This is a genomic window from Halomonas sp. HNIBRBA4712 (genome assembly GCF_043558675.1).
GTDB lineage: Bacteria > Pseudomonadota > Gammaproteobacteria > Pseudomonadales > Halomonadaceae > Vreelandella.
Window position 1 is genome coordinate 1 of record NZ_JBIFXR010000010.1, and the last position, 57,671, is coordinate 57,671.

Sequence of the window (57,671 nt, forward strand, 5' to 3'; positions counted from 1 at the left end):
AATACTCCTTCAGATAGTAGTGGATCTCCGCTTCCATTTCGTCCCGTGGAAGCATTCCCAGCGGATGGGTCCACTCCTTCTTGAGTGACGCAAAGAAGCTTTCTGCACAGGCATTGTCCCAGCAGTTTCCTCGCCGGGACATGCTGATCGTGATGTCCCGGTCATTCAGCCAGGTCATGACATCCTCGCTACGGTATTGCGTGCCCTGATCCGAATGGAACAGCAGGCCGGCGCCAGCCGGCTTCCGTTCCTTCCAGGCGTACTCCAGAGCGGCCACGACCAGTTGCGCGCTGTTGATCGGACTCATGGCCCAGCCGATGATTTGCCGTGTTCCCAGGTCCATGACAATGGCCAGATAAAGCCACCCCTCATGACAGCGAAGCTGGGTAATGTCCGATACCCAGACCTGATCGGGTCTGCCGATCAGGAATTCGCGATTCAACAGGTTGGGCAGCACTGGCAGTGACAAGCGACCACGACGATACCCGGGTTTCAGGGCCGTACACGAGCGGTATCCGGCCATCTGCAGAAGCCGTTGAACCTGGTTCTGACCGCAGCAGAAGCCGGCATCCTGCGCCTCCTGCCACAGCTTTCGATAGCCGGGTACGCCATGCTGAAGACGAGCACACTGCAGCAGGAAGGCCGTGAGGGCCTGATGACGTACCTGTTGTGGCCCGGGTTGCTTCTGGCGTTCCCGCCAGCGGTAGTAACCCGATCGGGAAACACCGAGTACTTCACACACGATCACCAGGGGCCACCGATGATCCCGATGGGCCTCGATGAAGGCAAATTTCACTTGCCGTGTCTGATGAAGTACTCGTCCGCCTTTTTTAGGATATCGTTCTCCAGCTGCGCTCTCTTGAGCTGTTTCTTCAGTCGCTTCACTTCACGCTCCAGTTCCTGAACACTTTTTTCAGGGCCTGTATTGGGAAGCGCTTGTCCGCGTGCATTATTTTCCATGACCCACTCCTTTCGCCAACGGCTCAGGGTATTGGGATGAACACCGAACCGAGCAGCGAGCGAGACCTGTGTCTGAGGTGAGGAAAGCGAGGCCTGTACGGCTTCACGTATAAAGGCCTCGGTATAGCGTGGACTATGTTTGAACTTCATGACACCTTCTCCGTAAAAGGTGTCCACTTTTTTAGGGTCACTCCAGGTGAGTGGTGAGTGGTGAGTGGTGAGTGGTGAGTGGTGAATCGAGTATCGATTTGCTTTGGCTTGGCGGGGCGCTTGGCGGCGCCGGTCGCGAGCTAAAGCTGCCTCCCACAAAGCCTGACCAACCCTAACTGAACGGCATTACGCCCTGTGGGAGCTCGCTTCTGTGAGCGAAGGCTGCGCTGTCGTTCCAGCTTGGTGGCTACTTCCGGGGCGGTTGTCGTCGCCTTCGCCGAATGAATTCGGCTCCTACAGAAAGCGGCACTTGCCAACCCAACCCTTCACCGTACAGCCTTCAACTCCTCCTTCACAACTCACCATTAACTACTCACTATTCACTATTAACCATTCACAAACCACTAATCCCGGTGGTCTCTCACGATCATGATGATCATGCTGAGGATGAACGCGAGGAAGATGGTGATGATGGCGAACACGGTGCTGTTGTAGAGCCGGTTGGGGGAAACGGAGTATTCCGGCAGCAGCGGGCTTTGAAGAATGCTGACCTGTTTGAGCTGGCGGGCGGCTTCCAGGCGGGTGTTTTCGAGCGCGGCCAGGGCGCTGGAGTAGGTTTCCTGGGCGAACTGCGCCTGGAGCTCGAGGGTTTCGTACTCGGCGGAGACACGGTTGAGCGCGCCGCCGGCGGCCTGGGCCAGGCGTTCGCTTTGTTCGCTGATCTGGTCGCGCAGCGCTGTGATGTTGCGCTCGACCTGGCGAAGCTCCGCCGACTGCGAACTTTGGAAGCTGGCTATGGCGTCGCGCTGGGCCTGTAAGCGGGCCAAGTCGCCTTCGAGCGTGGCGACCACCTGATTCAGGCTTTCCACCGTGGCGGTGGGAGACACCAGACCGTACTCGTTCTGAAACTCCAGAAGCTCGGCGCGGGTTTCGCGAAAGCGTTCTTCAAGGCGCACCATTTGCTCTTCCAGAAAGCGCACCTGCTCCTGCGCGAGGCGGTGTCCCATGGCGTTCATGTGGTCTTCACCGGCTTGCAGCAGTAGCTGTGTCATTTGCTGGGCGAATTCCGGCGTATAGGCTTCCACATGAATGTTCAGTACACCGGCGTACTCGTCCATCTCGATTTCTACCCGGCGCTGGTAGTAATTGTGCAGGTTTTCGATGGGGGCATTGGCGTCCCACAGGGTGGCGAAAATATCGCCGTGGGTGCTGTAATGCTCGCGAAAGCCGAGCTCGTCATCCAAGTAGCGCAGCATATCGACCGAAAGTAAATATTCGCGCAGTAACAGCAAGTCGTGGGTGTTGCCGCCGCCTCCACCGCCCATGAGCGAGGCAAAGCTGATTTCCGGCGTGGCCACTTGAGGGCTTTCGAGTACTACGGTCGCGCGGGAGACGTAGCGGTCCTGCGCCCAAACGAACCAGTAGAACGTGACCAGCACAATCGCAATGATTGCCAGCGCCCAATGCGGCGAGGCCTTGAAAAAACGGGGAAGAGAACCTTGCATGGATTAGCTTGCCTTTAACCGGTCAACGAAGCGCAGGTGCATGAGAAGCCCAAGGGTAATGAGCGAAAGCGTGAACAGCCAGAAGTAGAGCATGCTGGTACCGTGAATCACCTTGTACTTTTCGAAAAAACCCAATCGTAGGGTTTCCAACCCATGGGGAATGGGATTCAGCATCAGGTACTCGAGCAGCCAATGGGGCATGCTGTTGAGCGGAAAAATGACGCCGGAAAGAATCAGAAGCGGTATCGACAGCATGCCTACGACCCTACCGATTTCGGGTACCAGGGTCGCCGATACCGATACGACCAGCCCCAGCCCCAACCCCAAACTCCATAGCGAGAACCAGGCGGCCAGCACGCGAATGGCGTTATCCGGATACATCTCCAGGCCCAGCATCAAACCGCCCACGATGAATAGCAGAAACACGAAAGAGCGCAGCGTACCTTCCAGGAAGTTGCGCACCAGCACCGGATCGAGCGGCTGTACCTGGCGGTAGGCAAACAGCGCCTTATTGGCATTTATAGCGCCCATGCCCCGCATCATGCCCTCGCGAACCAGAAAGAATCCCATCAAACCGGTGATCATCCAGGGGATGAAGGGAGCGTTGGTGACCAACTGATCGCCGCGTATAAAGCTGCGAATGGCAACCATGATGCCCACGAAAGCTACCGGCTCGAACACCATCCAGAACCAGCCCATGCGGTCGGCCATGGTGCGAGAGATAGCCTCGCGCAGAAACATGGCATACCACACGCTACGAGTAACCTGCCAAGGCGTGCGAGCACCGCGCCGGGCTGTATAGTTATCGGCCATCAGCCATCACCTCCCCGCCGCAGTGCCTCCCACCCCCAACAGTAAACAAATATCTTTTCACCATTCACGCCTCGCCCTTAACGATTCACCACTCACCAAAAAATCACAAATCCAACGCCACACGCGTGGTCACGGCAATCTGGAAAAGCATTTGGGTGAGCGTGGAGACCAGTTGCAGGTTATGCGCGGGCACTTTGGGCATGACGAGAATTTCATCGCCCGGACGAAGCGGCGAGTTCTTGGCGTGCTCGACGGCACCGTTCTGGCGAACCAGCAGAATCTGGTCTTCATCGGCACGCTGGGTAAAGCCACCGGCGTTTTCGACGTAGTCGATCACGCTCATGCCGGGCTGGTAGACCACCGCCTGGGGCACGACGATTTCACCGCTGAGCAGTACCGAATCGCTGATTTCCGGGATGGTGATCAAATCGCCATCCTGCAGGCGGATATCCGAAATCTGACCGTTTTGCGCTACCACTAGTCGGCCGCTGGGCTCGAGCTCGCGGGCGCGCTCGATGAAGCGCTGAATCAGCTCGGCTTCGCGCAGGCGAATGTTCGCTTCTTCATCGGTGCGCGAGGTGGCGCCAAGATACGTGGTTTCCAAACGGCGCAGACTATCTTCCAGCGACTGCTCCTGCTGCTGGCGCACGCTTTCACGGCGGATCGAGACGCTTTCGACCGCGGTCAGGTTTTGCGGTACGGCAATGGCGTCCAGTAGCTCGCTCAGGCGGGCGTTGCGCGGCAGCGCGTAGCGGGAAGGGCCGTAATAGCTGCCTTCTACTTCCACCACGATGGTTTCGCTGCGCTGGTCGGCGCTGAAGGTGACTTCGTCGCCGCTGCGAATGGTCTGATTGCCAAAGGTGGAAAGATCGAAGTATTGCGCGATGGGTCCGCTGGGGCGGTCGCCACGCAGCAGTACGTGAGACACGCCGCTGCGAAGGCGCGCCAGATTGACCAGTTCCGCCCCGCTCAGGGTATTGCTGGTCAGCTCATAGCGCAGTTCGCGATGAACGTCGCCCACTACGGCAATGGCCGGGCCGCGCTCTTCCACCACGATGGTGTCGCCATCCTGGAATTGCGGGCGCGGAATGGTGCCGGTGAGCAGGAAGTCGTAGAGGTCGACGGTGGCGATCTGGCTGCCGTTGCGAATCACGCGAAGCTGACGGTAGCTGCCCAGATCCTGGTCGATGCCGCCGGCCTGATCGAGGAAGTAGAGTAGCGAGTCGTCCGGCGTGCCGGCGTAGCGGCCGGGATTTTCCACGTAGCCGGTCACGTAGACGGCCACGGGCTGAACGCCTTGCAAGTTGGTGTAGACCTCGACGTTATCCGGGTATACCGAAGTAATGGCCTGGCGTACGCTGTTATCTACCTGCTGGCTGCTCTGGCCTTCCACGTTGATGGGGCCAGAGCCGGGAATGAAGATATTGCCTTGTGCATCGACGGGGAGTACGCGGTCGAGTTCGATCGCGCCCCAGGCGCGCACGGTGACCTGATCACCGGGTTTGATGCGGTAATCCGGGTTCAGGCCATCGCCAATGGCACCGCGAAAGCCGCCGGTGAAGAGATTGAAGCCGAACGGCGGCAGAAGATCCGGATTTCTTGGCTGGGTGCTGGGTACTGGGCCATAGGTGCCGCTACGGTAGTCGGCACGGGGGGTGTCGTTTATCTGTTGCTGGCCCTGACCCTGCGCCTGAGTGCGGTTGGCGCCGGACGACTGCATGGATGACTGGCGCTCCTGCCCGCCCAGGGTATCGTTGGGCAGGCTGACCATTTGCGCATGGGCCGTCGCGGCAAAAGTCATTACGCTGGCGAGCGTGACTGATGCCAGCGCTTTGGTCAGGCGCGCGCGTTTTTTAATCACCAAAAAATTCATTGAAAGCGCCCTTCTACCGATTGCGTGACCACGCGCTGATTGACCCATCCGTTAGGCGTTTTACATGCCAGCGCGCGGCGCGTGGCAGCCTGGGCGCTGACGATTTGTAGCTGACGGCATTCTCGCCCGCTCGCTGCCAGGTAACGTTCGTCGGCGACGACTTCGACATTGGCACCCCAGGGGCTGGCCGCTACGCTTAGAATGCCGCCGGTCGGGGCACTTTCGAGGAAAGCGCTGAGTGGTTCATTGCCGATGGTTTCAGCGTTGTCGTTGTTCAATACGTACTGAGGCGACTGCGTGCCACTACTGGTAGGGTAAGTGCTACAGCCACTTAAAAGCATGAGGCTCAAAGCGGTCAGTGCCAGGCGTACCGGCGCCGCGTGAATACGTGAGGTATGAGGCATTGTGATTCCCAGTAAAAAGGCACGCTACCGCCCGGGGATTGCTCCGGACGCTTTCCCTTGCCCTGTACGTTACATTGTATGAACCGGTCGCGCGTTAACCTGACGCGCACTAATGGGGCGCCATTGTAAGTGATTCCATTTGAGTAAACTACCTCAGCGCCACCGCTCCTATAGAATCTATTGAATTTTAATTAGATGATATTCATTAACCGGGGCCACCTTCGAGAAGGCCAGCGCCCTCCTTCGCCGAGCTGTCGGACCGACGAAGTGCCGGACCACGCTGAAGCGCACCCCCACAACCCCAGCACCCAAATCCGTCTAACTCCAGCCACTGCCTCCAATCCCGTAGGAGCAGGCTTCAGCCAGCGACCGAGTGGCTTCGGCACCGTACTTCGATTCAGGTTGTGGGAGGGAGCTTTAGCTCGCGATTGGGTTGGTTGAAGTGGCGTCATCCGGGAAGGCTGGCGCCTTCCTTCGCTCGCTGAAGCGTGCTCCTACAACACCAGTACCTGCATTATTACCTAAACGGATATACCCACCCATCCCGTAGGAGCAGGCTTCAGCCAGCGACCGGGTGGCTTCGGCACCGTACTTCGGTTCAGGTTGTGGGAGGGAGCCTTAGCTCGCGATTTGGCTGGGGTGGCGCTACCCGGAAAAGCTAGCGCTTTCCTTCGCTCGCTAGAGCGTGCTCCCATAACCCCAATCCCCTCCCTTAGAACAGATAACGCGCGCCGGTGATCCAGTAGGCATCGTCGGATGAGCTGCGGATCGCGGGAGAGTCTGCCTCAGCTACTTCCAGGAAGACATCGACGTTGTCGGTGAGGGCATAGTAGGAGCCGATGCTCCAGGCGTTACTGCTTGCTTCGTTATCGCGCTCGACCCGGTACACGTCGGCGTTGAACGCCCAGGGGCCGGTGGTGTAAGTGCCACCCAGACCGTACGAGTCGAACCCACCGCCGTATTCGCTGCTGTCGCTTTGGGCCTCAAAGCCCAAACGCGCGCTCAGGTTATCGCGCACGCTATACGAGCCGATCAGACCGTAAAGCATTTCACCGTTACCGCCGCCACGCACCACGTTTTCGACTGCGCCAAGGCCAACGCTGAGCGGCCCCTGCCGGTAGCGTACACCGCCCTGGGCGGCGCTCACGCTGCCTTCCGAGCTTTTTTCCGCATCGGTCAATCCGCGCTCGCTGTAATGCTTCACCTGCAGGAAGCTGGTAAAGCCGTTGACCTCCGGGGTGTAATAGCCGATGGAGTCGCCCCGGGACTGCAGGCCGGTCGAGTTGAACAGCAGGCCACGGTCGAGGTAGACATCGAAGGGAATGGAGACGAACTGGTAATAGAGGCTATCGAAATTACCGGCCAGTACGGTACCGAAGCGTTCGCTTTCAAGGCCGATGAAGCTTTGGCGGGTTTCCCTGAAGGCCTGCCCCTGAATGCGCTCGTCGCCGGCAAAGCGCCACTCCAGGCGGCCGAAGGCGGCCAAATCCGGGTTGATTTGCTGGCGCATGCGAAAGCCAAGGCGGGAGTAGACATCGACAAACTCGGGGTCGTTATTGATCGCGTTGCCAGTGGCATCTTCGTTAGGCCCGCCTCCCGCGATACCCATTGAGATACGCCCGTACATGCTCAGCTGCGTACCGTCTTCATCATAAATAGGCGTATTGGCTTGGGAGATACCGGACCATAGCAACCCCACACCCAATACGACCGCCCCAGCCCTTGCGTTAACGCTCATTTCAGACCCTTGCCTTTTAGTTGGTTTAATAAAAATGAGCAAAAATGTTATACTATAACAAATTAAAAGTAAACTCGGAACGAGAAGCATTACGCTGCAATAACCGCCGCGAGCCCTACTCTATTCAGCAGTTGGATTACAATCGGCTGTTTCACGGCAATAAAAAAACCGGCCCAAAGGGCCGGTTCTATTTGCTGCAGGCTAAAATGCAGTGCTGATTACTTCAAACCGTCAGGTCAGACGACCAGGTTTTAGAAGAAGTAACGAGCGCCTGTCAGCCAGTATACGTCGTCGGTCAGGTCGCCGAGGTCGCTTGCGAAGTCGCTGCGGCTAACGGTCGGTGCGTCTTCGTTGGCCACTTCGAGGAACACGTCGAAGTTGCTGGAAACGTTGTAGTACGCGCCAGTCGCCCAGGAGCGGCTGGTTTCGGCATCGTCACGCTCGATGTTGTAGTAATCGAGGTTGAATGCCCACGGACCAGTGGTGAAAGTACCACCAACGCCTACGGAGTCGAAGCCGCCGCCACGAGTGGTCGGCACGCCCAGCGGGCCAGCGACCGCATCGCTGCTGTTTTCACGACCTTCATAGCCCAGACGAGCAGAGAAGTTGTCGGTGAAGTCGTAGGAGCCGATCAGGCCGTACAACATTTCGCCATTGCCGCCGTCGCCACGCGCTACGTCGTCAACGAAACCAAGACCAACGGTAACCGGGCCTTGTGCGTAGCGAACACCACCTTGAGCGGCAGTAACGCTGCCTTCGTCAGAGGTCTGACGAACAACGCCGGCTTCCGGAATGTTTTCGTCGATCAGGCCACGCTCACCGTAGTGCTTGGCCTGGATGAAGGCAGTGAAGCCTTCCAGGTCAGGCGTGTAGTAACCGATAGAGTCGCCGCGAGACTGCTTGGGGTGACCGGCGAAGCGGAAACCACGGTCGACGTAAACGTCGAACGGCAGTGAAACGAACTGGTTGTAGAAGCTGTCGAAGTTACCGGCTTGAACAGTACCGTACTGAGTGCTGGTCATACCCAGGTAAGATTGACGAGTTTCAGAGAACGCGTCGAAGTTGTTGCCGTTACGAGTGTTGGACTCGTCGGCACGGAAACGCCACTCGAGACGACCGAAAGCGGTCAGGTCACGGGTGATTTCCTGGCTCAGGCGGAAGCCCAGGCGAGAGAAAACGTCAACGAACTCGGGATCGTTGTCGATTTTAACGCCGTTTTGCTCACCAGGACCGCCGCCCGCGATGCCCACAGCGATACGGCCGTACAGGTCAACCTTGGTGCCGTCTTCGTCGTAAACAGTGGCTGCTTGAGCGGCAGCAGAGGCGGCCAAAGCACCAATGACAGCAGTCGCTAAAAGTGTCTTTTTCATGAGTTAGGTTCCTTTACTAGCTTACTGTTTCGATCGTATCTGCCGGGCTTTTTATAAGCCTGCAGGTTGGCCAATGGGTCATGCTCTAGCTTCAATCCGCCGCTCTATTCGACGATATGTGGCATGTCCTCACCGAGGCCTTGTTATAGTCCAATGCTCGCAAGCCAAACTCTATACCGGGATTGGGGGGAACGCAATAGAAAAAAACAGTGTTCTTTTACGATTTGCGCATTTTTGTGGAACCCTCGGCGGGTTTACAAGTCTCAGCGTCCTTCGAACTTTTGCATCAGCCCCTTGATCTTCTCTTCCATGCTAAGCGGCTTTCGCTCTTCGTTTTTTTCCGGCTCCGGGCTTTGACCCGGGCGCTGAGCGTTCGAGCCGGTGGCGGCACCGCCGCGATGGTGTGGCTGCTTTTTGGGCGTTTGCTTCATTTCTGCGCCGGCTCTCTCACCAACTCTCTCACCAACTCTCTCACCGACTTTCCCACCTTTTTTCTCCCCCGCCTGATCCTTGCGTCGCTCGCTTGCATGTTGCGAGGCCTCCTTGTCGACGGTGCCGGCGGGCAAACCGTCCAGATCCACCCGCTCGGCGCCTTCGCGCATGGATTTAACGTAGCGCGGCAAATTGACGTAGTTGGCCAGCGCCCGGCGAATCAACTTCCCCGACCAGGGCTCGCGGCTGGCCAGGTCCTGGTGGATGCCTACCTTGAGCGGTTTGGTATGTCCGGTGAAAAATGCGTTGGGGTAGCGCTCGTACCACTGTTTCAACAGCGCGTGGGGGGAAGGCGGCTCGGCTGGCGCATTCGAAAGCGTCGGCAGCGGTGAGTCAGCTGGCTCGGCGCGGCCTTGTGGTGACTCAGTTTCGGCCCTGACTTCGCTTTCGTCCATGGCTTTGCTTTCGTTTATGGCTTTACTTTCGACCCCGGCTTCACTTTCGACCCTAAGGTCGCTTTCGAGCGCGCTCGTCGCAACAGGGGGTTGATGGGCGAGCTCGGTCTTGAGCCGGTCATTTTCCTGTCGCAGCCTTGCAAGCTCCTGCTGGGCTTGCGTCAGGTGCTGTTCCAGTGTGTCGATTAGTTGTTCTACGCTGGCGGCCATGGGTGCCCTCCTTGGAGCTGGTCAGTCGTCGATGCGCTCGTACACCACGAAATCAAAAGGCGGCTGGCCGTGGCCGGGAGTGCCCGCTTCACGCTGCACCTCCTTGAACGCCTCGAGCGGTATCGCCGGGAACGTGACATCGCCGTCCACCTCGATATCCACTTCAGTCACATAAAGCCTTTGGGCGTGGGGCATGGCCTGGCGGTAGATCTCGCCGCCGCCCATGACCATGATCTCCTCCGCCGCTTCGATCGTCGCCTGCTGATCGGCCAGCGCCAGCGCACTTGGCAAGTCGTGACAAACGCGCACGCCCGCCGCCTCGAAGCTCGTATCACGGGTGACCACGATATTGAGCCGGTTAGGCAGCGGTTTACCAATCGAGGCGAAGGTCTTGCGCCCCATCACCAGCGGTTTTGCCTGGGTCTTGCGTTTGAAGAACTTCAGGTCTTCGGGCAGGTACCAGGGCAGTTTGCCTTCGACGCCAATGACACGGTTTTTCGCCATGGCAACGATCATCGCCACCGGTACCAGGGGGTCGAAATCTGTGGGCTGGCTCATACGGCTACCTTTGCCTTGATATGGGGATGAGCGGCGTAATCGTCGATACGGATATCGTCGAAGGTGAAGTCGAAAAGCTCGGTGACCGCAGGGTTCAGCCAGAGTTTGGGTGGCGCCAGCGGCGTGCGTTCGAGCTGCTCGCTCGCCTGTTCGAAATGGTTACTATAAAGGTGGGCATCGCCCAGGGTGTGGATGAACTCGCCGGGCTTAAGCCCCGTCACTCTGGCCACCATGCACGTCAGCAGCGCGTAGCTTGCGATGTTGAACGGCACGCCCAGAAAAATATCGGCGCTGCGCTGGTAAAGCTGGCAGGAGAGCCGCCCATTTGCCACGTAGAACTGGAACAGACAGTGGCACGGCGGCAGCTTCATTTCATCGACCTGAGCCGGATTCCAGGCGGAAACCACCAGCCGGCGCGACTGCGGGTTGTGGCGAATCTGCTCGAGCACGCCCGCAATCTGATCGATACCCTCACCGCCTTTGGGGTCTGGCCAGCTTCGCCATTGGTAGCCGTACACCGGCCCCAGGTCGCCGTTTTCATCGGCCCACTCGTCCCAGATGCGCACGCCGTGCTCTTTCAGGTAGCCGATGTTGGTATCGCCCTTGAGAAACCACAAAAGCTCGTGAATGATCGAGCGCAAGTGCAGCTTCTTGGTAGTCAAAAGCGGAAACCCGCGAGCAAGATCGAAGCGCATCTGGTGGCCGAAAAGCGAACGGGTGCCGACGCCGGTGCGATCATTCCGATCGGTGCCCTGCTCCAGCACGAAGCGCATCAAATCGAGATAGGGCTGTTCCAGCGCGGCGGAAGTGGCATCGAAAGCGGCGGGTGCGGGCGTTGAAGCAGTCACAGGGTTTCCAGAGTTGCAGGCATTTGAAGGCTGTATTCTAGGCGGGCGGCGCACACCAGGCAATGCCGCCCGCCACGGGGTTACCGGTCAGGCCGCTTTGGCATCTACCGGCTGGCTGCGCGACCAAGCCATGAACGCCACGCCCAGCGCAATCATCGGCAGCGTCAGAAGCATCCCCATGGTCACCCAGCCAAAGGCGATGAAGCCGATGTGGGCGTCCGGCAGGCGCACGAACTCGACCAGAAAGCGAAACACGCCGTAACCGAGCAGGAAAAGCCCGGAAACGAAGCCTCGCTGGCGCGGCTGGGCCGATACCCACCAGAGAATCACGAACAGCACCAGGCCTTCGAGCAGCGCCTCGTAAAGCGCCGAGGGGTGGCGAGCCTCCGGCCCCATACCGGGAAACGGCATGCCCCAGGGCAGCGAGGTCACCCGCCCGGGTAGCTCGTGGTTGATGAAGTTACCGATACGCCCGGCGCCCAGGCCGATCGGCACCAGCGGCGCGATGAAATCCGTGAGCGTAAAGAACGCGAGCTTTTTGCGCCGAGCAAACAGCCAGGCCGCCAGCAGTACGCCGATCAGCCCACCGTGAAAGCTCATGCCGCCATCCCACACCCGGAACACCCAGAGCGGATCAGCGGCCCACTGCTCCATGCCGTAGAACAGCGCGTAACCCAGGCGCCCGCCGGCGACCACGCCGATCGCGCAGTAAAACAGCAGGTCGCTGATATCGTCATTGGTCAGGCCGATTCGCGGGGCGCGTTTACAGCCGAGCCACCAGGCAGCCACGAAGCCCACCACGTACATCAGCCCATACCAGTGCACCTGCAGGGGCCCCAGGGAAATCGCTACCGGGTCAATCGTGGGATAGTTGATCATCGAACGTCTCTAATCAGGTAAAGCAACAAATTAAACCGGAATGCCCTTATGGCGCGAATGGGTCAGCCCAGTACGAATCGCAGACCCACCACGGCCAGCAACAGCGCAAAGGATAACCGCAAAACCCGCGCCGACAACACGTGCGCAAGCTTCACACCGACCCGGGCAAAAGGAACGCTGGCGAGGATGATGCCGAAAAACGCCGGCCAAAGCACGAAGCCGGTGGACCAGGCCGGCAGCAGCGGATTGCCCCAGCCCACCACGATGAAGGTAAGCGCGCCGACCAGCGCGATGGGCAGCCCGCAGGCCGCCGAGGTGCCCACGGCCTGGGTCATGGTCGCGCCGCAGCGTGAAAGCCAGGGCACGGTCATCGCCCCGCCGCCGATGCCGAAAAGCGCCGAAACGGCCCCGACCACGCCGCCGGCCACCACCATGGCGGGCTTGCCCGGCGCGATGGAGCCTGGTTTGGGCTTAAGGCCTAGCGTCATCTTTGCCGCCAGCAGCAGGACGAACACGCCAAACAGGGTACCGAGCACGGTTCCGGAGAGATTACCGGCGATGAACACGCCGCCAATAGCGCCCAGCATCAACCCCGGCAGCAGCGCCATGAACCAGGGGCGATGAATGCTGCCCTTGCGATAGTGACCCAGCGTCGACGACGCGCCGGTGACCACGATGGTGGCAAGCGATGTGCCCACCGCCAGGTGCATGGCGACCTCGGGCGCCACCCCCTGCAGGTTGAAAGCAAAGACCAGAACGGGAACGATAATGAGGCCGCCGCCGACGCCGAAAAGCCCGGCCATGGTGCCCGCCGCCGCGCCGAGTGAGAGATACCCCAAAAGTGTGATCGCAATATTCATGATGGGCCGTTCGATAGGATGCATGGACGCTGGCCGCCACAAGTGCGGTGCAACATGAGCGAATGATAACATTAACGGGCTGGCTCAGCCGTTCATCCAGCCGGTCGTTTATAGTCGCTCGTTTATAAACGCTCGTTCACGAAAAGGAGCGCTCAATGTGCCTACTGACCTTCGCCTGGTACCCGCAAAGCGCCACGCCCTTGCGCCTGGCGGGTAACCGGGACGAGTTCCACGCCCGCCCGACCGCGCCGCTGCACTACTGGAAAGATGACCCACGCATTCTGGGCGGGCGCGATCTGCAGGCCGGCGGCACCTGGCTTGCGGCCAACGACCGCGGCGTGGTGGCCGCGCTGACCAACGTGCGCGAGCCCGCCGCTCCCGTGCCTGATCATGCCCCCAGCCGCGGCGAGCTGATCGCTCGCGTACTGCATGAAACAGATACCCAGGGGTGGCTCGAGGCGCTGGTTGAACATGAGGCGGTGCGCTTTGCCGGCTTCAACCTGCTGGTGGCAGACAACGCCACGCTTTGGCACCTTCACCATTCGAGCGCGGGCACGTTTTTGGCGCGCGTCCCCCCGGGCGTGCATGGGCTTTCCAATGCTCACCTCGATACGCCCTGGCCCAAGCTGGTAGCGGTACGCAATGCTTTGGAAGGCGCGGGTGACGACTGGCAGACCGCTACGGCGCGCGCACTTTTCAACACCGATACCGCGGCGGATGCCCTGCTTCCCGATACCGGCGTAACGCATGCGCTCGAGCGCCGGCTTTCGGCGGCGTTCATTCTGGGCGAAGAGTACGGCACGCGAGCAACGACCTGGGTGAGCCTCGATGCCCAGGGCCGGGTTTCGATGACCGAGCAACGCTTTGGGCCATCAGGCGTCTTCGAGGGCGAGACCACCCTCACCCAGCCTTGAAGCCCGTTTGCAATTGGCCGGATCGCGAGCTGACGCTGCCTCTGGTCTGGGTGCTGAACTCACCAGGTCGCGAGCTGAAGCTGCCTCCCACAAGCTTGTTCGGAATCGGTGGTGAAATCTGCCTGGTCGCGAGCTGACGCTGCCTCCCACCCATGGTCCTTCCTGGGTGCCATCATCAGGCTCATCAAATGGTGTTGTGGGAGGGCGCTTCAGCGCGCGAAAGAAGGCGTCAGCCTTCCCGGATGAAGCCGCCCCAATCAATTACATCGCGAGCTGAAGCTGCCTCCCACACGCCCGCGCTCATCAGTCCCTGGGCGGCAGCAGGTGCGTCAGCTGCCACTCGTCCATGCGTTGGTTCAAGTGCTCGCGCACCTGGGCGGGGGTGTCGAGGGCCAGAATCTCGTGGAGCAGTGCCTTGGCGTCGGCAAGTGGCACCCGGCGGATCGCCGCGCGCACCTTGGGCAGGCTCGGTGCGTTCATGGAGAGACTCGAAAAGCCCATCGCCATCAGCAAAAGTGCCCCGGCCGGGTCGCCGGCGAGCTCGCCGCACAGTGAAATCGGCTTCTCGAGGCGCCTGGCATCCTGAGAGAGCTCCCATAGCGCGCCGAGCAGCGCCGGATGCAGCGCGTCGTACAGGCTCGATACCCGCGGGTTGTTGCGATCCACCGCCAGCAGGTACTGGGTCAGGTCGTTGCTGCCCACCGAGAAGAAGTCCACCCGCTTGGCCAGCGCGTCCATCTGGTAGATGGTCGCCGGTACCTCGATCATGACACCGACCAGCGGCCGCTTGATTTCGGCGCCCTCCTCGCCCAGCTCGACGATCGCGCGATCGAGTATTTTCAACGCCTCGTCGACTTCCTCCACGTTGGTGATCATGGGGAACAGTACGTAGAGGTTATCGACCCCTTGAGAAGCCTTGAGCATGGCGCGAAGCTGCACCATCAGCACTTCCGGGTGATCCAGCGTTACCCGCATGCCGCGCCAGCCGAGAAACGGGTTGGCTTCCTCGATGGGAAAATAGGGCAGATCCTTGTCACCGCCGATATCGAGGGTGCGCATGACGACCGGCAGCGGCGCGAAGCCTTCGAGCTGCTCGCGGTACATGCGCATCTGCTCTTTCTCGCCGGGGAAGCGCTCGGCGATCATGAACGGCACCTCGGTGCGGTAGAGCCCCACCCCGCCAATGCGACTTTTCAGAAGCGCCCCGGCGTCTACCGCCAGGCCAGTGTTGACCATCAGCGGCACGTGGTGGCCGTCCGGCGTTTCGCTGGGAAGGTCCTGCTCGTGTTCGAGCATTTCGCTGAGCGCCTGCTCTTCCGCGATCAGGTTGGCGTAGCGGGTTTCCAGCTCCGCCGAGGGGCGCACGAACAGCCGCCCGCGGTGGCCGTCGAGCACCACCCGCGCGCCGTTCAAACGCGGCAGCGGCAGATCGACCATGCCTAGCACCGTGGGGATGCCCATGGCGCGGGCGACGATCGCCACGTGGGAGGTACTCGAGCCACGCACCGAGACGAGCCCCTTGAGCTTGCCCTTGGGCACTTCGCCGAGCATCGCCACGCTGATCTCGTCGCCGACCAGAATCGCGTTGTCCGGGTAGGTTTCCGGGGTCGAAGGCGTATCCTGCTGCAGGTGCGCCAGCACCCGGCGGCCCAGGTCGCGAATGTCGGCGGCGCGCTCGCGCAGGTAGTCGTCATCCACCCGCTCCAGGTACTGCACGTGGCGGCGCACAACGTCGGCCAAGGCGCCTGGCGCCCACTGCCCTTCGCGGATGCGTTTTTCGACCTCCTCGGAAAGCGCCGCCTCGCCCAGCATCTGCTGGTAAACGTCGAACAGCGCCAGTTCCTGGGCGGAGATACGGTTGGCGAGGCGCTCGGCGGCGGCGCGAATCTCCTGCCGGGTTTGCGCGATCGCCTCTTTCAGCCGCGCCACCTCGAAATCCTGATCGCTCGGAATCAGATCCGGCACGCTGTTGAGATCCGCCGGCGGGCTGATCACTACCGCCTCGCCCATCGAAATACCGGGGGAAGCCGCCACGCCCTTGAACATCGCCTGGCCGTCGGGCAGTGCCGGGCGCGTGAGGTTGCCGGTCGCCAGCGCGTGGACCAGCACCCCGGCCAGCTGCGCGGCCATGGTGACCAGAAAGGCTTCGTCTTCGTCGTCGTAGCGACGCTTTTCCGCCTGCTGAACCACCAGCACGCCGAGCATCAGGCGCTGGTGAATGATCGGCACGCCCAGAAAGCTCGAGTAGCGCTCCTCGCCGGTCGCCTCGAAATAGCGAAACTGGGCGTGGGCGCGGGCGTCTTCCAGGTTGAGCGGCTCGCTGCGCTTGGCCACCAGCCCCACCAGGCCTTCACCCAGCGGCAGCACCACCCGACCCACGGCCTGGGTACGCAGGCCGATGGTTTCCATCAGCACCAGCGACTCGAGATCGCGATCATACAAATAGAACGAGCAGACGTCGGTCTGCATCGCCTTGCGAATGCGGCGCACCATGGTCGAGAGCGCCGCCTCCAGCGTACGCGCGCCGTTCACTTCCTGAATGACGCGGCGTAGTACCTCCAGCATGGATGTTTTAGACTTCACTGTTGTTATCCTCGCTGAGGGTTGGGCGACAAGGCAATCGGGCCCGAGCGCCCAGGCGCCCCGACCCCATCACCGCACGCCGCGAAAATGTCACGACTCGTCTCCAAGTGCCAAACGCTGTACGCGGGGTGAAAGCTCTCTTAAGGCCCGCCGGTACACTTCGCGCTTGAACGGCACGACCTGGCCCAGCGGATACCAGTAGCTGACCCAGCGCCAGCCGTCGAACTCCGGCTTGGGCGTGGCCGTCATGCAGATCCGATTCTCCTGACACCGAATCCTGAGTAAGAACCACTTCTGCTTTTGACCGATGCAAACCGGTCGCGAGTGGGTGCGAATCATGCGTCGTGGTAAACGGTAGCGCAGCCACCCCCGGGTGCAGGCGACGATGTCGACATCGTCGGCGGTCAGGCCGATCTCCTCAAACAGTTCACGGTAAAGCGCTTGCTGTGGAGTTTCGCTCGACTTGATGCCTCCCTGGGGGAATTGCCACGCATTTTGTCCAACCCGACGCGCCCAAAGCAGTTGCCCCTGGTCGTTGACAATGATGATGCCAACGTTGGGGCGAAAGCCGTCAGCGTCGATCACGGACTTCACCTTTTAAATTTTCAGTTGCTCCCATTTTTCCACAAGGCAGACAAGCGTATCAATACAATATAACGCTCGATGGCGATAACCGCTGACATCGGCGCCGGCGGTGGGCAAGGCGCGGGGTCTCTGCGATAATCCGCGGCGCTGACACCAAGCGGCCTTTATCAGCGAACGTTACCAACGACAGATATCAACGATCGATATCAGCAACTTATAAATTACAAGGGGAAGCCGGTGAGCCTGGCCATTTTCGATCTGGACAATACGCTACTCTCCATCGATAGCGATCACGCCTGGGGCGAGTTCCTGTTGGAACAGGGCGCCGTCGACCCGGTGGCCTACCGCGAGGCCAACGACCGCTTCATGGCCGACTACGAAGCAGGCACGCTGGATATGGCGGCGTTTCTCGAAGTCGCCCTCAAGCCGCTGGCCGACAACGCCCCGGAGCAGCTCGCCGCCTGGCATCAGCAGTTCATGGCCAGCAAGATCGAACCGTACATTCTGGCCAAGGGTGAAGAGCTTCTGGCCCGCCACCGCACCCGGGGCGATACGCTTTTGATCATCACCGCCACCAACCGCTTCATCACCGGCCCGATCGCCGAACGGCTTGGGGTGGATCATTTGATCGCCGTTGAACCGGAAATGATCAACGGGCGCTATACTGGCCAGGTTTCCGGCACCCCGAGCTATCGCGAAGGCAAGATCACCCGCTTGCAGCAGTGGCTGGAAACCCAGGACGCCACCATGGAAGGCGCCTGGTTCTATAGCGATTCGCACAACGACTTGCCGCTGCTGGAAAAAGTGGATCACCCGGTCGCCGTCGACCCGGATGACACGCTTCGCCGAGTGGCCGAAGAGCGTCAATGGCGCATCATGAGCTTGCGGGACTAACGCGGGAAGCCGCCGCCCTGCGCAACGACAAGTGAGCCCTACCCCGCATGGCGTTCGACCCTCCTACCCTTTTGACGGTGACCGTGGCGCTGGCGCTGGCCGCCGCGCTCTATCTGATCACCGAATGGCGCAGCGCGCGCGAAAAAGCGCTTTTGTACTGGGCCACCGGGTTTTTCATGGTGGTCGCCGGGTCGAGCCTTTCGCTGCTGCGAAGCTTCGGCTTCGATGTGATCGGCGTATGGTTTGCCAACGGGCTGCTGGTAGTCGCCCACGGCTGCTTTCTGCTGGGTGTAGCGCACTTTATCAACCATCCGCTCTCGCGGCTGTGGTGGGTGATTTTGCCCGCCTGGTGCGTACTGCTGCCATTTCTGGAGGTCTCGCAAAGCGCCAAACTCTATATGGTGGTCAATTCGCTGCTGGTCGCGCTGCTTTCTCTCAAGGCCGGCCAGCTATTGAAACTGGAGCCCGCCCTTGCCACCGCCGGTACGCACCAGCTTCGCGGCGCGCTGCTGATACACGGCGCGTTTTATCTGATCAAGGCGGTCACCGCTCTCACGCCCGGCGCCCTGATCGACCTGAGGCTCTACCAGGGCGTGATGATTCGCGTCTCGCTGGTCGAGGGCGTGATGGCGATACTGCTGATCGCACTGTCGATGACCGGTACCGTGCGCTACCGCCGCGAGCGCCAGATCAAACGCCTGGCCGAGCGCGATTCGCTCACCTCGCTCTACAACCGGCGCGGCTTTCAGGCGCGCGCGCCCTTTATTCTTGGCGCCGCCGGCCCACAGCGCCCCGCTGCACTGCTGCTGATCGATATCGATAACTTCAAGATGATGAACGACCTGCACGGTCACGCCGCCGGCGATCACATGCTGGTCAGCTTGAGCGACCTGACCCGCCAGCTTCTACCCGGCGACGCGCTCAACGCCCGCCTGGGCGGCGACGAATTCGCCATTCTGCTTCAGGCAACCAGCGCCGACGAAGTGGAACGCGTCAGCCGCCACTTGCGCCACGCCTTCAACGACCTCGCGGCCAAAGCCTTCGACACCCCCCAACCGGTCACGCTAAGCCTCGGCGCCACCCTCATCGACACCCCCCATCCGGATCTCAGCACCCTTCTTGGCCAAAGCGATCAGGCCCTATACGAAGCCAAGCGGGATGGACGTAATCAGCTCAGGATTCTGGGCACCTGACCGGCTATAGGGCGCCTCCTATCCATTATTGAATAATGGCAGCGCTAGAACGCTAACTGTAGGAGCAGGCTTCAGCCAGGGACCGTCCGAGATGGCACCGCAACCCGGGGGAGGCTGGCGCCTTTCATCGTCGAAGTATCGAACCACCAATGAATTGGGCTCCTACAGGGGGTTGAATCACTCTGGCTGGCAGCTTCAGCACATATTCCTCAAGCGGTAGCTGTAGGAACAGGCTTCAGCCAGCGACTTGTATGCCGTGGTTGAAATCTCAAGAAAGCCACACGGCATCCCAGAAGCTGTAGTCATTTACATCGTCAACCAACTGCACTCTTAAAGGATTCGCCACAATATAGCGGGCAACGTCGACCAGGGACTCTTCATCGCGAATCATTCGATCATGAAACCCGCGTTGCCAGGCACTTTCTCCCATACTCACTGACACATGACTTTTATAACGGCGCACGGCTTCCGAAAGCTGGCTGTCTAGCTGCATGAGCCAGTGCACATGATCTGGCATCACCACGAATGATAAGGTTTTCGCCAAGACCTTCACTCGAGGGTGAGTAAAATGTCTGGAAGCACAGCAAGCGTTGTGGAAATTCGAAAAAAGCGGCTGGCGGCGGTGTGTGGCTATCGTAATTAGATAGTACGCGCCCTTTAATGAGTGCCGGCCCCTCCGAAGCCGGTGGCCATGATGCATATCGCCTCCTTTTCGTTCATTTTATTTAGCTTAGTGGATTTAATATCGATGGGTCTAATGGAGTACGTCACGATCATGAAAAGGCCTAGGTAGCCATCCAGTAGTCAACTACGGGTGGTAGGAACAGGCTTCAGCCAGCGACCTGCATAAGGTGGCACCGTAACCACGGGAAGGCTAGTGCCTTCCTTCGCCCAATGAATTGGGCTCCTACATTGATATGGGGGTAAATCACTCTGCCTGACAGTTTCAGCGCATATTCCTCAAGCGGCAGCTGTAGGAGCAGGCTTCAGCCAGCGACCTTCCTGAAGTGGCACTGTAACCATGAGAAGGCTGGCGCCTTCCATCGCCCAATGATAAAAAAACCCCGCAACCAGGTGCGGGGTTTGGGTCGTTCGGGCAGGCCGATTAGCCGAGCAGGTGCTCGACGGCGGCGCGTTCTTCGCGCAGCTCTTTTTCGGTGGCCTGGATTTTCTCCTTGCTGAAATCGTCGAGCTCATAGCCCTGGACGATTTCGTAGTTGCCGCCCTTGCAGCGTACCGGGTAGGAGAAGATGATGCCTTCTTCGATGCCGTAGCTGCCGTCAGACGGGATCGCCATGCTGACGATGCCGTCACAGCCCAGTGCCCAGTCGCGCACGTGGTCGATGGCGGAAGACGCCGCGGAAGCCGCAGACGAGGCGCCGCGTGCCTTGATGATCGCCGCGCCGCGCTGCTGTACGGTGGGGATGAAGTCGTTTTCGTACCAGTCGCGCTCGACCAAATCAGTGGCGGCCTTACCGTCGACGGTGCACTGGGCGATATCCGGGTACTGGGTCGCGCTGTGGTTGCCCCAGATGATCATGTTCTCGATATCGGTGACGTGCTTGCCGGCTTTCTGGGCCAGCTGGGTCAGGGCGCGGTTATGATCCAGGCGGGTCATCGCGGTGAACTGGCCCTTGTCGAGATCCGGCGCGTTGCAGGAGGCGATCAGCGCGTTGGTGTTGGCCGGGTTGCCGACGACCAGCACTTTCACGTTGCGGCTGGCGTGGTCGTTGAGCGCCTTACCCTGAACCGAGAAGATCGCAGCGTTGGCTTCGAGCAGGTCCTTACGCTCCATGCCCGGGCCGCGCGGGCGGGCGCCGACCAGCAGGGCGAAGTCCGCATCCTTGAATGCCACGTTGGGGTCGTCGGAGGCAACAATGTCCTGTACCAGCGGGAAGGCGCAGTCGTTGACTTCCATCACCACGCCGCCCAGCGCATCCATAGCCTGGGGAATTTCCAGAAGCTGGAGAATGACGGGCTGATCCGGCCCCAGCATGTCGCCAGCGGCAATACGGAAAATGAGTGAGTAGCTGATTTGGCCGGCGCCGCCGGTAATCGCAATACGTACTGGATCTTTCATCACTGCTCCTTGGTTGATTCGCCTTGGGGTGGGTCGACAGAACTCAAGACGTCAAGATGGTATGCCCAGTGAGAAAAAAACTCAATTGGACCTGCGCCACTCTGGGGCGTAACGACTCACCCGGGCTCGCCGCCGGCGCGCGAGTGCGCTATGGTGTGAGCCAATTCTAACACCTGTTTGATATCGAGATCCGCCACCGCCATGCGACGCATCCCCTTCTCCTACGCTCTGGCCATTGTATTCGTGCTGGCGCTGATCGTCTGGCTGGCGTTGGGCGACTTTCAGCGTTTTCAATCCGCCGCTCCCGGCGCCCAGGCCGAGCGCGAGCCTTCGCCGGTTCGCGTAGAAGTCACCCACCTGCAAAGCGCGCCCTTCATTGCCCGCCAGGTGATCCAGGGCCAGCTCGAGGCGAGCCGGGAAACGGTGCTGCGCGCCAACGCCGCCGGGTTCGTGCGTGAAAAACCCGTTGCTCAGGGCGAAGCAGTCGACCAAGGGCAGACGCTGCTGGTGCTGGATAACGAGGCCCTGCCCGAGCAGCTCGAGCAGGCGCGCGACGAGCTCGCCGTGGCCCAGGCCGAGTATGCCGGCGCCCAGGATCTACGCCAGCGCAATTTCATTTCCCAACCGGATCTTCTGCGCTTGCAGAGCGGACTGAGCGCCAGCCGCGCCCAGGTGGCCCAGCTCGAGCGCCAGCTTTCGGATACGCGCCCCACCGCGCCCTTTGCCGGGGTACTCGACCGCGTTCAGGTCGAACTTGGCGATCTGCTCCAGCCCGGCGAGGAGTGGGGCCGGCTGATCGACGATCGTACCCTGACCGGTACGGCCTGGGTTTCGCAGCAGCAGATCAACGCGCTGAGCGTGGGGCTTCCGGTCACCGCGCGGCTGTTAAACGGCGATTCGCTTACCGGCGAGGTGTCGCATATCAGCAGCCGCGCCGAGGAGCAGACGCGCTCGTTCTATATCGAAGTCACCCTCGACAACCCGGAGCGCCTGCGCTTGGCCGGGGGCAGCGCCGAGTTCACCGTGACCCTGCCGCCCCGGCCGGCCCACGCGCTCTCGACGGCGCTTCTCAACCTGGATGCAAGCGGCGAGCTCGCCGTCAAACACGTCAACGCGCGCGACGAGGTCGTCCAAACGCCGGTCACGCTGATCAGCGCCACGCTCGAGAGCGCCTTCGTCGCGGGGCTTCCGGATTCGCTCGAGCTGATCACCCTGGGCGCCGGACTGGTCGAGCCGGGCCAGGTCGTCACGCCAGTGCGCGTCGAACCATCGACCGCTGACGATGACCGCGCCGGCCCCGGCCAAGCGGGCCTCTGACATGCGCACGCTGATTCACGCCGCGCTCACCCATACGCGCACCACCCTTCTGCTGCTGCTCGGGCTTCTGCTCGCCGGCGTCACGGCGTGGCAGGTGATCCCCAAGGAAGCCAACCCGGACGTCACCATACCGCTGATCTACGTGTCGCTGACCCTCGAGGGCGTCAGCCCCGAGGATGGCGAGCGGCTTCTGGTGCGCCCCATGGAGCAGGAGCTTCGCGGCATCGAGGGGCTTCGCAAGTTCACCGCCCAATCCAGTGAAGGCCACGCCTCGGTCACGCTCGAGTTCGACCCGGGCTTCGACCCCAATACGGCGCTTTCGGACGTGCGCGAGCGGGTCGATATCGCCCGCGCGGAGATTCCCGACGAGGCGGACGAGCCGCGGGTGATGGAGGTCAATGTCTCGGAGTTTCCGGTGCTTTCCATCGGGCTTTCCGGCCAGCTCGACGAGCGCGAGCGCATCACCGTCGCCCGGCGGCTGAAAGAGGAGATCGAGGGCATCGCCAACGTGCTCGAGGTCGAGATCGCCGGCGAACAGGAGGATCTTCTCGAGATCGTGGTCGACCCGCTGGTGCTCGAAAGCTATGGCATAGACTTCGATGCGCTGTTCAACCTGGTGTCGCGCAACAACCGCCTGGTAGCGGCGGGCAGCCTCGATACCGGCACCGGGCGGCTGGCGCTCAAGGTACCCGGCGTGATCACCTCGCTCGAGGACGTGATGGCCACACCGGTCAAGGTCGACGGCGACCGGGTCGTTACCTTCGGCGACGTGGCCTGGATTCACCCTACCTTCAAGGACCCGCAGGGGTTCGCGCGCATCGACGGCGAGCCCGCGGTGGTGCTGGAAGTCTCCAAGCGCGCCGGGGCCAATATCATCGCCACCATCGATGCGGTGTGGGAACGCTTCGAGCAGGCCCGCGATTTGCTGCCCGAGGGGCTTCGCATCACGCCGATTCTCGATGAGTCGACCACCGTGGCCAACATGCTCTCCGAGCTTTTGAACAACGTGCTCACCGCCGTGGTGCTGGTGCTGATCGTGATCGTGGCGGTCATGGGGCTGCGCATGGCGCTGCTGGTGGGGCTGACGATTCCCGGTGCGTTTCTGACCGGTATTCTGCTGGTGTGGGCGTTCGGCTTCACGCTCAATATCGTGGTGCTGTTCGCGCTGATTCTGGTGGCGGGGATGCTGGTCGACGGTGCGATCGTGGTCAGCGAGCTGGCGGATCGCTATCTGAAGGAGGGTCAGCGTCCCTTCGATGCCTGGCTCAACGCCGCCTCGCGCATGAGCTGGCCGGTGATCGCCTCCACCGCCACCACGCTTGCGGTATTCTTGCCGCTACTGTTCTGGCCCGGCGTGGTCGGCCAGTTCATGAAGTACCTGCCCGCCACGGTGATTCTGTGTCTTCTGGCCTCGCTTGCCATGGCGCTGGTATTTCTGCCCACCCTCGGGCGGCTCTGCACCCGCCAGGTCCAGGCGCCGGAAAGTGACGCCACGGCGCCAGCACAAACCACGGCGCTGGGGCGCGGCTACCGGCGAGTGCTGGCGCGGCTTCTTTTGCGCCCGGGCTGGGTGCTAGCCTTCGCGCTACTGGTGATCGCGCTTTTATACACCGGCTACGCGCGCTTCAATCACGGCATCGACTTTTTCCCCAACGTGGAGCCGGACAGCGCTCAGGTACTGGTGCGCGCCCGCGGCGATTTTTCGGTCTACGAGGCGGACGCGATCCTTCAACGCGTCGAGGCGCGCCTGGGCCAGATGAGCGAAGTCGAGGCGCTTTACGCGCGCTCCTTCGTGGCCAACGAGCAGGTGGGCGACGACGTGGTCGGCGTGCTGCAGTTCCAGTTCATCGACTGGTTCGAGCGCCGCCCGGCGCGCACCATTCTCAGTGAGATGGCCGAGCGCACCGCGGACATGCCCGGCATCACCCTCGAGTTTCAGGAGCAGGAGCAGGGCCCGAGCGGCGGCAAGCCGATCGTGCTCGAGGTCAGCGCCAACGACCCAAGCGTTGCCGATGCCGGGGTCGACCAGCTGCGTGAGCTGATGCAGTCGCTCGGCGGGTTCACCGATATTCAGGACAACCGCAGCCTGCCTGGGGTCGAATGGCAGATCATCGTCGACCGCGAAGCCGCGGCGCGCATGGGCACCGATATCACCACCATCGGCAGCGCCGTGCAGCTTCTCACCACTGGCCTTCAGGTCGCCAGCTACCGCCCCCCCACGGTCAGCGACGAAGTCGATATCCGCATTCGCCTGCCGGAGCACTTTAGAACGCTCGATCAGCTCGAGCGCATGACCATCAATACCTCGCGCGGGCAGGTGCCGCTTTCCCACTTCGTGACCTTTGCCCCGGCGCCGAAGGTCGGCACGCTCAACCGCATCGACGGGCGCCGAGCGATCACGCTCGAGGCCGACCTGGCGCCGGGGTATCTCGCCGACGAGCGCCTGCGCGCGCTGCTGGCCGAGGGCCAGGACGCGCTGCCCGACGGGCTGATGGTCAATGTCGCCGGCGAGCAGGAGGATCAGCAGGAGTCGATGCAGTTTCTGTTCAGCGCGTTTCTTATCGCCGTGGGGCTGATGGCGCTGATCATGGTCACCCAGTTCAACAGCCTCTACCAGGCGGCGCTGGTGCTCTCGGCGATTCTCTTCTCCACCGCCGGGGTACTGGTGGGGCTTTTGATCACCGGCCAGGCGTTCGGCATCGTCATGGTCGGCATGGGAGTAATTGCCCTTGCCGGTATCGTGGTCAACAACAATATCGTTCTGATCGACACCTACAACGAGCTGCGCGGGCAAGGAATGCCGCCGGGCGAGGCGGCGCTGGAGGCGGGCTGTTTACGCCTGCGCCCGGTGCTTTTGACCGCCATCACCACCGTGCTGGGCCTGATGCCGATGGTGCTCGGCGTCAACGTCAACCTGTTCGCTCCGGCGCTCGGCTTCAACGCACCCTCGGCGCAGTGGTGGACGCAGATGTCCAGCGCCATTGCGGGCGGGCTCACCTTTGCGACCGCCCTCACCCTGCTGCTAACGCCCTGTATGCTGGTAATTGGGGCCAAAAAGGGGCGAATTCGAGAGGTCGCTGGCTAAAGCCTGCTCCTACGAGTCATGGGATGGGTTTGCAGGAGCCCAATTCATTGGTGGTCCGACACGTCGGCGATAGGCGCCGTTCAGGCGCCCCGGCTGGGTTTTCCGGGGTAGCTATCGTGGCAAGAAGCCGGATAAATCGAGATAAAATCAGGAAGACGGCTGCGCGGCGGCGGGGCTATGGGCGGCGTGCATACGGGCGATGAGCTGGTCTTCCAGCGCGAAGCGCTCGGTCAGCCCCTTGGCCAGGCGGTCGAGCCACGCCGGCAGCCGGGTCAGGTTGTTCTGACTGCGCTCGACCGTGGCAAAATCCTCGTCGAACTCCAGCACCATGGCGGTCGACATCTCGAGACGCTCGAGCAGTTTGGAGGCGATCTCCAAGGCGCTGTCGTCGTCGAAGGCTTTCGCCTCGCGGGCAAGCTCCGGGTAGATTTCGAAGTGCCCGGCGCTGATGTAATCCATCAACAGCTCGCTGAAGGTGTCGATGCGCGGCTTGCTTACCGCCTCGAGCTCCGAGTCGCAGGCTTCCTTTAGCTCGATGAAGCTGATCAAAAAGGTGCGGCGCTGCTCCAGCCAGCGATCGATCAGGCTATGCACCCCGCCCCACCGCTCCTGAGCGTTCTTGCAGTTCTCCAACATGGCGTTCTCCTGACGAATGTCGTGAATCAAATCCAGAGACTCGCTTTTTAGTGCGAAGGTGTCAATTGAACCTGGCAGGATTTTCCGCTCCGGCGGCGACTCACTCAATCACCGCCGGCGCGAACCTCAGCGCTTGTACGCCAGCCACAGCATCCGCAGCGGCGCAATGGCCAGAATCACAAAGCCGATCAGCGTCCAGCCGGGAAGCGATAGCCCGAGGAAGGTAAAGTCGATCTCGGCGCACTCGCCGGATCCGGTGAGCACCATGGCAACGACGTCCTGCATGGGCAGGATTTCCATCATGTAGTCGAGCCCCGGGCCGCAGCTGGGCACTTCGCTGGGCGGAAGGCTCTGCAGCCACACGTGACGCCCGGCGATGAATGCGCCCGTGCCCACGGCGATAAGCCCGAGTACACCGTAGACGCTCTTGCCCACCGCGCCCTTCGGGTTATGCAGCGCGGCGATCAGCAGCACGATACCGGCGGCGATGACCGCCACACGCTGAAAGATGCACAGCGGGCAGGGTTCGAGCCCCACCACGTGCTCGAGCACCAGCGCTACGGTCATCATCAGCGCGCAAAAAAACACCCCGGCCCAGGCGGTAGGCCGGATGAGTGAAGGTGTCATGGTGTTTCCTCGGGCTTGATCGCGGAAAAGGCGCGCATTTCGCGGGCTTTGGTAAAGTAATGGTCGATGAAGTCGCCAAACGACTCGGTGTCGGCGGCTTCGATATCCTGCTGCTGCTGGTGCGAGGTCTCGATCAGCTGATCGAGCAGCGCCTCGCGCGAGCGCAGCATCGGAGTCGAGCCGAGCGCTTCCTTTTGCTCCCTGGCCAGCGCCAGCAGCGTATCGCTGAGCGAGCCGCTGCCCTCTTTCAGGCGCGCCAGCAGCTGGCCCGACGGCGTCAGCTCCGGGTTTCGCAGGCGCGGGGCGAGCGCATCGAGCGCGGCCTGGTGCGGGGCGTTCTCCTCCACCGCGTCGAGCAGCCTTGCGACCTCGCCCATCTCGGCGAAAATCTGCTCGCCCCAGTCGGGCAACGAGACCTGCTCGCCGTTATGCGCGAGTTTCAGCGCCGGGTCGCGGCCGCGTTCGACCACCAGCCGGCGGTTATCGTCCAGGCGGTCGCACTCCTCGTCGGATACCCAGGGGCTGTCGCTGAGCAGGCACCAAAGAAGAAACACGTCGACGAAGCGCATCTGATCTTCGGTCACGCCGAGCGCGTCGAAGGGGTTCAAATCCAGACAGCGCACTTCGATGTACTCGACGCCGCGCGCTTCGAGCGCCTGGCTCGGCGTTTCGTTGTGTCGGGCCACGCGCTTGGGCCGAATGTCGCTGTAGTACTCGTTTTCGATCTGCAGGATGTTGGCGTTGAGCTGGCGCCAGTCGCCGTCGACGTTCACGCCGAGCTTTTCGTAATCCGGCCAGGCCGATGAGATAGCGTGACGCAGCGTGTTGACGTAGTTCGACAGTGAGTTGAAGCAGATCTTGAGCTGCTCCTGCACCTTGTTCTGATAGCCCAGGTCCGACATGCGCAGGGTCGTGGCGTACTCGGCGAAATAGGTATCGTCACCGAGCGGCTCGAGCTTCTCCGGCACCTTGCCCTCCGGCAGGAAGCTCTTGTCCACGGCGGGGGACGCGCCGAACAGGTATAGAAGCAGCCAGCTGTGACGGCGAAAATGGCGGATCATGCCGAAGTAGCGCGTCGAGCGGTAGTCGTTGAACGGGATATTCGTGGCTTTTTCCAGCTCGCGCAGCGCGTGCCACATGTCCTCGGGCAGCGAGACATTGTAGTGCACCCCGGCGATCGCTTGCATGATGCGCCCATAGCGCACGTCGAGCCCCTTGCGGTAGACGTGCTTCATGGTACCCACGTTCGAGGTGCCGTAGTCGGCGATGGGCACGCTGTCGTTGCCCGAAAGCCTGGAAGGCATGCTGCCCGGCCAGATCCACTCGTTGTCGAGGTGCTGGTAGGTGAAGGTGTGCAAGTCCGACAAAAACGCCAGCGCCTCCTTCGGTTCCGAGTAGACCGGCGTGATGTATTCGAGAAGCGACTCCGAGTAGTCGGTGGTGATATGCGGGTGGGTCAGTTTCGACCCTAGCGCCTCGGGATGCGGGGTTTGGGCGATATGGCCCTGGGCGTCCACCCGCAGTCCCTCTTTTTCCAGTCCACGCCGCAGCCGACCCAGGCGGCCCAGCCGGGCGCTGGGCAGCAGGCGCTCGATTTGAGCGGTCAGCGACGATGGCACGGTGAGTGGCTCAGCCAAAACGAACACTCCTTGTCGGTAGGCGGCCCGCCAGGCGGGCCCTGATAAAATCCACGGGTATTGCCTCAAGGCTCGCCCACAGTAGCGCTAAGGATATGGCGCGATACGCGCAAACTTCAAGGCGCGCGACTATTTGCCCTGCTTCGCTTTCAAAAGCGCCGCGCCGAGCGCGCCCATCGAGCTCTCCGAGGCAGGCTTATCACGATGATGTCGCGCGCCTTTTTGCGCTCGCGGTGCCTTTTTATCGCTGCGCTCGCCGCTACCCGGCTCGCTTTCGACTTCATCGCTCAAGCGCATGGAAAGGCCAATGCGCTTGCGCGCAATGTCCACGCTCATCACCTTCACGGTCACGATATCGCCGGCCTTGACCACGGTTCTCGGGTCCTCGACGTATTTTTCAGCCAGCGCCGAGATATGTACCAGACCGTCCTGATGCACGCCGATATCCACGAACGCGCCGAAGTGGGTGACGTTGGTGACGGTGCCTTCGAGCACCATGGCAAGCTTGAGGTCGGTGAGTTTTTCCACACCTTCGCGAAACTCCGCGGCCTTGAACTCCGGGCGCGGGTCGCGGCCGGGCTTGTCCAGCTCCTTGAAGATATCGCTGACCGTGGGTACCCCGAAGCGCTCGTCGGCAAACTCGGCGGGGTTGAGTGCCTTGAGCGCCTGACTGTCGCCCATCAGGCTTTTCACCTCGCGCCCGCTCTGCCTGGCGATGCGCTCGACCAGCGTATACGCCTCCGGGTGAACGCCGCTGGCGTCCAGCGGGTTCTCGGCGCCCTGAATGCGCAGAAAGCCGGCGCACTGCTCGAAGGTCTTCGGCCCCAGCCGGCTCACTTCCAGAAGCGCCTTGCGGCTGGTGAACGCGCCCTGCTGGTTGCGCTGGGCGACGATGTTCTCGGCGATCGCCGCGGAAAGCCCCGCCACGCGGGATAACAGCGCGCTGGAGGCAGTATTGAGATCCACGCCCACCGCGTTCACGCAGTCCTCGATCACCGCCTCGAGGCTTTTCGAGAGCTGCACCTGAGAGACGTCGTGCTGGTACTGACCCACGCCGATCGACTTGGGCTCGATCTTGACCAGCTCGGCGAGCGGGTCCTGCAGGCGCCGGGCGATGGAGACTGCGCCACGGATGGTGACGTCGAGATCCGGCAGCTCCCGGGAAGCGTACTCGGAGGCGGAGTAGACCGAGGCGCCCGCCTCGGAAACCATCACCTTGCTCAAGCGCCGCTCGGGCGCCAGGCCCTTGACCAGCTCACCGGCGAGCTTGTCGGTTTCGCGGCTGGCGGTGCCGTTGCCCACGGCAATCAGTTCGACATCGTAGCGTTTGATCAGTTTAGTGAGTTCGGCCAGCGATTCATCCCAGCGGTTTTGCGGCGCGTGGGGGTAGATCGTTGCCTGATCGAGAAACTGCCCCGTGGCGTCCACCACCGCGACCTTGCAGCCGGTGCGCAGGCCCGGGTCGAGCGCCAGGGTCACCTTCTGCCCCGCCGGCGCAGCCAGCAGCAGGTCCTTGAGATTGGCGGCGAAGACGTCGATGGCGGTCTGCTCCGCCTGCTCGCGAAGCCGGCCCAGAAGCTCGGTTTCGAGCGCAGTATAGAGCTTCACCCGCCAGGTCCAGCGCACCACTTCCATCAGCCACTTGTCGGCGGCGCGGCCCTCGTCGCGAACGCCGACCTGCCTGGCGATGGCGACCTGGGCCGGGTGCACCGGCGCCTCGTCCTCACCGGGCAGTCGAATCGCCAGGCTCAGCACGCCCTCGTTGCGCCCGCGGAACATCGCCAGCGCGCGGTGGGAGGGCACCCTGGCGAGCTTTTCATCGTGCTCGAAGTAGTCGGAAAACTTGGCGCCATCGCGTTCCTTGCCGTCGAGCATGCGCGCGCTGAGTTCGCCCTCATCCCACAGCCGCTCACGCAGCCGGCCAATCAGCTCCGGGTCCTCGGCGAAGCGCTCCATGAGAATCTGCTTGGCGCCGTCGAGGGCCGCCTTGGCGTCCTCGATAGCCGGCGTGTCGCCCTCAGCGGCGCGAAGATGGCCCTGTGCCTCGGCTTCCGGCTCCAAAGTAGGGTCGGCGAGCAAGGCATCCGCCAGCGGCTCGAGGCCCGCTTCGCGGGCGATCTGCGCCTTCGTGCGACGCTTTTTCTTGAACGGCAGGTAGAGGTCTTCCAGGCGCTGCTTGGTGTCGGCGGCGTCGATACGCGCCTTGAGCGGGCCATCGAGCTTGCCCTGCTCGTCGATGGCTGCAAGCACCGCACTACGGCGCTCCTCGAGCTCGCGCAGGTAGCGAAGACGCTCGTCGAGATTGCGAAGCTGGCTGTCGTCGAGCGCCCCGGTGACTTCCTTACGATAGCGGGCGATGAACGGCACCGTCGCGCCCTCGTCGAGCAGTGCGACCGTTGCGCTGACCTGCTCTGCCTTGACGCCCAGCTCCTCGGCCAAACGCGCGATAATTCGTTGATTCACATCCATACGTGCCACTAACTCATGCCGGCTTTTGAATGGCGACACGGTACCACAAAGCCATGACGCTGGCATGAAATGTCACCGGGAGCATTACCGGCCAACAAAAAGGGGCAGCGCCGATGGCGCTGCCCCTTGAAGCATCAAACCTGCTTTAACGAATCGCGATCAAATCAGCTTCGGTCCCGCCTGAACGATGGCCTCGCTGACACCTTCGAACTTCTTGAAGTTCTCGACGAATTTGGTCGCGAGTTCCTGCTGATGGCGGGCGAAGGCGTCCTGATCGGCCCAGGTGTCGCGCGGGTTGAGAAGGCTCGAGTCGACGCCGGGTACGGCGGTGGGCACGTCCAGGTTCAGGCCGCCAATGTGCTGAGTCTCGATGTCACGCAGCACGCCGGACTGGATCGCGCTGATGATCGCGCGGGTGGTCGGGATCGAGAAGCGCGAGCCGCCTTCACCGTAAGCGCCGCCGGTCCAGCCGGTGTTGACCAGGTAGACCTGGGCGTCCTTCTTTTCGACGCGCTTGATCAGAAGGTCCGCGTATTCACGCGCCGGGCGCGGGAAGAACGGGGCGCCGAAGCAGGTGGAGAACGTCGCCGCCAGGCCCTCGGAGGAGCCCATCTCGGTGGAGCCAACCTTGGCGGTGTAGCCGGAGAGGAAGTGGTACGCCGCGGCTTCCTTGGAGAGGATCGACACCGGCGGCAGTACGCCGGACATGTCGCAGGTCAAAAAGACGATGGCGCTCGGCTCGCCGGCCAGGTTCTCCGGTACGCGCTTCTCGACGTGCTCCAGCGGGTAGGCGGCGCGGGAGTTCTGGGTCAGGCTATCGTCGGCGTAGTTCGGCGTGCGGCGATCATCCAGCACCACGTTTTCGAGCACGGTGCCGAACTTGATCGCGTTCCAGATCACCGGCTCGTTCTTCTCGGAGAGATCGATACACTTGGCGTAGCAGCCGCCTTCCATGTTGAAGACGATATCGTCGCCCCAGGCGTGCTCGTCGTCACCGATCAGGTAGCGGCCCTGGTCGGCGGAGAGCGTGGTCTTGCCGGTGCCGGAAAGACCGAAGAAGAGGCACGTCTCGCCATCTTCACCCACGTTGGCGGAGCAGTGCATCGGCAGTACATCGGAGGCCGGCAGCAGGAAGTTCTGCACCGAGAACATCGCCTTTTTCATCTCGCCGGCGTAGCGCATACCGGCGATCAGCACTTTCTTCTCGGCGAAGTTGATGATCACGGTGCCGTCGGAGTGGGTACCGTCGCGGCTCGGGTCGCACTCGAAGTTCGCGGCGTTGAGAATCTTCCAGGCCGTTTTACCCGCCGGGTTGTAGGTCTCGGGGCGCACGAACATGGTGCGGCCGAACATGTTCTGCCAAGCGGTTTCGGTGGCAACGCGTACCGGCAGGTAGTGGGTGGTGTCGCTGCCCACGTGCAGCTCGGAAACGAAGTGCTCGCGCTCGTTGAGATACGCCTCGACCCGCCCCCAGAGCGCTTCGAACTTGCCGGCATCGAAGGGACGATTGACGCTGCCCCAGTCGATCTGGTCGCGCGTGCCGGGCTCGTCGACGATGAAGCGGTCCTTGGGCGAGCGACCGGTGCGCTCACCGGTATTCACCACCAGCGCGCCGTCCGCCGAAAGACGGCCTTCCCCACGGGCCACGGCGCGCTCGATCAGTTCGGCGCTGCTGAGATTGACGTGAATCGAAGGGGTGGCTTGGGTCATGGTCATGTCGATTCCTGGGCCTGCCGGCCGCTTTTTCTGACAAACGCAAAGGGCGTAATCGACGCCCTTCACCTTGAATTTGCCCGGCCAAGACGCCTGCCGGACCCTGAAGACCGGCGAATTATGGCAAAAAGAAAGCCCCCGTGAAACGGGGGCTTACGACATTCATTTTGTAGTTAAACTACTACAATGAGGCCGATTTTTTGTTGCGCTGCGGTAATTTTTCAAACAGTCGTTCGGCTTTGGTCGATAAGCCCCGACCGCATCGACGTTTGAAGGCTTTCAACTTGGAACGGCCGCCACTCGCGTCGACTACAAACTCAGTGAATCACCGGCGATGGGCTGTCGGGATTATCGATCAGCGCCTCGATTTCGGCGGCAGTGTAGTGATATTTCGTGTGGCAGAAGTGGCATTGAGTCTCGATTTCGCCCTGCTCGGCGAGAATATCCTTCAGTTCCGCTTCGCCCAGGGTGTGGAGTGCGTAGCTCATGCGCTCGCGTGAACAGGTGCAGCCAAAGCGCAGGGCCTTGGGGTCGAACACCCGCACGGTCTCTTCGTGGTAAAGGCGGTGGAGCACTTCGCGCTGCGCGAGGCCCAAAAGCTCTTCGCGCTTGATCGTCTCGGCCAGATGAACGCTGCGCTCCCAGGCGTCGATGTCCTGGTTTTGCGCGGCATCCGGCAGGCGCTGAAGCAGCAGCCCGCCGGCCCGCTTACCGTCGGCCTCGAGCCAGAGCCGCGTGGGCAGCTGCTCGGACTGGCTGAAGTAGGCCTCCAGACACTGGGCGAGCGTGGCGAACTCGAGCGCGACGATGCCCTGGTAGCGCTTGCCCTCTTTAGGGTCGAGCGTAATCACGATCTGGCCCTCGCCGACCAGTTCGCGAAAGCTCGCCGTTTCGGCGGGAAGCGCCCCGCTTTCATTCAGCCGCGCGATGGCGCGAAGCTCGCCGCCAGGGTTGGACTCGGCCATCAAAAGCGCCAGATCGCCCTGGCCGCGCACCTCGATACTGAGCGTGCCGTCGAGCTTGACCGTGTCGGTCAAAAGCGCCACGGCGGCCAATAGCTCGCCGAGCAGCGCATTGACCGCCGTCGGGTAGCCGTGGCGGCTGAGCACCTCGTGGTAGGTGTCGGCGAGGGTGACGATCTCGCCGCGCACGTTGGTTTGGTCGAACAGAAAACGCTGGATTTGATCGGACATGGGAAACCATTAAAAATAGAAGGAAGGGCAACCCGGGCGCTACTCGCCCTGGTTGCGCTGAAAACGCTGGATCTCGCGGCGCTGCTTCTTGTCCGGGCGCTTCAAGGGGTGCTGCATCATCTCGTTATTGAGCCGACGGGTCTCGCGCTCGCTTTCGCGCCGCGTCTGGCTCTGCTCGGTTTCGGCGTATAGGGTCTGCGCCTCCGGCGCGCCGCGGCGCTGATCCGAAAGCTTGACCACCTCGACCTCGTAGATGTCCCAGCCCTGGGGCACGCGAATCACCGCGCCCACTTCCACGTTCTTGCTGGTCTTCACGCGGTCGCCGTCGTACTGCACCTTGCCGCCTTCTATGGCTTTCTTGGCCAGCGCCCGGGTCTTGAAAAACCGCGCGGCCCAGAGCCATTTGTCCAGACGAACGCTCTCACTCATGGTTGCTCTCCTTGGATAGGCTTCAGGCGCTTGCACTGCGTTCAGGGTTGCCAACGCAAGATCACGCCCTCGGGGGCATATCGCTCGGCAGAAGCTCAGCGAAGCGGTCGAGGGCGATGAATTCCTGAAGCTCTTTATCGGGGCGCTGGCTGTCGGGTTTGCGAATGCCCACCAGGTACTTGATGCCGAACTCCCGCGCGCTTTCGAGCACGCGAGGGTTATCGTCGATGAAGAGCGTTCGCTGCGGGTCGAAGGGCTCACGCTCGGCAAGCGCGATCCAGAACGCCTGCTCCTCTTTCGCCGCGCCGACGTCTTCGGAGGAGATGATGGCGTCGAGGTAGTTTTCCAACCCCGTGAGCGGCAGCTTGATGGCAAGCCCGGCCCGGTCGGCGTTGGTCGCCAGCACCACCCGCGGGTGGGCGTTTTTCAGCCAGGTGAGAAAATCGAGCGCGTCGCCGCGAAAGCCGATCAGATGCTGCACCTCGCGCTTGAGCGCCGCGACGTCCAGGTCGAGCTCGCGGCTCCAGTAGGCCAGGCTGTACCAGTTGAGCGTGCCCTGCTCGCCGATGATGCGTTCGAGCAGCGTGTCCTGAGCGGCCTGATCGAGCTTGTGGAGTTCGCGATAGCGCTTGGGCAGGTGCTCGAGCCAGAAGTGGCTATCAAAGTGCAAATCCAGCAGCGTGCCGTCCATGTCCAGCAGGACGGTATCGATCTCGCGCCAATCAATCATGGCCACTCCGGTGTTGAAACGACAGTTGAAACGACAGTCAAAACGGTAAGCGTGCTATTGTAACGCAAGGCGATTTTTCGAGCCATGGAGGCCCCATGTCCCAGCACGTTCCCCCTCACGACGCCCCCCGCCCGAAGGCGCCGAGCAAGCCGCGCATCCTCCACCGCGAAAGCGTGGCGAAAAGCCAGCTTTTTCACGTCGAAGCGCTGGATCTGCGCTTTTCCAACGGCGAACAGCGCCGCTTCGAGCGCCTGAGCGGCAGCGGCCGAGGCGCGGTGATGATCGTCGCCATGCCGGACCCGGAGCATGTGCTGCTGATTCGCGAGTACGCCGCCGGCTTCGAAGAGTACGCCCTTACACTACCCAAGGGGCTGGTCGACCCGGGCGAGGATATCCTCACCGCCGCCAACCGCGAGCTGATGGAGGAGTGCGGCGTCGGCGCCCGACACCTGGAGCCGCTCATCGAGCTCTCCCTGGCGCCAAACTACATGCACCACCGTATTCAGGTGATGTTGGCCACCGATCTTTATGACAAGCGCCTGCCAGGCGATGAGCCGGAGCCACTCGTCGTCGAAACCCACGCGCTGGAAGAGCTGCCCGCGCTGCTTCTGCGCGAGGATTTTCACGAAGCCCGCGCCATCGCCGCGCTCTACATCGCCCGCGACAAGCTGCGCGACGAAAAGCGCCGGGATAGGACGGAACTAATTTGAGCGTTTTTGAAGAACGGGTTAGCGGCTAATGCCCGTCGGTCAGGCTTGGTCAGGGGTGTGGGAGGTAGCTTTAGCTCGCGACCTGGTGGCCAAGCCAAGGCGCCTATCGGAGCCATTCGCCCGCTGAAGCGGCCTCCCACAGGGTAGGATTCAGGATCTAGAGTCCAAATTTGTGGGAGGCCGCTTTAGCTCGCGACTTGTCAGTCGAGCTTCGAAAGATCGCGCACCGCGCCCTTGTCAGCGGAGGTGGCGAGCAAGGCGTAGGCCTTGAGCGCGGCGGTGACCTTGCGCGGGCGCTCGTCGACCGGTTTCCAGGCCTTTTGGCCGCGGGCCTCCATCGCTTCGCGGCGCCGCGCAAGCTCGGCGTCAGACACCTGCACATTGATCGCGCGGTTGGGAATGTCGATCAGAATGGGATCGCCCTGCTCGACCAGGCCGATCTCGCCACCCGCCGCAGCTTCCGGCGAGACGTGGCCGATCGAAAGCCCCGAGGTGCCGCCGGAGAAGCGCCCGTCAGTCAGAAGCGCACACGCCTTGCCGAGCCCTTTCGATTTCAGATACGAGGTCGGGTAGAGCATCTCCTGCATGCCCGGCCCGCCTTTCGGGCCCTCGTAGCGAATCACCACCACGTCGCCCGCCTTCACCTTGCCGTCGAGCACGTCCGCTACCGCCTGGTCCTGGGACTCGACCACGTGAGCGCGGCCTTCGAATACCAGAATGGAGTCGTCGACGCCGGCGGTCTTCACCACGCAGCCGTCGCGGGCGATGTTGCCAAACAGCACCGCAAGCCCGCCCTCTGTCGAGAAGGCGTGTTCCAGATCACGAATGCAGCCGGTGGCGCGGTCGCCGTCCAGGCTCGGCCAGCGCGCGCTTTGGGAAAACGCGGTTTGCGTGGGAACGCCGCCGGGGCCGGCCTTGAAGAACTCGACTGTATCGCTGCTTGGCGAGCGCATGATGTCCCACTCCTCCAGCGCGGCGGCCAAACTGTCGCCGTAGACCGTGGGTACGGAGGTATCGAGCACGCCGGCGCGGTCGAGCTCGCCGAGAATTGCCATGATGCCGCCAGCGCGGTGAACGTCTTCGATATGGTACTTCTGGGTATTGGGCGCCACCTTGCAGAGCTGGGGCACCTCGCGCGAGAGCCGATCGATGTCGGCCAGGGTGAAGTCGACCTCGGCTTCCTGAGCAGCGGCGAGCAGGTGGAGGATGGTGTTGGTGGAGCCGCCCATGGCGATATCCAGGGTCATGGCGTTCTTGAACGCCGCTTTCGAACCGATGGCGCGGGGCAGCAGATGCGCCTCGTTGCCTTCGTAGTAGCGCTTGGCCAGCTCGACGATCTTGTGGCCGGCGTTTTCGAACAGCCGGCGGCGGTCGGAATGCGTGGCGAGCACCGTGCCGTTGCCCGGTAGCGCCAGGCCCAGCGCTTCGGTCAGGCAGTTCATCGAGTTGGCGGTGAACATGCCCGAGCAGCTGCCGCAGGTCGGGCAGGCGCTGCGCTCGACTTCCGCCAGGGTTTCATCGTCGACGCTATCGTCGGCGGCCATCACCATGGCGTCGACCAGGTCCAGGCCGTGGTCGAGCAGTTTGGTCTTGCCCGCCTCCATCGGCCCGCCGGAGACGAAGATCACCGGGATATTGAGGCGCATGGCGGCCATCAGCATCCCGGGGGTGATCTTGTCGCAGTTGGAGATGCACACCAGCGCATCGGCGCAGTGGGCGTTGCACATGTACTCGACGCTGTCGGCGATGATGTCCCGGCTCGGCAGCGAGTAGAGCATGCCGTCGTGGCCCATGGCGATGCCGTCGTCGACGGCGATGGTATTGAACTCCTTGGCCACGCCGCCGGCTTTTTCGATCTCGCGGGCAACGAGCTGGCCCATGTCTTTCAGATGCACATGCCCGGGTACGAACTGGGTGAAGGAATTGGCCACGGCGATGATGGGCTTGTGAAAGTCGTCGTCTTTCATGCCGGTGGCGCGCCATAGCGCGCGGGCGCCGGCCATGTTGCGGCCAGCGGTGGTGGTACGGGAGCGATACTCGGGCATGACGTCCTCTACGGCGTTTATAGCGTTTTTCTAATCATGACGGGCCCGGCGCCGGTCAAAGCGCGGGCCGGGTGGGTCCAGCGAAGAGGAATTTTGCCCAAAAGGCGCGCGCGATGCCAGACGCGCGCACCTTCTCAGTGGGCGGGAAGCGCGAGTGCGGGCTTTTTCAGCGACTGATTCACCCGCTCGAGCTTTTCGAGCGACGCCTGGATGTTCTCCTCCTGAGCGCCTTTCAGGCGGAAGGCGTCGACCACGTTGGCAAGCTCGAACACCTCGACGGCCAGATGGTCGGCGGAGTCGGCGATCATCTGCACCTTGTGGGCGTTTTGCTGGGTCGTGCTGTCCATTTCGGCGATCGCGCCGTTGATCTGGCCGATGCCGCTGCTCTGCTCGCTCGATGCGAGCGTGATCGAGGCCATCAGCTCGCTGACCCGGCTCACCTGCTGCATGACGTTCTCGATCGAGTTTTCTGCCTGTTTCACCGCTGTGCGCCCGCCGTCGACTTCCTGGGTGGCGCTGTCGATCATGCGCCGAATCTCCTGCGCGGCGGTGGCGGAGCGCCCGGCGAGGCTTCGCACCTCGCTTGCCACGACGGCAAACCCGCGGCCGTGCTCGCCGGCGCGGGCCGCCTCGACGGAGGCGTTGAGCGCAAGAATGTTGGTCTGAAAGGCGATGCCGTCGATCACGCCGATCATCTCGGTCATCTTCTCGGCGCTTTGCGCGATGCGCTGCATGCGCTCGACGAGCTGCTCCATCTGCTTGCGGGTATCGCGGGTGCTGCTCGCGTTCTGTTCGGCAAGCTCGCTTGCCTGGCGGGCGTTTTCGGTGTTCTGAGCCACGGTGGCGGTCATCTCGACCATGCTGGAGGCAGTCTGGGCCAGCGCCGTCGCCTGCTGGCTGGTGCGTTGGGAGAGGTTGTCGTTTTCCACCGCGATCTGCTCCACCGCCGGGGTTACGATTGATACGCGATTTTCGACCTCGCCCACCACCGCAGCGAGGCTAAAGCGCATGGTATCGAGCGAATAGAGAAGTTCACCCAGCTCGTCGCCGCTGCGCGCATGCCCGCGGGCGGCCAGGTTGCCGGCGGCCACCTGAAAGGTCATCTGACGCGCGCCCTCTAGCCCCCGGAACACCGAGCGCAGGATCAACGTACTGAGCCCCGCCATGATCAAAAGCCCCAGCCCCAAAAGTGCCAGCTGCGCCCACATCATGTGCCGGCGCTCACGGTGGGCCTGCTCGACCAGCGCCTGGGCCTGCAGGCGCTCCTGCTCCACCAGCTGGCTACTCTGCTCACGAAGCGTTGCCGTGGCGGGAACGACCCCGTCGTTGAACGCCTCGTAAGCAGCGAAGCCGTTGCCGGCAGCGAGCGCCGTTAGCGCCTGGTCGAGCGCGCTGGACCACTGCCCGAGCGTGGCATCGAAAGCGGCGGCTGTGCCGCCCCGGGCGCTTTCGCCTTCGACATCGACGTAGCGCTGCCACTGGGTCTGGATATCGCTCACATACCCCTCGGCGGTGGCGCCGATCGCGGCAAGATCCGCGCCTCTGGGGTTGCGCACGGCGGGCTCGACCAGCTCCACGCTCTGGCCCACGCGGCGCTCGATGCCCTGCAGATCGGCGATCGACTGAAGCCCTGCGGCATCGAGGGTGGCCAGCCGCTCACCGGCGTTGATCAACCCCACGACCCCCAGCGCCCCGGCAAGTCCTAGAAACAGCAGCGCCACCAGCACCATGCCGGTCAGCCGCGCCCTGAGGCTGCCAAACTGCACGCGCCCTATAAGCCCCAGCGCTCCTTTGCGCTTAATGGCACCCTGGCGCACGCGGTAGCCCCTCGAGGCACCCTTCTCGCGCAGCTCGGCGTAAATCCGCTCGGCCAGCGCAATGGCGTCTGGCTCGGCCTTGCGCCGCACCGAGGTGTAGCCAACGATCCGGTCGCCGTCGCGAAGCGCAGCCACGGTGGCGTTGACCCAGTAGTGATCGCCGTTCTTGCGCCGATTCTTGACCAGACCCTGCCAGGTATTGCCCGCCTTGATGGTGTGCCAGAAATCCTTGAACGCCGCCTCAGGCATATCCGGGTGACGAATCATGTTGTGCGGCGAGCCCATCAGCTCGTCGCGCGAATAGCCGCTCACCTTGACGAAGGCGGCGCTGGCATAGGTGACGTTACCGTCGAGATCGGAGCGGGAAATCAGGACGGTTTCATCGTCGAGCACGTATTCGCGCTGCGTGACAGGCTGGTTATTGCGCACTTGGAAGTCCCGTTAACAATGATTAAAGTTGAATTTGCTCCATTATCGACGCCGCTCCAAGCTTTAATTCGACGAATAACCATAAAAAAGCGCCACACTTTTTTACCAGTGTGGCGCATTAAAATTATCATGCTAACGGTATGGCGTCGGCTTCGAGCGCTTTAACGGCGGCCAACGCACGGAGTTACTTGAACACGATATTGGCCACGTCCTTGTAACGATTGGCGAAGTGGACCGTCATACCCTCTTTCAGATAGTCCGGCAGCTCGTCGTAGTCGCGCCGGTTGGGCTCGGGCAGGATCACCTCGAAGATATCGCTGCGCCGGGCGGCGATCACCTTCTCGCGAATGCCGCCCACCGGCAGTACCTGGCCGGTCAACGTCAGCTCGCCGGTCATCGCCAGCGGCCGGTCGATCGCCTTGTGAGTCGCCAGCGACAAAAGCGCGGTAGTCATCGTCACCCCGGCGGAGGGGCCATCCTTGGGCGTAGCGCCTTCGGGCACGTGCAGGTGAACGAACGCCTTGTCGAAGAACTCGGGGTCGGCGCCGTACTCCTTCAAATGGCCCAGCGTATAGCTGTAGGCGATGTTGGCGGACTCCTGCATCACGTCACCGAGCTTGCCGGTAAGCTTGAAACCGCGATCCAGCGAGTGGATCTTGCTCGCCTCGATCGGCAGCGTCGCCCCGCCCATGGAGGTCCAGGCAAGGCCGGTGACCACGCCTTCGCCCTTGAGCACCTTCTCCTTGCGGAACAGCGGCGCGCCAAGAAACTCCTCGAGGTTCTTGAGTGAGATCTTGACCGTCTCTTCCGGCTCTTCTAAAAGCTTGACCGTCGCCTTGCGCACGATGCGGTGGAGCTGTTTTTCGAGCTGGCGCACCCCGGCTTCGCGCGCGTAGCCCTCGATCACCTGCTTGAGCGCGGCGTCGGTCAGGTTGATGCGCTTTTTCGGCAGCTTGTTGCGCTGCAAGAGCTTCGGCCACAGGTGGTGTTTGGCGATCTCCATCTTCTCTTCGGCGATGTAGCCGGAAAGGCGAATCTGCTCCATGCGATCCAGAAGCGGCCCGGGGATCGAGTCCAAGGTATTGGCGGTGCAGACGAACAGCACCTTGGAGAGATCCATGCGCACGTCGAGGTAGTGGTCGAGAAAGTCGACGTTCTGCTCCGGGTCGAGAACCTCGAGAAGCGCCGAGGCCGGGTCGCCCTGGAAGGATTGGCCGAGCTTGTCGATCTCGTCGAGCATGATCACCGGGTTTTCGACCTCGACTTCCTTGAAGGCCTGAACCAGCTTGCCGGGCATCGCGCCCACGTAGGTGCGCCGGTGGCCCTTGATCTCGGCTTCATCGCGCATACCGCCGACGGAGAAGCGGTAGAACTTGCGCCCCAGCGCCTCGGCGATCGAGCGCCCGATGGAGGTCTTGCCCACCCCGGGCGGGCCGACCAGCAGCACGATCGAGCCGCCGACATCGCCCTTGAAAGTGCCCTCGGCGAGAAATTCGACGATGCGCTCCTTCACATCCCCCAGCCCGTCGTGGTCGCGATCCAGCACCTGGCGAGCGTGGTTAAGATCCAGCTTGTCGTCGCTGGTCACGCCCCAGGGAAGCGAGGTGAGCCAGTCGAGGTAGTTGCGCGTGGTGCCGTACTCCGGCGAGCCGGTTTCCAGCACGCTGAGCTTATTGAGCTCCTCGTCGATGCGGCCCTGCACCCGCTCGGGCACTTTCAGCGCCTTCAGTCGCTCGCGGAAGGTGTCGACGTCGTTCTCGCGGTCGCCCTTGGAGATACCGAGCTCGCGCTGGATGACCTTCAGCTGCTCGCGCAAGAAGAACTCGCGCTGGCGCTCCTGCATCTGGGCGTTGACCTGCTCGCTGATCTCGCTTTGCAGCTTGGCGACGTCGATCTCCTTGCGCAGAAGCGGCAGCACCTTGTGCATGCGATCCGCCACCGGGAGCGTGGAAAGAACGTCCTGAAGTTCCGGACCCTTGGCCGAGGTGATCGCCGCGGCGAAATCGGTCAGCGGGCCCGGCTGATTGGGGCTGAAGCGATTGAGATAGTGCTTGAGCTCCTCGCCATACAGCGGATTGATCGGCAAAAGCTCCTTGATGCCGTTGATGATCGCCATGGCGTAGGCGCGGGTCTCTTCGTCCTCGGCGTCGACCGGCTCGCGCGGGTAGCTCACCTCGACCAGGTACGGCGGCTCCTTCGAGAGCCAGCGCTGAATCTTGAAGCGGCGCACGCCCTGAGCGATGAACTGAATCTGCTGATCTTCACTCTTGAGCTTATGCACCTTGACCGCGGTGCCGATCTCGGGGAAGTCCGACTGACCCAGCTCGCTGACACCGTGCTCGCCAACGAAGGCCACGCCCAGGGTGTGGTGCGGGGTATTGCCGACCCGACGCATGGTCTCTTCCCAGCGTTCCTTGTTGATCACCAGCGGCTGCACCTGGGCGGGGAAGAACGGGCGGTTATGGATGGGGAGCAGGTAGATACGCTCCGGCAGCATGTCGCTGGCCGAGACCAACGAGTGAACGCGCTCACCGTCGGAGCGGTGCTCTTCGCGCTCGGCGTCGCTTGCGTCGTCGTCGGTCAACCATACGGGTGAATCGTTATCGTGTTCATGATCCTGGTCGCTCATGCGCCCTCCATCGACTGAGACTGGCGGCAACGCCGCCCGGCATGATCCATGGAATGTGGGCAGTAAAGCGAAACTTCAACCCTGGGCGTGTTCAACGCAGCGGCCGCGAAGGCGCTCGTTGGCGCATTAAAGCGCTTTTACTGTGGCCAGAGCTCGGGCATGGGGCGGCCGTTGACCCGCCACTGGCCGCGAATCACGTCGAACTGAAGCTCGCGGGTACCCAGCGGCAACCCGAGCCAGAGCGCGGCGACCGTCGGGGCGTCGTACCAGACGAAGTCGCCGTCGATGCGCTCGCGCCAGGCGCGCCGGGTACGCGGATCACGTAGATCTTCCAGGGCCAGCGTATCGACCCGGCGGCCGTCGAAAAACAGCGCCCCGTCGGCAGCCACGTTGATTCCCAGCAGCGGGCTTTGAAGCGCGATATGGGTGACGTCCAGGCGCGGCGAGTCGCTCAAGAGCTTGCGTACCTCCGGCTCCAGCCGAGCCATGACGCCTTCGGCCATCGGCCGCTCCGGGTCGCCCCAGGCGGCTTCCAGGCGCACGCGGCGTATGATCTCGCGCACCGCATCGGCGTTGAGCCGGGAAAGCTCCGCTTCGATCTCGCCGCTCAACAGCGCGGTATCCGGGGCTTCGCTGGGCACGTGCACCTCGCCGAGCTCGAGGCGCCCTTTCAGGCGCAGCTCGCTTTCGTCGAGTACCATCTGGCTTTGCAGATCGAGCGGCGCGGCGGTGACCTCGAACTCCGGGTAATAAAGCCGAGTGGAGTCGATGGTGAGATGGTCGCGCTGGATGAAATGATAGGCGTCTTCGGTATAGGTGTAGCGGCTTTCGAGCACGGTCGGGCCGAAGGTGAGAAAGGCGGGGCCGTCGCTCAGCGTAAGCTGGTCGAACAGCGCGCGCAGGCGCCAGTCGCCGAACACGCCCTCCAGGCGCACCCGGGCGCCGCGAACGTCGAGCTCGCGCCCGCCCTGCTGAATGACGAACGGCGCCAGTGCCAGGCGCAGCTCGCTTTTACCGCTGAGCGTGTGGTAGCGCCCTTCCCAGCGCGGCAGCGACAGCGCCGACACCTCGCCGAGGGCCTTTTGCAGGGCGCTGCCAAGGCGCGGCACCAGCGTGCCTTGAACATCGGTGCTCAAGAGCCCATGGCGCGCCTCGTAGGTAAGTTCCAGCTGCCAGGGCCTGCCTAAAAGCGGCGCCAGCACCAGTCGCCCTTCGGAGGTGAGCCAGCCCTGGCGGTTTTCCGGGCGGCTCACCCGCCACTCGCCGCGCGCCTCCAGGTCCTCCAGCGCCTGGTTCAGGCTGCGCTCGAACAGAACGCTCGAGATCAGCTGCGCCACTGCCCACACAAGGGCCACGGTGACGATGATCGGGACAATCAGACGTTCCTTGCGCATGCCAGCTCCTGGAGGACGACGGGAAAGCTCGAAGCGGGTTAAATATCCTGAACGTCGCCGCTGCGAGCGTGCCCGCAAGTCGCGCCAGCGTCAAGCGGGCACGGCTCAGTGCAGCCAGAACCCTCAGTGCAACCAGAACCCTCAGTGCAGCCAGAACCAAAGATGCATGGTGCTCCAGGCGTAGATGCCGGCCATGACGTCATCGATCATGATGCCAAAGCCGCCGGCCACGCGGCGGTCCGCCCAGCGGATCGGCCAGGGCTTGAAGACATCGAAGATACGAAACACGATGAACCCCCAAAGCGCCGCCTCCCAGGAGAAAGGCACCGCCGCCATGGTGATCCAGTAGCCGACGAACTCGTCCCAGACGATGCCCGAGTGGTCGTGAACGCCCAGATCGTGGGAGGTCTTGTCACAAAGCCACACCCCGACGATGAACGCCACCAGCACCAGACTCAAATACCAGCCCAGCGGCAGATCCGCCATGATCCAGTAAAAGGGGATGGCCGCCAGCGTGCCGAAGGTGCCCGGCGCCCAGGGCACCATGCCGCTGCCCAGGCCAAAGGCGAAAAAGTGCGTGGGGCGCCGCCAGACGCTCGGGGGAGCCTTGATCATCGCGCCTCCTCGAAGTGCTGCCAGCCCTGGGCCATCTCGAGCGGCACGCCGTGCACCCCCGGCGTATTTGAGCAGCGCCCGATCACGGTGAGCGAAAGGCCCGTCTTTTCGAGCGCCTGCCGGGCACTGTCCAAGTCCTTTGGGGAAAGCGTGACCAAAAGCTCGTAATCGTCGCCGCCGCCGAGCATCATTTTTTGCGCCTCGCGCTTACCGAACGCATCGACCAGGCCGTCGGCGGCGGGCAGCGCCGCCATATCGAGCTCGGCGCCGACGTTCGAGGCCCGGCGCAAATGGCCAAGATCCGCAAGCAGGCCGTCGGAGATATCGAGCGCCGCACTTGCACGCCCGCGCAGCGCAATGCCCGCTGCCAAACGAGGCTCGGGCAGCAGGTAGCGTGAAAGAAGCGGGTGCGAAAGATCGCGCTCGCCGCGCTGCCAGAGCAAAAGCCCCCCGGCACCGCCGCCAAGCGCCCCGGTCACGGCGATTATATCGCCCGCCCGGGCACCGGCGCGGGTGAGCGCCTGACCGGTCGGCACCTCGCCCATCACCGTGACGCTGATACCCAAAGGCCCCGAGGTCACATCGCCGCCAACCAGCGCGGTGGCGTGGCGCTCGCAGAGCCGGTGAAATCCGCGGGCGAAATCCGCGTACCAGCGAGCGGCCTGATCGGCATGCGCGAAGGCGTCGCGGGGCTGGGTCAGCGCCATGGTGCACCAGCGCGAACCGGCCCCCATCGCGGCCAGGTCGCTGAGTGCCACCGCCAGCGCCCGATGGCCGATCGCCTCGGCGGGGGCGCCAGTGGGAAAGTGAACGTCGACGTTGGAGGTATCGACACTCACCACCAGCTGGCGGCCCGGGCGCAGCTCGAGCAGCGCGGCGTCGTCGCCGCAGCCCAGCGCCACGCCACCTTGCCCGGCGGGTGCCGAGGAAGGCGTTAAAAACCGTTCAATGAGTTCGAATTCGCCCAACACAAAGGCCCCTTTCGATGCCAGCGGGCGCCTCAAAGGCGGCGCGCGCTGACCTCGGCACTGCGTAAGCGGTTGGCCAGCTTATCGAGAATGCCGTTGACGTATTTGTGGCCGTCGGTGGCGCCGAAGGACTTGGCCAGCTCCACGCCTTCGTTGATCGCCACGCGGTAAGGCACTTCCAGGCGTTTGGCGAGCTCATAAGCGCCCAAGCGCAGGATGGCAAGCTCCACCGCGTCCAGGTCCTCGAGCCGGCGATCCAGCAGCGGCGCGATTTCGCGGTCGAGCTCGGCCTTGTGCCGCGCGGTTTCCTGAAACAAGGTATGAAACAGCGCCTTGTCGGCAATCTGCATCACCTTGACCCAGTTTTCGTGATCTTCCAGATCGTCGTCGGCGAGCTGGCTACGAAACTCTGCCTCGACCGTGGTGGCGGACTTGCCGGTCATCTCCCACTGGTAGAGCGCTTGTACTGTCAGCTCCCGCGCCGCGCGCCGCGCCTGCTGGGCCGCGCTCGGCTTTCGCTGTTCACGCTCGCTCATGAGGCGTCTCCTGCGGGCAGCGCGCGCAAGAGTGACACCATCTCCATCGCCGCCATGGCGGCTTCAGTGCCCTTGTTGCCGGCCTTGGTACCGGCGCGCTCGATCGCCTGCTCGATCGACTCGACGGTCAGCACGCCGTTGGCCACCGGGGTATCGAACTCGAGCTGCAGGTGGTTGATCGCGGTATTGCAGCCGCCAGCCACGTACTCGAAGTGCGGCGTGCCGCCGCGAATCACCGCGCCCAGCGCGATCACCGCGTCGGGTTTCAAGGTCTTGAGCACGCGCTTGACTGCCAGCGGCAGCTCCCAGGCGCCGGGAACGTGAACCAGATGAATGTTTTCGGCGTCCACGCCGTGGCGGGTCAGGCTGTCGACTGCGCCTTCGACGAGGCTATCGACCACGTGGTGGTTGAACCGCCCCACCACGATGACGTACCGGCCATCGACATCGACGAAACTGCCTTCAATTTGCGAAAGGGATTGCATCTATTTTTTCCTACGTGATGATCGTATCAGGACGCTCTATCGGGCTCGCCGGTCGGTGCGACCAGCTCGACCACTTCGAGATCGAAACCCGAGAGCGCTGAAAATTTCCACGGCGAACTCAAAAGCCGCATCTTGCCCACGCCCAGATGGCGCAGAATCTGCGACCCGGTGCCGATGGTCAGATAGTTACCGGCGCCGTCGGAGTCGCTGCTGCGTGGCATCTGTACACGCCCCAGAAACACCTCCAGCTGCTCTTTCAAATCAGGGCTCGGGCGGCCTTCGTCGATCAGTACCAGCACGCCGGCATCCGCCGCGGCGATCTCCTCGAGGGCGCGGTGAGCGTGCCAGCGCGACGACGAGGCGTGGGTCAGCCCGAGCACGTCGCGAAGCGTGTCGGCCAGGTGCACGCGCACCGTGGTCGCACGCTCCGGCGTTGGGCGCCCTTTCACCAGCGCCAGGTGGTGGCCGCCCTGCAGCCGGTCGCGAAACACGTACAGGGTCAGCGGCCCGTGGGCGGTCGTCACCTGGGTAGTCTCGGTAAGCTCGACGGTCTGCTCGTTGACCATGCGGTAGTGGATCAGCTCGGCGATGGTGCCCATCTTGATGCCGTGGGTTCTGGCGAACGCCTCGAGCTGCGGGCGCCGCGCCATGGTGCCGTCGTCGTTCATGATCTCACAGATCACCCCGCTCGGGTCGCACCCGGCAAGGGCGGCCAGATCGCAGGCAGCCTCGGTATGGCCGGCACGGCGCAGCACGCCGCCGGGTTCGGCCATCAGCGGAAAGATGTGGCCGGGCTGGACGATATCCGAGGCGCGGGCGTTCGGGGCGGCGGCGGCCTGCACGGTGCGCGCCCGATCCGCGGCGGAGATCCCGGTGGTCACGCCTTCGCGCGCCTCGATCGAGAGCGTGAACTTGGTGCCAAAGCCGGAGCCGTTTTGCCCCACCATCAGCGGCAGATTCAGCCGCTCGCAGCGCTCGCGGGTCATCGGCATGCAGATCAGCCCGCAGGCGTGGCGCGCCATGAAGTTGATATGCTCGGGCTGCACCTTCTCGGCGGCCATGATGATATCGCCTTCGTTCTCGCGATCCTCGTCGTCCATGAGAATCACCATCTTGCCAAGGCGAATGTCCTCGACCAGTTCGGCAATCGAGGACAAACCTTCTGAAGATAAACCTTCCGAAGAGGCACTTTCCGAGGAGGCACTTTCCGAAGATAGGCCGTCTGAAGAGGTAGTCACCTGAACGTCTCCCATGAAATGACCGCACAGCGTGCGACGTTGCGCGCAAGGGTACCGTGGCTGGCCCCATCACGCCAGATTGCGCCCCGGCGCCCCTGGTGGTTCATACGCCGGCGGCGTCGCCGGTTTGCGGCTCGCGCGGGGTGGCGATGATGCGCCAGTCGCTGCCCACTGCGCGAATATCCTGAATATCGAGGCGCTTCTGGTGCGCCATTTCGGTCAGCCCCGGCAGCGCGAACAAGGGCCGCGCCTCGCCACCCAGAAGCGTGGGCGCGACAAAAAGCTGCAGCTCGTCGACGAGCCCGGCGTCGAGCAAGGCGCCGGCCAGCGTCGCGCCGGTTTCGACCAGCACTTCGTTGATGTCGTACTCGCGGGCCAGAAAACCGAGCATGTCGGTAAGCGACACCCGCCCGGCTTTCACCGCAGGCATGACGTGAATGATCGCCCCCGCCGCTTCGAGTTTTTGGCGTTTCTCTTCACTATGCGCCTCGGTGGTGATCACCAGCGTGCGCCCCGGCTCCTGCAGGCAGGCCGCGGCCAGCGGCAGGCGCAGAGTGGAGTCCATGATCACGCGAAGCGGCTGACGGCGAGCGACCGCTCTAGCGTTGTCGAGCCCCAGCTGCTCGGCGCGAACCGTCAGCCGCGCATCGTCGAGAATGATCGACTCGACGCCGCTCAAAATGGCGCTCGAGCGCGCGCGCAGGCGCTGCACCTGGCGCCGGGCATCCGGCCCAGTGATCCACTGCGACTCACCGGAGCCCATGGCGGTGCGCCCGTCCAGGCTCATCGCCATTTTAAGCCGCACGAAGGGGCGCCCACCCTGCATCCGCGAGACGAACCCGGGATTGAGCGCGCGCGCCTGCGCTTCAAGAAGCCCTACCTCGACCCGAGCCCCCGCCTGTCGCAGATGCTCGATACCGCGCCCGGCCACCTGCGGGTTGGGGTCGACCATCGCCACCACCACGCGCGCCACACCGGCGCGGGCCAGCGCTTCGCAACAGGGGCCGGTGCGCCCGGTGTGCGAGCAGGGCTCGAGCGACACGTACGCCGTCGCCCCGAACGCGGCCTCGCCGGCGGCCTCGAGCGCGAACACCTCGGCGTGGGGCTCGCCGGCCTTCTCGTGATAGCCCTCGCCGACGACGCGGCCATTTTCCGCGTCACCTTCATCAAAGCGAACGATCACACAGCCCACACATGGATTGGGGTCGGTGGTATAGCGCCCCTTTTTGGCAAGCGCAATGGCGCGGGCCATGTAAACGTGATCCTGATGCGTGAAGATGGCCTCCATCAGGGCTCCTCACTCGGCGCTGAGCCGGACTCGCTGCCCTTCGGCGCCAGCCGGTCGATTTCGGCGCGAAACTCGTCCAGATCCTGGAACTTGCGATAGACCGAGGCGAAGCGAATGTAGGCCACCTGATCGAGTCCAGTCAGCGCGTTCATTACCGCCTCGCCGATATCGCGGGCGTTGACCTCGCGCTCGCCCTGGGCGCGCAGCTGCTGGCGGATACGCTCGACGGCGGCTTCGATCGCCTCGGCGCTGACCGGGCGCTTCTCCAGCGCTCTGAGCATACCGGCGCGCAGCTTGGCTTCATCGAAGCTCTCCCGCGAACCGTCGGACTTCACCACCCGGGGCATGATCAGCTCTGCGGTTTCGTAGGTGGTAAAGCGCTCATGGCAGTTGGCGCACTGGCGGCGGCGGCGCACCTGGTCGCCATCGGCCACCAGTCGCGAATCGGTCACCCGCGTATCATTAGCGCCACAAAAAGGGCAATGCATGGCCGTCCACCTATGGTTAAAACAGAGTGTTAAAGCAGTAAGCGGCGCTCTCGCCGCGCTTTCGCAGGATACGCCGTCAGGAAAATGCGCGACTCGCCCGCGCTTTCCTGACGACCAACGCTCGAGCCCGCCCTTGCTTGATTCGCCAACAAACGCCGGCATAACCTAGCATTGTAACGATTTGGCACACAAGCTGCAGCGTTTGTCACCGATACCCGATCACCCTGGCTTCAGGAGAATACGTAATGTCCGTTTTCGATCAAACGCTTAATCGCTACCTGACCCACCTTTACGGCCCCAGAGCCGGCGAGGTCGCAAGGCGTATCGGCCAGCATATCGCCTATTTCGAGCGCGCGCGCGCCGCAGGCGAAAGCCAGGACGGCATCCCGGTGGCCAGGCGCGACCCGGCCCCGAGCGGAGCACCATTATGGAGCGAAAAGGATCAATGGGTCATCTGTTACGGCGACTCGATTCTGGCCGAGGGCACCGCGCCGCTGACCGTTTTGAGCGATTTTCTGCACACGCATTTGCGTGACTGCATCAGCGGGGTGCACGTGCTGCCGTTTTTCCCCTGGAGCAGCGACGACGGCTTTTCGGTGGTGCACTATCGTGAAGTAAACCCGGAGCTCGGCGACTGGTCGCACATCCGCGAGCTTGCTGGCCAGTTCGACCTGATGGGTGACCTGGTGCTCAACCACGTCTCGCGGGAATCGCTCTGGTTCGTCGATTACCTCACCGGCAGCCTCCCCGGGCGCGACTTCTTCATCGAGGTCGACCCGGAGACCGACGTCTCCCAAGTCACCCGCCCGCGAAGCAGCCCGCTGCTGGTGCCGGTGGCCACGCGCCGGGGTACGCGCCACCTCTGGGCGACGTTCTCCGACGACCAGATCGATCTCAACTTCGAAAACCCGGACGTGCTGCTGGAGTTCGTGGGCATTCTGCTGTTTTACCTCCTGCAGGGCATTCGCATCATCCGCCTCGACGCGGTGGCGTTTCTATGGAAGCGCCTGGGCACCAACTGCATCCATCTGCCGGAAACCCACACCGTGGTACGGCTTCTGCGCGCCATCGTCGACGAGGTCGCGCCCGGCACGCTGTTGATCACCGAAACTAACGTGCCCCATGCGGAGAACATCAGCTACTTCGGGCTCGAGCGGCTAAGCCCGGCGGCGACGGACCCGGTGCCCGCCGCGGATGAAGCGCACATGGTGTACCAGTTCGCCCTGCCGCCGCTTCTGCTTCATACCCTGACCCGCGGCGAAACCGCAACGATGCAGGCCTGGCTTGCCAGCCTCCCACCGCTTCCAGATAACTGCACCTATCTCAACTTCACCGCCAGCCACGACGGCATCGGCGTGCGCCCGCTCGAGGGTCTGCTGCCGGATCACGAACGCGATGCCCTTCTGGAGCTGATGCACCGCTTCGGCGGCTTCGTCAGCATGCGCAGCAACCCGGATGGCACCGACACCGCCTACGAGATCAACATTACCTGGTTCGAGGCGATGCGCGGCACCCGGCGCGGGCCGGACCCCTGGCAGATCGCGCGATTTCTGTGCAGCCAGGCGATCATGCTCACCCTGCAGGGCATCCCCGCGCTCTACATCCACACCCTGACCGGCTCGCTCAACGACCATGAAGGCGTGGAGCGAAGCGGGCGGCTACGCTCGATCAACCGCCACCGCTGGCAGCGCGACACCCTCGAGCTTTTGCTGGAAAACCCGAACACCCCCACGCATGATATCTTTCTAGCGCTGCAGGCGCTGTTGAAACGCCGCTGCGCCGAGCCCTGCTTTCACCCGGCGGCGCCCCAGCGCGTGCTGGAAAGTCACGAAAGCGTGCTGGCAATCGAGCGTGGCCCGCTCGAGAATGGCCGCATGCTGCTGGGGCTTTTTAACGTCACCGACCAGCCCGCCCCGCTCGAAACGGCCGGCTCGGCGGTCATCGACACTCTCGACGCTCGGCGCTGGCAATCGCTCGACGACTCAATCGCCTGGCCCCAGGAGCGTACGCTGCCACCCTACGCCGTGCGCTGGCTGGTCAGCACGCCGGGCTAAGCACGGCCTCTTTTCACCTTCGATGCGAGAACCTCATGCACACAAGGCTCACCCCCGCTTTCGTTGCCCTGTTGACCGGCGCTTATCTGGCCCCGGCGCTGGCGTCAGAGTCTACTCTTCCCGCCCCCGTTCAGGCGCTTCGCGATCAGGGCCTTACCATTCACGAGCGCTTCGACGCCCCCGGCGGGCTGACCGGGTTCGGCGCCAGCGCCCAGGGCCAGGAGGTGATCGTTTATCTCACTCCGGACGGCGAACACGCCGTGATCGGCACGCTCTACGATAGCGAAGGGGAAAACCTGACCGAGCAGCAGCTCGAGGCGGCGGTGCGCGTCCCGCTCGAGGCGCAAACCTGGCAGAGCCTGGAGCAGAGCCACTGGATTCAGGACGGCGACGAGAACGCGCCGCGCACGATATACATGTTCACCGACGCCAACTGCACCTACTGTAAACGGCTCTGGCGCCAGACGCGCCCCTGGGTCGACGCCGGCCAGGTGCATATTCGCCATATCATGGTCGGCATTCTCGCCCCCTCGAGCCCGGCGCTGGCCGCAACGATTCTGGCCGCCGACGACCCCACCGCTGCGCTTACGGCCCACAGCGAAGGCGAGCCTCTCGAACCCGCCGCTCAAGCCCGCGAGATCGAAGAGCAGGTCTACACCAACAACCAGCTTTTCGAGGAGCTTGGCCTGGTCGCCACGCCCACCACCGCGTTCAAACGCGAAACCGACGACGGCCTGATACGACTGGATCGTATCGAAGGGCTGCCCTCCAATGCGCGCTTGGTCGAGATGATGGGGAGTGAGGCGCCCAACGGCGGCGCATCAACCTCTGAATAATTAAGCCGTTCTGGTTAATGCCCTGCTTCCCGGTGCCGATAGGTATGGCATCCATCACCATCAATAATGCCGGGAACACCATGTTGACACGACTGACGCTGAACCAACGCCTCTGGGGCATACTCGCTCTCATCTGCCTTGCGATGATGATACTGGTCGGCTGGCTGACCTGGGATACCCGGCAAACCATCGAACAGGAGCGCCGAGCCAGCCTCAAGCAGGTGGTCGAAAGCCTGGGCAATCAGCTGGAAAGCCTTCAAACGCGCGCCCGCCAGGGCGATCTTACGCTGGAGCAGGCCCAGCAGCGCGCGATCGAGAGCATCGCCAATGCCCGGTTCGGCGACAATGATTACATTTTCGCCTTCGACGACGCGCTGCATATCGTTGCCCACCCGCATCGCGAGCGCGGCGATGACATGAGCGCCCTCACGGATGCCAGCGGCATGCTCCTGTACCCGGTGCTACTCGAGGCGGCACGCGGTGGCGGCGGCTACGTCGACTACTTCTCCCGTCGCAGCGCCGATAGCGAAGAGCAGTTTCCCAAGATCAGCTACTTCGCCTACCTGCCCGACTGGGACTGGGCTTTCGGTGCCGGCGTTTACGTCGACGATATCAACGAAGCGTTCGTGGCAAGCCTGCTGCGTTCGCTGATCGCCCTGCTGCTGGTCGGTATTCCCGTGGCGCTGCTGATGGGGTGGGTGATTCGCGATGTAGCCAAGCGCCTTGGCGGCGACCCGCGCTACGCGGCCACTGTCGTCAGCCAGATCGCCGATGGCGACTTGACCCGCGACACTCGACTCGTCGCGACAGATCGCGCGAGCCTGCTCTTCGACATCAACCGTATGCGCGAGGCGCTGGCGACGACCATCGGCGGAATCCACCAGGGGGCCGACCAGGTCAATGACGGCGTCGAAAGGATCGTCGGCGTCAACGAGGAGCTTTCCACCCGCACCGAGCAGCAGGCCGCATCGCTTGCCGAGACCGCCTCGAGCATGGAAGAGCTCACCGCCACGGTGAAGCAGAACGCCGAACACGCCGACCACGCGCGCGAACTCGCCGACGCCACGGCGAAAAGCGCCAGGCGCGGCAGCGACTCCATGACCGCAGTGGTGAGCACCATGGACGCCATCAACGAAAGCGCCGCGCAAATGAGCAGCATCGTCAATACCATCGACTCCATCGCCTTTCAGACCAACATTCTGGCGCTCAACGCCTCGGTGGAGGCCGCACGGGCCGGCGAGCAGGGCCGAGGGTTCGCCGTGGTGGCAAACGAGGTGAGAAGCCTGGCCGGGCGCTCCGCCACCGCCGCCCAGGAGATCAAGAAGCTGATCGAGGCCTCCGGCGTCAAGGTGGCAGAAGGCAGCGAACGCGTGCGCGATACCGGCGAGGTCATCAAGGGCGTGGTCGACGATATGCAGCAGCTCAATACGCTGATCCAGGAGATCTCCGCGGCCACCCGCGAGCAGAGCAGCGGTATCGAGCAGGTCAACGTCGCCGTGACTCAGATGGACCAGATGACCCAGCAAAACGCCGGGCTGGTTCAGCAAAGCAATCACGCCACCCAGACCCTGGCAACGCTGTGCGAGCAGCTGCGCCAGCGGGTCGCCAACTTTCGCATCGCGCCATCGAACGCAGCGAGCGTCGCAGCGCTCCCCGCGCCCCACCACGAGAGTGCCGACTGGGAACGCTTCTAAACGCCCGCGGCTCAAAGGCCCCACCACGCTGACAGTGTGGTAATGCCGTTCAGTTAGGCCTGGTTGGGGTTGTGGGAGGGAGCTTCAGCTCGCGACGGGTGGCCAAGCCAAGGCACCTGACGGCGCCATTCGCCCGCTAAAGCGGCCTCCCACATGAGATTTGTGCCTCCTATTGATACCTACATGTCTTGACTGAACGGCATTACGGCAGTGTGGGGCTTTATTCAAAAGTTCAAGGGCAACATTCAAGAACTGATGAATAACCTTGCAGAGGGTGGGGTCGTAGGAGCCCACTTCAGTGGGCGAAGGCGGCGCCCGCCGCCCGGTCAGGGCACCCGCCCCCGGCAGCGCGGTGCGCTGCGTCGCTGGCTGTAGCCTGCCCCTATAGAGCCGTTATCAATGGCGGTAGAATAAGGTTAAACATCGCCTTCATTGTCCCGCTCGACCGCTTCGCGCATGCGGGCGAGCAGGTCGGGCACGGCGGCCTGGACGCGGTTCCAGCTGGGGATGAAGGGGCGCTCGCGGGGGTTGTCGAGAAACAGGTTGCCCGCTTCCAGCAGGTTGCTGGCGAATAGCTCCACCGCCTGCTCTTCGCTGTGACGGTCCAGGCTCAGCCCGTTCATGGTGGCGTCGTGGTCGTAGGCTTCGATCAGATCCAGCGCCAGGCGGTAGTAGGTGGCCTTGAGGGTACGAAAATCCTCGCTGCTGAAGCTCACACCCTGGGTTGCCAGCTTGCGGTAGAGCGCCTTGGCGATATCCAGACTCATACGGTTGAGCCCGGCGCTGGCATCGGCCTCGCTGACCGGCTGATGCTTGTGGTCGTAGGCGTCAGCGATATCCACCTGGCAAATCTGGCGCATCGAGTAGTTGCGCTGAAGCTCGGAAAGCACGCCGATCTCCAGGCCCCAGTCGGCGGGAATGCGAATGCCCTCGAGTACGTCGCTGCGCATGGCGAACTCGCCGGAAAGCGGGTAGCGAAAGCAGTCCAGGTAGTCCAGATAGGGAAGCGGCCCACATACGGTTTTCAGCGCGCGCAGAAGCGGTGTGACCATCAAGCGCGACACCCGGCCGTTGAGCTTGCCTTCGGCGATGCGCGGATAGTAGCCCTTGCAAAAGCTGTAGTTCAGCCGCGGGTGCGCCACCGGATACATCAGCCGCGCTAATAGCCCGCGGTCGTAGGTCAGGATATCGCAGTCGTGAAGCCCGACCACCGCCGAGCGGTTGGAGGCCAGCATATAGCCAGCGCAGTACCAGACGTTGCGTCCCTTGCCGGGCTCGACCGACCCCAGCCCCTGCTCGTCGAGCTCGCCCTGTAGCGCCTTGAGGCGCGGGCCGTCGTTCCAGAGAATGCGCGTGTGCTGGGGCAGGCGCGAGAAGAACTCGCGGGCGTAGAGAAACTGCTCGCGGTCGGCGCGGTCGAGCCCGATCACGATTTCGCTCAAATAGGGCACGTGCTTGAGTTCGTCGATGATCGCCGAGAGCGCCGGGCCTTCGAGCTCGGAAAACAGCGAGGGTAGAATCAGCCCCATCGGCCGGCGCTCGGCAAACCCGCACAGGTCGCGCTCGAGTGCCTCGACCGGTCGCCGGGTCAGGTTGTGAAAGTCCGTGATCAAACCGTTCTGATGAAAGTCGCTCATGTGCCCTCTCTGGCGTAGCGCCCGGTTATGTATCGAGGTGTTGATCAGAGTGCGGCGGTGTCGCCTGCCGTGGTCAGCCGCTGGTCATCGACGCCCCACCAGTGCGCCAGGCCCTCGACCCAGCCCGCCGGCCCAAACGCTTGGGTGCGATAGAGCGCGGCGTTGGCCGGCTCGACGGTCAAATCGTGACGCCCCTTGATCACCACCGCCTGATCGACCGCCTCGAGCATTTCGAGATCGTTGGGGCCGTCGCCCAGGCCCAGGGTCAGCGGCGCGCGGCCGCGAAGCGAGGAGAAGCGCTTGATCAGCCAGCTCACCGCACTCCCCTTATGGGAGGATGCGACCATGACGTGGTGAAAACGCCCGCCCTGGGTAAGCGCGAGCCCGTCGCTTTCGAGCGCGCGTTGAAACGCCTCCAGCGCTTGGTCGCTGTCCTCCCAGACCAGAGGCTCGCTGCCTTCGCGCTGGCGAGCCGCTCGAGCGCGGGTTTCGTCGAGCCCGGTCAGCGCGATGAGCTCCGCCATGGACATTTCGCCCATGCGGGTAAAGCGAATGCCAAGGCGCTCGCGCCAGACGTTCAAACGCGCGCGGATGAAACGACTATCGACGCCGGTATGCTTGATGACGACGCTGTCGCGGGCGTCGCCCGGGCGGTCGAGGCTTGGATGGCACCACCCCGGCGGTAGACCGATCACCGCGCCATTTTCGGCCACGAACGGGGTCGCGGTCAGGTTCAGCGCCTGGCGCAGCGGAATCAGTTCGGCGCGGGTCTTGCTGGTCACGGGGATCACCGGCACCCCAATCGCGCGAAGGCGCGCAAGCGAGGCGGCGGCGGGAGAGAAATCGTAGCTATCGTGGTCGAGCAGCGAGCCGTCCAGGTCGGTGACGACCAGCCGCGGCTCGAAAGCGGGGTCCAGCTCCGGCGCTACCGGCGTTGAAGAAAGGGCGTGTTCCGACATGAGGTTACCTTCCGGCTTGTTGCATGGAAAAACGATTCCATGAAACAACCTCTAGCAGGTTGCGTGCCACCGCCGGTATCGTCTTTTAAATCATCAAGTTGAAAATAATCAAAAGCTAAAGCGGGTAACGAGCACCACAAAGGTGCGACTTGAATGCACTTTAATAATGCAATTAAAAAAGCGCCGAAGCGATATGCCACCGGCGCTGAACTGACCTCAAGTTGGACAAGCGTGTAGTAGCGTACAATTTTTTTGAAAAAACCTTGGCAGAAGCGCGATAATGTCTATACTCAAATTGTACCTGCTGGCGGCCTTGTACACCCCCTCACCTGACGCCAGCAGCCTACACCGAGCCAAGCCCTAACTGACCCGCCCTCCCCCGGCGGGTCTTTTTTATGCGTCGCTTTTATTCGCTCATCGCGACCCCGCTATCCTCTATCACTCGACATGAATGACAACTTCGACCCGGCGATTGCGCGCGCGTCCTTCGGCGGTGGCGTTGTCCTCGAGCGGGTGCGTGGCGGCGAGTCCTACCGCGCGCAGCCTGCCCGGCTCGACCCCGGCGGCCTGCAGCGCCTCGACGATGGCGATGGCGCGGGCGCTCGACAGCGCCCAGTTGGAGGAGTACTCCGGCGTATTGATCGACTGGCTATCGGAGTGGCCCTCGACGGAGACCTCGCCATCGAAGCGCTGGATGGTTTCCAGCAGG

The 57,671-nt window shown here is 62.8% G+C and carries 48 protein-coding genes (1 of these 48 running past the window's edge); 9 read left to right on the forward strand and 39 right to left on the reverse strand.

The window, feature by feature from the left end; genetic code table 11:
- From ACGK9R_RS15815 to ACGK9R_RS15875, 13 genes are all read right to left on the reverse strand, one after another.
- A partial coding sequence (locus ACGK9R_RS15815) for an IS3 family transposase (RefSeq protein WP_394583046.1) occupies window positions 1-796 on the reverse strand: 796 nt, incomplete at its 3' end.
- Complete coding sequence (locus ACGK9R_RS15820) at window positions 793-1,110, reverse strand: transposase (protein WP_394583048.1); 318 nt, start codon at window positions 1,108-1,110, stop codon at window positions 793-795. The genes ACGK9R_RS15820 and ACGK9R_RS15815, both read right to left, overlap by 4 nt.
- Before the next feature lie 404 nt (window positions 1,111-1,514).
- Entirely contained in the window at window positions 1,515-2,615 is a 1,101-nt protein-coding gene (locus ACGK9R_RS15825) for a chain-length determining protein (RefSeq protein WP_394583050.1), read from the reverse strand.
- A gap of 3 nt (window positions 2,616-2,618) precedes the next feature.
- Window positions 2,619-3,428, reverse strand: a complete 810-nt coding sequence (locus ACGK9R_RS15830; RefSeq protein WP_394583052.1) for an ABC transporter permease — start codon at window positions 3,426-3,428, stop codon at window positions 2,619-2,621.
- 103 nt (window positions 3,429-3,531) lie between these two features.
- Window positions 3,532-5,301 (reverse strand): polysaccharide biosynthesis/export family protein, encoded by a 1,770-nt coding sequence (locus tag ACGK9R_RS15835; RefSeq protein ID WP_394583054.1) that lies wholly within the window; start codon window positions 5,299-5,301, stop codon window positions 3,532-3,534.
- Window positions 5,298-5,705, reverse strand: coding sequence for a DVU3141 family protein (locus ACGK9R_RS15840; RefSeq protein ID WP_394583056.1), 408 nt, complete (start codon window positions 5,703-5,705; stop codon window positions 5,298-5,300). Before ACGK9R_RS15840 ends, ACGK9R_RS15835 begins: the two co-directional genes overlap by 4 nt.
- A gap of 712 nt (window positions 5,706-6,417) precedes the next feature.
- The gene (locus ACGK9R_RS15845) at window positions 6,418-7,443 is read right to left on the reverse strand and encodes a porin (protein ID WP_394583058.1); all 1,026 of its coding nucleotides are present in this window, start codon (window positions 7,441-7,443) and stop codon (window positions 6,418-6,420) included.
- Between the two features lie 251 nt (window positions 7,444-7,694).
- A complete protein-coding gene (locus ACGK9R_RS15850; RefSeq protein WP_394583060.1) occupies window positions 7,695-8,813 on the reverse strand; it encodes a porin in 1,119 nt (372 codons plus the stop codon).
- A gap of 263 nt (window positions 8,814-9,076) precedes the next feature.
- Window positions 9,077-9,910, reverse strand: a complete 834-nt coding sequence (locus tag ACGK9R_RS15855) for a ProQ/FINO family protein (protein ID WP_394583062.1) — start codon at window positions 9,908-9,910, stop codon at window positions 9,077-9,079.
- A 21-nt stretch (window positions 9,911-9,931) separates the two neighbouring features.
- Window positions 9,932-10,468, reverse strand: a complete 537-nt coding sequence (locus tag ACGK9R_RS15860) for a dihydrofolate reductase (RefSeq protein ID WP_394583064.1) — start codon at window positions 10,466-10,468, stop codon at window positions 9,932-9,934.
- Window positions 10,465-11,241: a thymidylate synthase gene (locus ACGK9R_RS15865; RefSeq protein ID WP_394583193.1), complete on the reverse strand. Its 777-nt coding sequence runs from the start codon at window positions 11,239-11,241 to the stop codon at window positions 10,465-10,467. Before ACGK9R_RS15865 ends, ACGK9R_RS15860 begins: the two co-directional genes overlap by 4 nt.
- Before the next feature lie 162 nt (window positions 11,242-11,403).
- On the reverse strand, window positions 11,404-12,195 hold the full coding sequence (lgt, locus tag ACGK9R_RS15870) for a prolipoprotein diacylglyceryl transferase (RefSeq protein ID WP_394583066.1): 792 nt from the start codon (window positions 12,193-12,195) through the stop codon (window positions 11,404-11,406).
- Between the two features lie 62 nt (window positions 12,196-12,257).
- The gene (locus tag ACGK9R_RS15875; protein ID WP_394583068.1) at window positions 12,258-13,055 is read right to left on the reverse strand and encodes a sulfite exporter TauE/SafE family protein; all 798 of its coding nucleotides are present in this window, start codon (window positions 13,053-13,055) and stop codon (window positions 12,258-12,260) included.
- A 155-nt stretch (window positions 13,056-13,210) separates the two neighbouring features.
- Here ACGK9R_RS15875 and ACGK9R_RS15880 point away from each other — a divergent pair, with 155 nt between their 5' ends.
- On the forward strand, window positions 13,211-13,969 hold the full coding sequence (locus tag ACGK9R_RS15880; RefSeq protein ID WP_394583070.1) for an NRDE family protein: 759 nt from the start codon (window positions 13,211-13,213) through the stop codon (window positions 13,967-13,969).
- A gap of 303 nt (window positions 13,970-14,272) precedes the next feature.
- Here the strand turns inward: ACGK9R_RS15880 and ptsP are convergent, their stop codons facing one another.
- Complete coding sequence (ptsP, locus tag ACGK9R_RS15885; RefSeq protein WP_394583195.1) at window positions 14,273-16,534, reverse strand: phosphoenolpyruvate--protein phosphotransferase; 2,262 nt, start codon at window positions 16,532-16,534, stop codon at window positions 14,273-14,275.
- A 108-nt stretch (window positions 16,535-16,642) separates the two neighbouring features.
- The gene (locus ACGK9R_RS15890; protein WP_394583072.1) at window positions 16,643-17,137 is read right to left on the reverse strand and encodes an RNA pyrophosphohydrolase; all 495 of its coding nucleotides are present in this window, start codon (window positions 17,135-17,137) and stop codon (window positions 16,643-16,645) included.
- A 237-nt stretch (window positions 17,138-17,374) separates the two neighbouring features.
- Between ACGK9R_RS15890 and ACGK9R_RS15895 the strand changes: the two genes are divergently transcribed.
- Together ACGK9R_RS15895 and ACGK9R_RS15900 are read left to right on the forward strand one after the other, a co-directional pair.
- On the forward strand, window positions 17,375-18,031 hold the full coding sequence (locus tag ACGK9R_RS15895) for an HAD family hydrolase (RefSeq protein WP_394583074.1): 657 nt from the start codon (window positions 17,375-17,377) through the stop codon (window positions 18,029-18,031).
- A 47-nt stretch (window positions 18,032-18,078) separates the two neighbouring features.
- The gene (locus ACGK9R_RS15900) at window positions 18,079-19,224 is read left to right on the forward strand and encodes a GGDEF domain-containing protein (RefSeq protein WP_394583076.1); all 1,146 of its coding nucleotides are present in this window, start codon (window positions 18,079-18,081) and stop codon (window positions 19,222-19,224) included.
- 268 nt (window positions 19,225-19,492) lie between these two features.
- Here the strand turns inward: ACGK9R_RS15900 and ACGK9R_RS15905 are convergent, their stop codons facing one another.
- Both ACGK9R_RS15905 and ACGK9R_RS15910 read right to left on the reverse strand, forming a co-directional pair.
- Entirely contained in the window at window positions 19,493-19,924 is a 432-nt protein-coding gene (locus tag ACGK9R_RS15905) for an REP-associated tyrosine transposase (RefSeq protein ID WP_394583077.1), read from the reverse strand.
- A 405-nt stretch (window positions 19,925-20,329) separates the two neighbouring features.
- Window positions 20,330-21,304 carry a malate dehydrogenase gene (locus tag ACGK9R_RS15910; protein WP_394583079.1) on the reverse strand — a complete coding sequence of 325 codons (975 nt, stop codon included), beginning with the start codon at window positions 21,302-21,304 and terminating at the stop codon, window positions 20,330-20,332.
- 201 nt (window positions 21,305-21,505) lie between these two features.
- Here ACGK9R_RS15910 and ACGK9R_RS15915 point away from each other — a divergent pair, with 201 nt between their 5' ends.
- Both ACGK9R_RS15915 and ACGK9R_RS15920 read left to right on the forward strand, forming a co-directional pair.
- The gene (locus ACGK9R_RS15915; RefSeq protein ID WP_394583081.1) at window positions 21,506-22,621 is read left to right on the forward strand and encodes an efflux RND transporter periplasmic adaptor subunit; all 1,116 of its coding nucleotides are present in this window, start codon (window positions 21,506-21,508) and stop codon (window positions 22,619-22,621) included.
- A gap of 1 nt (window position 22,622) precedes the next feature.
- Window positions 22,623-25,706 (forward strand): efflux RND transporter permease subunit, encoded by a 3,084-nt coding sequence (locus ACGK9R_RS15920; protein WP_394583083.1) that lies wholly within the window; start codon window positions 22,623-22,625, stop codon window positions 25,704-25,706.
- Window positions 25,707-25,853: 147 nt separating this feature from the next.
- Here ACGK9R_RS15920 and rsd read toward each other — a convergent pair whose 3' ends face one another.
- The 8 genes from rsd to yrfG form a co-directional block, all read right to left on the reverse strand.
- A complete protein-coding gene (gene rsd / locus ACGK9R_RS15925) occupies window positions 25,854-26,342 on the reverse strand; it encodes a sigma D regulator (RefSeq protein ID WP_394583085.1) in 489 nt (162 codons plus the stop codon).
- Between the two features lie 126 nt (window positions 26,343-26,468).
- Complete coding sequence (locus tag ACGK9R_RS15930; RefSeq protein ID WP_394583087.1) at window positions 26,469-26,969, reverse strand: disulfide bond formation protein B; 501 nt, start codon at window positions 26,967-26,969, stop codon at window positions 26,469-26,471.
- Complete coding sequence (gene gshA, locus ACGK9R_RS15935) at window positions 26,966-28,606, reverse strand: glutamate--cysteine ligase (protein ID WP_394583089.1); 1,641 nt, start codon at window positions 28,604-28,606, stop codon at window positions 26,966-26,968. Before gshA ends, ACGK9R_RS15930 begins: the two co-directional genes overlap by 4 nt.
- Window positions 28,607-28,735: 129 nt before the next feature.
- Window positions 28,736-31,075: a Tex family protein gene (locus tag ACGK9R_RS15940; RefSeq protein WP_394583090.1), complete on the reverse strand. Its 2,340-nt coding sequence runs from the start codon at window positions 31,073-31,075 to the stop codon at window positions 28,736-28,738.
- A gap of 159 nt (window positions 31,076-31,234) precedes the next feature.
- A complete protein-coding gene (locus ACGK9R_RS15945) occupies window positions 31,235-32,791 on the reverse strand; it encodes a phosphoenolpyruvate carboxykinase (RefSeq protein WP_394583092.1) in 1,557 nt (518 codons plus the stop codon).
- A gap of 314 nt (window positions 32,792-33,105) precedes the next feature.
- Entirely contained in the window at window positions 33,106-33,981 is an 876-nt protein-coding gene (gene hslO / locus ACGK9R_RS15950; protein WP_394583094.1) for an Hsp33 family molecular chaperone HslO, read from the reverse strand.
- Between the two features lie 39 nt (window positions 33,982-34,020).
- Window positions 34,021-34,410: an RNA-binding S4 domain-containing protein gene (locus ACGK9R_RS15955; protein WP_394583096.1), complete on the reverse strand. Its 390-nt coding sequence runs from the start codon at window positions 34,408-34,410 to the stop codon at window positions 34,021-34,023.
- Between the two features lie 61 nt (window positions 34,411-34,471).
- Window positions 34,472-35,140, reverse strand: a complete 669-nt coding sequence (gene yrfG, locus ACGK9R_RS15960; protein ID WP_394583098.1) for a GMP/IMP nucleotidase — start codon at window positions 35,138-35,140, stop codon at window positions 34,472-34,474.
- Window positions 35,141-35,235: 95 nt separating this feature from the next.
- Between yrfG and nudE the strand changes: the two genes are divergently transcribed.
- Window positions 35,236-35,850 carry an ADP compounds hydrolase NudE gene (gene nudE, locus ACGK9R_RS15965; RefSeq protein WP_394583100.1) on the forward strand — a complete coding sequence of 205 codons (615 nt, stop codon included), beginning with the start codon at window positions 35,236-35,238 and terminating at the stop codon, window positions 35,848-35,850.
- 200 nt (window positions 35,851-36,050) lie between these two features.
- Here the strand turns inward: nudE and ilvD are convergent, their stop codons facing one another.
- From ilvD to nrdR, 11 genes are all read right to left on the reverse strand, one after another.
- A complete protein-coding gene (ilvD, locus tag ACGK9R_RS15970; RefSeq protein ID WP_394583102.1) occupies window positions 36,051-37,895 on the reverse strand; it encodes a dihydroxy-acid dehydratase in 1,845 nt (614 codons plus the stop codon).
- 134 nt (window positions 37,896-38,029) lie between these two features.
- Window positions 38,030-40,141: a methyl-accepting chemotaxis protein gene (locus ACGK9R_RS15975; RefSeq protein ID WP_394583104.1), complete on the reverse strand. Its 2,112-nt coding sequence runs from the start codon at window positions 40,139-40,141 to the stop codon at window positions 38,030-38,032.
- Between the two features lie 184 nt (window positions 40,142-40,325).
- Window positions 40,326-42,770, reverse strand: a complete 2,445-nt coding sequence (lon, locus tag ACGK9R_RS15980; protein WP_394583106.1) for an endopeptidase La — start codon at window positions 42,768-42,770, stop codon at window positions 40,326-40,328.
- A gap of 137 nt (window positions 42,771-42,907) precedes the next feature.
- A complete protein-coding gene (locus tag ACGK9R_RS15985) occupies window positions 42,908-44,164 on the reverse strand; it encodes a DUF945 family protein (RefSeq protein WP_394583108.1) in 1,257 nt (418 codons plus the stop codon).
- Window positions 44,165-44,305: 141 nt separating this feature from the next.
- The gene (locus tag ACGK9R_RS15990) at window positions 44,306-44,779 is read right to left on the reverse strand and encodes a phosphatidylglycerophosphatase A (protein WP_394583110.1); all 474 of its coding nucleotides are present in this window, start codon (window positions 44,777-44,779) and stop codon (window positions 44,306-44,308) included.
- Window positions 44,776-45,750, reverse strand: a complete 975-nt coding sequence (gene thiL, locus ACGK9R_RS15995; protein WP_394583112.1) for a thiamine-phosphate kinase — start codon at window positions 45,748-45,750, stop codon at window positions 44,776-44,778. Before thiL ends, ACGK9R_RS15990 begins: the two co-directional genes overlap by 4 nt.
- 29 nt (window positions 45,751-45,779) lie before the next feature.
- The gene (nusB, locus tag ACGK9R_RS16000; RefSeq protein ID WP_394583114.1) at window positions 45,780-46,283 is read right to left on the reverse strand and encodes a transcription antitermination factor NusB; all 504 of its coding nucleotides are present in this window, start codon (window positions 46,281-46,283) and stop codon (window positions 45,780-45,782) included.
- Entirely contained in the window at window positions 46,280-46,768 is a 489-nt protein-coding gene (ribE, locus tag ACGK9R_RS16005) for a 6,7-dimethyl-8-ribityllumazine synthase (protein WP_394583116.1), read from the reverse strand. The genes nusB and ribE overlap by 4 nt, the downstream gene beginning before the upstream one ends.
- Before the next feature lie 26 nt (window positions 46,769-46,794).
- Window positions 46,795-47,925 (reverse strand): bifunctional 3,4-dihydroxy-2-butanone-4-phosphate synthase/GTP cyclohydrolase II, encoded by a 1,131-nt coding sequence (ribBA, locus tag ACGK9R_RS16010; protein ID WP_394583196.1) that lies wholly within the window; start codon window positions 47,923-47,925, stop codon window positions 46,795-46,797.
- Between the two features lie 184 nt (window positions 47,926-48,109).
- A complete protein-coding gene (gene ribD, locus ACGK9R_RS16015) occupies window positions 48,110-49,294 on the reverse strand; it encodes a bifunctional diaminohydroxyphosphoribosylaminopyrimidine deaminase/5-amino-6-(5-phosphoribosylamino)uracil reductase RibD (RefSeq protein ID WP_394583118.1) in 1,185 nt (394 codons plus the stop codon).
- Window positions 49,294-49,782, reverse strand: a complete 489-nt coding sequence (gene nrdR / locus ACGK9R_RS16020) for a transcriptional regulator NrdR (protein ID WP_394583119.1) — start codon at window positions 49,780-49,782, stop codon at window positions 49,294-49,296. Before nrdR ends, ribD begins: the two co-directional genes overlap by 1 nt.
- 245 nt (window positions 49,783-50,027) lie before the next feature.
- Between nrdR and ACGK9R_RS16025 the strand changes: the two genes are divergently transcribed.
- The 3 genes from ACGK9R_RS16025 (at window position 50,028) to ACGK9R_RS16035 (ending at window position 54,366) form a co-directional block, all read left to right on the forward strand.
- Window positions 50,028-51,836 carry a sugar phosphorylase gene (locus tag ACGK9R_RS16025; protein ID WP_394583121.1) on the forward strand — a complete coding sequence of 603 codons (1,809 nt, stop codon included), beginning with the start codon at window positions 50,028-50,030 and terminating at the stop codon, window positions 51,834-51,836.
- 35 nt (window positions 51,837-51,871) lie between these two features.
- Window positions 51,872-52,672, forward strand: coding sequence for a thiol:disulfide interchange protein DsbG (gene dsbG / locus ACGK9R_RS16030; RefSeq protein ID WP_394583123.1), 801 nt, complete (start codon window positions 51,872-51,874; stop codon window positions 52,670-52,672).
- 83 nt (window positions 52,673-52,755) lie between these two features.
- Complete coding sequence (locus tag ACGK9R_RS16035; protein WP_394583198.1) at window positions 52,756-54,366, forward strand: methyl-accepting chemotaxis protein; 1,611 nt, start codon at window positions 52,756-52,758, stop codon at window positions 54,364-54,366.
- A gap of 416 nt (window positions 54,367-54,782) precedes the next feature.
- Here ACGK9R_RS16035 and ACGK9R_RS16040 read toward each other — a convergent pair whose 3' ends face one another.
- The 3 genes from ACGK9R_RS16040 to ACGK9R_RS16050 all read right to left on the reverse strand — a co-directional run.
- The gene (locus ACGK9R_RS16040; protein ID WP_394583125.1) at window positions 54,783-56,003 is read right to left on the reverse strand and encodes a glycosyl transferase; all 1,221 of its coding nucleotides are present in this window, start codon (window positions 56,001-56,003) and stop codon (window positions 54,783-54,785) included.
- Between the two features lie 44 nt (window positions 56,004-56,047).
- Entirely contained in the window at window positions 56,048-56,962 is a 915-nt protein-coding gene (locus ACGK9R_RS16045) for an HAD-IIB family hydrolase (protein ID WP_394583127.1), read from the reverse strand.
- A gap of 438 nt (window positions 56,963-57,400) precedes the next feature.
- On the reverse strand, window positions 57,401-57,671 hold the end of the coding sequence (locus tag ACGK9R_RS16050; RefSeq protein ID WP_394583129.1) for an OmpA family protein. The gene runs 716 nt beyond the window's last position; only the last 271 of its 987 coding nucleotides appear in the window; its start codon lies beyond the right edge, outside the window; it ends in the stop codon at window positions 57,401-57,403.

Excerpts from the sequence above, each read along its gene's own strand:
- ACGK9R_RS15820 (WP_394583048.1), bottom strand. The coding sequence starts at position 1,110 with ATGAAGTTCAAACATAGTCCACGCTATACCGAGGCCTTTATACGTGAA.
- ACGK9R_RS15825 (WP_394583050.1), bottom strand. The coding sequence starts at position 2,615 with ATGCAAGGTTCTCTTCCCCGTTTTTTCAAGGCCTCGCCGCATTGGGCG.
- ACGK9R_RS15830 (WP_394583052.1), bottom strand. The coding sequence starts at position 3,428 with ATGGCCGATAACTATACAGCCCGGCGCGGTGCTCGCACGCCTTGGCAG.
- ACGK9R_RS15835 (WP_394583054.1), bottom strand. The coding sequence starts at position 5,301 with ATGAATTTTTTGGTGATTAAAAAACGCGCGCGCCTGACCAAAGCGCTG.
- ACGK9R_RS15840 (WP_394583056.1), bottom strand. The coding sequence starts at position 5,705 with ATGCCTCATACCTCACGTATTCACGCGGCGCCGGTACGCCTGGCACTG.
- ACGK9R_RS15845 (WP_394583058.1), bottom strand. The coding sequence starts at position 7,443 with ATGAGCGTTAACGCAAGGGCTGGGGCGGTCGTATTGGGTGTGGGGTTG.
- ACGK9R_RS15850 (WP_394583060.1), bottom strand. The coding sequence starts at position 8,813 with ATGAAAAAGACACTTTTAGCGACTGCTGTCATTGGTGCTTTGGCCGCC.
- ACGK9R_RS15855 (WP_394583062.1), bottom strand. The coding sequence starts at position 9,910 with ATGGCCGCCAGCGTAGAACAACTAATCGACACACTGGAACAGCACCTG.
- ACGK9R_RS15860 (WP_394583064.1), bottom strand. The coding sequence starts at position 10,468 with ATGAGCCAGCCCACAGATTTCGACCCCCTGGTACCGGTGGCGATGATC.
- ACGK9R_RS15865 (WP_394583193.1), bottom strand. The coding sequence starts at position 11,241 with ATGCGCTTCGTGCTGGAGCAGGGCACCGATCGGAATGATCGCACCGGC.
- lgt (WP_394583066.1), bottom strand. The coding sequence starts at position 12,195 with ATGATCAACTATCCCACGATTGACCCGGTAGCGATTTCCCTGGGGCCC.
- ACGK9R_RS15875 (WP_394583068.1), bottom strand. The coding sequence starts at position 13,055 with ATGAATATTGCGATCACACTTTTGGGGTATCTCTCACTCGGCGCGGCG.
- ACGK9R_RS15880 (WP_394583070.1), top strand. The coding sequence starts at position 13,211 with ATGTGCCTACTGACCTTCGCCTGGTACCCGCAAAGCGCCACGCCCTTG.
- ptsP (WP_394583195.1), bottom strand. The coding sequence starts at position 16,534 with ATGCTGGAGGTACTACGCCGCGTCATTCAGGAAGTGAACGGCGCGCGT.
- ACGK9R_RS15900 (WP_394583076.1), top strand. The coding sequence starts at position 18,079 with ATGGCGTTCGACCCTCCTACCCTTTTGACGGTGACCGTGGCGCTGGCG.
- ACGK9R_RS15905 (WP_394583077.1), bottom strand. The coding sequence starts at position 19,924 with ATGCATCATGGCCACCGGCTTCGGAGGGGCCGGCACTCATTAAAGGGC.
- ACGK9R_RS15910 (WP_394583079.1), bottom strand. The coding sequence starts at position 21,304 with ATGAAAGATCCAGTACGTATTGCGATTACCGGCGGCGCCGGCCAAATC.
- ACGK9R_RS15915 (WP_394583081.1), top strand. The coding sequence starts at position 21,506 with ATGCGACGCATCCCCTTCTCCTACGCTCTGGCCATTGTATTCGTGCTG.
- ACGK9R_RS15920 (WP_394583083.1), top strand. The coding sequence starts at position 22,623 with ATGCGCACGCTGATTCACGCCGCGCTCACCCATACGCGCACCACCCTT.
- rsd (WP_394583085.1), bottom strand. The coding sequence starts at position 26,342 with ATGTTGGAGAACTGCAAGAACGCTCAGGAGCGGTGGGGCGGGGTGCAT.
- ACGK9R_RS15930 (WP_394583087.1), bottom strand. The coding sequence starts at position 26,969 with ATGACACCTTCACTCATCCGGCCTACCGCCTGGGCCGGGGTGTTTTTT.
- ACGK9R_RS15940 (WP_394583090.1), bottom strand. The coding sequence starts at position 31,075 with ATGGATGTGAATCAACGAATTATCGCGCGTTTGGCCGAGGAGCTGGGC.
- ACGK9R_RS15945 (WP_394583092.1), bottom strand. The coding sequence starts at position 32,791 with ATGACCATGACCCAAGCCACCCCTTCGATTCACGTCAATCTCAGCAGC.
- hslO (WP_394583094.1), bottom strand. The coding sequence starts at position 33,981 with ATGTCCGATCAAATCCAGCGTTTTCTGTTCGACCAAACCAACGTGCGC.
- ACGK9R_RS15955 (WP_394583096.1), bottom strand. The coding sequence starts at position 34,410 with ATGAGTGAGAGCGTTCGTCTGGACAAATGGCTCTGGGCCGCGCGGTTT.
- yrfG (WP_394583098.1), bottom strand. The coding sequence starts at position 35,140 with ATGATTGATTGGCGCGAGATCGATACCGTCCTGCTGGACATGGACGGC.
- nudE (WP_394583100.1), top strand. The coding sequence starts at position 35,236 with ATGTCCCAGCACGTTCCCCCTCACGACGCCCCCCGCCCGAAGGCGCCG.
- ilvD (WP_394583102.1), bottom strand. The coding sequence starts at position 37,895 with ATGCCCGAGTATCGCTCCCGTACCACCACCGCTGGCCGCAACATGGCC.
- lon (WP_394583106.1), bottom strand. The coding sequence starts at position 42,770 with ATGAGCGACCAGGATCATGAACACGATAACGATTCACCCGTATGGTTG.
- ACGK9R_RS15985 (WP_394583108.1), bottom strand. The coding sequence starts at position 44,164 with ATGCGCAAGGAACGTCTGATTGTCCCGATCATCGTCACCGTGGCCCTT.
- ACGK9R_RS15990 (WP_394583110.1), bottom strand. The coding sequence starts at position 44,779 with ATGATCAAGGCTCCCCCGAGCGTCTGGCGGCGCCCCACGCACTTTTTC.
- nusB (WP_394583114.1), bottom strand. The coding sequence starts at position 46,283 with ATGAGCGAGCGTGAACAGCGAAAGCCGAGCGCGGCCCAGCAGGCGCGG.
- ribE (WP_394583116.1), bottom strand. The coding sequence starts at position 46,768 with ATGCAATCCCTTTCGCAAATTGAAGGCAGTTTCGTCGATGTCGATGGC.
- ribD (WP_394583118.1), bottom strand. The coding sequence starts at position 49,294 with ATGGAGGCCATCTTCACGCATCAGGATCACGTTTACATGGCCCGCGCC.
- nrdR (WP_394583119.1), bottom strand. The coding sequence starts at position 49,782 with ATGCATTGCCCTTTTTGTGGCGCTAATGATACGCGGGTGACCGATTCG.
- ACGK9R_RS16025 (WP_394583121.1), top strand. The coding sequence starts at position 50,028 with ATGTCCGTTTTCGATCAAACGCTTAATCGCTACCTGACCCACCTTTAC.
- dsbG (WP_394583123.1), top strand. The coding sequence starts at position 51,872 with ATGCACACAAGGCTCACCCCCGCTTTCGTTGCCCTGTTGACCGGCGCT.
- ACGK9R_RS16040 (WP_394583125.1), bottom strand. The coding sequence starts at position 56,003 with ATGAGCGACTTTCATCAGAACGGTTTGATCACGGACTTTCACAACCTG.
- ACGK9R_RS16045 (WP_394583127.1), bottom strand. The coding sequence starts at position 56,962 with ATGTCGGAACACGCCCTTTCTTCAACGCCGGTAGCGCCGGAGCTGGAC.